At 72.0% G+C, this 56997-nt stretch carries 47 protein-coding genes, 1 tRNA gene and 1 pseudogene; 23 read left to right on the forward strand and 26 right to left on the reverse strand.

Annotated features, from left to right (window positions below):
• Both AB0912_RS13135 and AB0912_RS13140 read right to left on the reverse strand, forming a co-directional pair.
• Nucleotides 1-1407, reverse strand: a pseudogene (locus tag AB0912_RS13135) (hypothetical protein); the annotation flags it as partial.
• A gap of 7 nt (nucleotides 1408-1414) precedes the next feature.
• Nucleotides 1415-2476, reverse strand: coding sequence for an SMI1/KNR4 family protein (locus AB0912_RS13140; RefSeq protein WP_366698841.1), 1062 nt, complete (start codon nucleotides 2474-2476; stop codon nucleotides 1415-1417).
• Nucleotides 2477-2704: 228 nt separating this feature from the next.
• Here AB0912_RS13140 and AB0912_RS13145 point away from each other — a divergent pair, with 228 nt between their 5' ends.
• Both AB0912_RS13145 and AB0912_RS13150 read left to right on the forward strand, forming a co-directional pair.
• The gene (locus AB0912_RS13145) at nucleotides 2705-3208 is read left to right on the forward strand and encodes a YwqJ-related putative deaminase (RefSeq protein ID WP_366698843.1); all 504 of its coding nucleotides are present in this window, start codon (nucleotides 2705-2707) and stop codon (nucleotides 3206-3208) included.
• An 80-nt stretch (nucleotides 3209-3288) separates the two neighbouring features.
• Nucleotides 3289-3822: an SUKH-3 domain-containing protein gene (locus tag AB0912_RS13150; protein ID WP_366698845.1), complete on the forward strand. Its 534-nt coding sequence runs from the start codon at nucleotides 3289-3291 to the stop codon at nucleotides 3820-3822.
• Between the two features lie 199 nt (nucleotides 3823-4021).
• Here AB0912_RS13150 and AB0912_RS13155 read toward each other — a convergent pair whose 3' ends face one another.
• Nucleotides 4022-5332, reverse strand: coding sequence for a histidine kinase (locus AB0912_RS13155; RefSeq protein ID WP_366698847.1), 1311 nt, complete (start codon nucleotides 5330-5332; stop codon nucleotides 4022-4024).
• Between the two features lie 166 nt (nucleotides 5333-5498).
• Here AB0912_RS13155 and AB0912_RS13160 point away from each other — a divergent pair, with 166 nt between their 5' ends.
• The 7 genes from AB0912_RS13160 (at nucleotide 5499) to AB0912_RS13190 (ending at nucleotide 11394) form a co-directional block, all read left to right on the forward strand.
• Nucleotides 5499-6374, forward strand: a complete 876-nt coding sequence (locus AB0912_RS13160) for a hypothetical protein (RefSeq protein WP_366698849.1) — start codon at nucleotides 5499-5501, stop codon at nucleotides 6372-6374.
• 11 nt (nucleotides 6375-6385) lie between these two features.
• Nucleotides 6386-6456: transfer RNA gene (locus AB0912_RS13165), tRNA-Gln, on the forward strand.
• Between the two features lie 116 nt (nucleotides 6457-6572).
• Complete coding sequence (glmU, locus tag AB0912_RS13170; protein WP_366698851.1) at nucleotides 6573-8021, forward strand: bifunctional UDP-N-acetylglucosamine diphosphorylase/glucosamine-1-phosphate N-acetyltransferase GlmU; 1449 nt, start codon at nucleotides 6573-6575, stop codon at nucleotides 8019-8021.
• A 124-nt stretch (nucleotides 8022-8145) separates the two neighbouring features.
• The gene (locus tag AB0912_RS13175) at nucleotides 8146-9120 is read left to right on the forward strand and encodes a ribose-phosphate diphosphokinase (protein ID WP_366698856.1); all 975 of its coding nucleotides are present in this window, start codon (nucleotides 8146-8148) and stop codon (nucleotides 9118-9120) included.
• Between the two features lie 246 nt (nucleotides 9121-9366).
• Nucleotides 9367-9966, forward strand: a complete 600-nt coding sequence (locus AB0912_RS13180) for a 50S ribosomal protein L25/general stress protein Ctc (RefSeq protein WP_366698858.1) — start codon at nucleotides 9367-9369, stop codon at nucleotides 9964-9966.
• 122 nt (nucleotides 9967-10088) lie between these two features.
• Nucleotides 10089-10685, forward strand: a complete 597-nt coding sequence (pth, locus tag AB0912_RS13185; protein ID WP_366698861.1) for an aminoacyl-tRNA hydrolase — start codon at nucleotides 10089-10091, stop codon at nucleotides 10683-10685.
• A gap of 223 nt (nucleotides 10686-10908) precedes the next feature.
• Nucleotides 10909-11394, forward strand: coding sequence for a hypothetical protein (locus AB0912_RS13190; protein WP_366698863.1), 486 nt, complete (start codon nucleotides 10909-10911; stop codon nucleotides 11392-11394).
• Nucleotides 11395-11565: 171 nt separating this feature from the next.
• Here AB0912_RS13190 and ppc read toward each other — a convergent pair whose 3' ends face one another.
• Entirely contained in the window at nucleotides 11566-14298 is a 2733-nt protein-coding gene (gene ppc, locus AB0912_RS13195) for a phosphoenolpyruvate carboxylase (RefSeq protein ID WP_366698865.1), read from the reverse strand.
• 350 nt (nucleotides 14299-14648) lie between these two features.
• On the opposite strand from ppc, the gene AB0912_RS13200 reads away from it, so the two are divergent.
• Both AB0912_RS13200 and AB0912_RS13205 read left to right on the forward strand, forming a co-directional pair.
• Complete coding sequence (locus AB0912_RS13200; RefSeq protein ID WP_366698867.1) at nucleotides 14649-15662, forward strand: fatty acid desaturase; 1014 nt, start codon at nucleotides 14649-14651, stop codon at nucleotides 15660-15662.
• Complete coding sequence (locus AB0912_RS13205) at nucleotides 15659-16339, forward strand: TetR/AcrR family transcriptional regulator (RefSeq protein ID WP_366698869.1); 681 nt, start codon at nucleotides 15659-15661, stop codon at nucleotides 16337-16339. Before AB0912_RS13200 ends, AB0912_RS13205 begins: the two co-directional genes overlap by 4 nt.
• Here AB0912_RS13205 and AB0912_RS13210 read toward each other — a convergent pair.
• Nucleotides 16336-16722 (reverse strand): VOC family protein, encoded by a 387-nt coding sequence (locus tag AB0912_RS13210; protein ID WP_366698871.1) that lies wholly within the window; start codon nucleotides 16720-16722, stop codon nucleotides 16336-16338. The genes AB0912_RS13205 and AB0912_RS13210 overlap by 4 nt on opposite strands.
• The gene (locus AB0912_RS13215) at nucleotides 16722-17534 is read right to left on the reverse strand and encodes a trans-aconitate 2-methyltransferase (RefSeq protein WP_366698873.1); all 813 of its coding nucleotides are present in this window, start codon (nucleotides 17532-17534) and stop codon (nucleotides 16722-16724) included. The genes AB0912_RS13210 and AB0912_RS13215 overlap by 1 nt, the downstream gene beginning before the upstream one ends.
• A gap of 278 nt (nucleotides 17535-17812) precedes the next feature.
• Here AB0912_RS13215 and AB0912_RS13220 point away from each other — a divergent pair, with 278 nt between their 5' ends.
• Complete coding sequence (locus AB0912_RS13220; protein ID WP_081217735.1) at nucleotides 17813-18310, forward strand: MarR family transcriptional regulator; 498 nt, start codon at nucleotides 17813-17815, stop codon at nucleotides 18308-18310.
• On the opposite strand, the gene AB0912_RS13225 is transcribed toward AB0912_RS13220, so the two are convergent.
• A complete protein-coding gene (locus tag AB0912_RS13225) occupies nucleotides 18269-19036 on the reverse strand; it encodes a response regulator transcription factor (protein WP_366698875.1) in 768 nt (255 codons plus the stop codon). The two genes, AB0912_RS13220 and AB0912_RS13225, sit on opposite strands and share 42 nt — an antisense overlap.
• A 255-nt stretch (nucleotides 19037-19291) precedes the next feature.
• On the opposite strand from AB0912_RS13225, the gene AB0912_RS13230 reads away from it, so the two are divergent.
• On the forward strand, nucleotides 19292-19741 hold the full coding sequence (locus tag AB0912_RS13230) for a GNAT family N-acetyltransferase (protein WP_366699080.1): 450 nt from the start codon (nucleotides 19292-19294) through the stop codon (nucleotides 19739-19741).
• A gap of 149 nt (nucleotides 19742-19890) precedes the next feature.
• On the opposite strand, the gene galK is transcribed toward AB0912_RS13230, so the two are convergent.
• From galK to galT, 3 genes are read right to left on the reverse strand one after another with little or no spacing between them, the layout of a single operon-like run.
• Nucleotides 19891-21033 (reverse strand): galactokinase, encoded by a 1143-nt coding sequence (galK, locus tag AB0912_RS13235; RefSeq protein WP_366699083.1) that lies wholly within the window; start codon nucleotides 21031-21033, stop codon nucleotides 19891-19893.
• Nucleotides 21034-21045: 12 nt separating this feature from the next.
• Nucleotides 21046-22026, reverse strand: coding sequence for a UDP-glucose 4-epimerase GalE (gene galE / locus AB0912_RS13240; protein ID WP_366698877.1), 981 nt, complete (start codon nucleotides 22024-22026; stop codon nucleotides 21046-21048).
• The gene (gene galT / locus AB0912_RS13245) at nucleotides 22023-23111 is read right to left on the reverse strand and encodes a galactose-1-phosphate uridylyltransferase (protein ID WP_366698879.1); all 1089 of its coding nucleotides are present in this window, start codon (nucleotides 23109-23111) and stop codon (nucleotides 22023-22025) included. The genes galE and galT overlap by 4 nt, the downstream gene beginning before the upstream one ends.
• A 179-nt stretch (nucleotides 23112-23290) precedes the next feature.
• On the opposite strand from galT, the gene AB0912_RS13250 reads away from it, so the two are divergent.
• The 4 genes from AB0912_RS13250 to AB0912_RS13265 all read left to right on the forward strand — a co-directional run bounded on the left by AB0912_RS13250 (nucleotide 23291) and on the right by AB0912_RS13265 (nucleotide 27818).
• Nucleotides 23291-24991, forward strand: coding sequence for a sodium:solute symporter family protein (locus tag AB0912_RS13250; protein ID WP_366698881.1), 1701 nt, complete (start codon nucleotides 23291-23293; stop codon nucleotides 24989-24991).
• 40 nt (nucleotides 24992-25031) lie between these two features.
• The gene (locus tag AB0912_RS13255; protein WP_366698883.1) at nucleotides 25032-25352 is read left to right on the forward strand and encodes a hypothetical protein; all 321 of its coding nucleotides are present in this window, start codon (nucleotides 25032-25034) and stop codon (nucleotides 25350-25352) included.
• A gap of 189 nt (nucleotides 25353-25541) precedes the next feature.
• Entirely contained in the window at nucleotides 25542-26816 is a 1275-nt protein-coding gene (locus AB0912_RS13260; RefSeq protein ID WP_366698885.1) for a M48 family metalloprotease, read from the forward strand.
• A 99-nt stretch (nucleotides 26817-26915) separates the two neighbouring features.
• Complete coding sequence (locus AB0912_RS13265) at nucleotides 26916-27818, forward strand: NAD(P)-dependent oxidoreductase (protein ID WP_366698887.1); 903 nt, start codon at nucleotides 26916-26918, stop codon at nucleotides 27816-27818.
• Between the two features lie 51 nt (nucleotides 27819-27869).
• Here AB0912_RS13265 and AB0912_RS13270 read toward each other — a convergent pair whose 3' ends face one another.
• The 10 genes from AB0912_RS13270 to rsmI all read right to left on the reverse strand — a co-directional run bounded on the left by AB0912_RS13270 (nucleotide 27870) and on the right by rsmI (nucleotide 42067).
• Complete coding sequence (locus AB0912_RS13270; RefSeq protein WP_366698889.1) at nucleotides 27870-28580, reverse strand: response regulator transcription factor; 711 nt, start codon at nucleotides 28578-28580, stop codon at nucleotides 27870-27872.
• A 268-nt stretch (nucleotides 28581-28848) separates the two neighbouring features.
• Nucleotides 28849-31092 carry a PQQ-binding-like beta-propeller repeat protein gene (locus AB0912_RS13275; protein ID WP_366698891.1) on the reverse strand — a complete coding sequence of 748 codons (2244 nt, stop codon included), beginning with the start codon at nucleotides 31090-31092 and terminating at the stop codon, nucleotides 28849-28851.
• Between the two features lie 79 nt (nucleotides 31093-31171).
• Nucleotides 31172-33067, reverse strand: a complete 1896-nt coding sequence (locus AB0912_RS13280; protein ID WP_366698893.1) for a PQQ-binding-like beta-propeller repeat protein — start codon at nucleotides 33065-33067, stop codon at nucleotides 31172-31174.
• A 429-nt stretch (nucleotides 33068-33496) separates the two neighbouring features.
• On the reverse strand, nucleotides 33497-35302 hold the full coding sequence (locus tag AB0912_RS13285) for an ABC-F family ATP-binding cassette domain-containing protein (protein WP_366698895.1): 1806 nt from the start codon (nucleotides 35300-35302) through the stop codon (nucleotides 33497-33499).
• Between the two features lie 159 nt (nucleotides 35303-35461).
• Entirely contained in the window at nucleotides 35462-36364 is a 903-nt protein-coding gene (locus AB0912_RS13290) for a 4-(cytidine 5'-diphospho)-2-C-methyl-D-erythritol kinase (RefSeq protein ID WP_366698897.1), read from the reverse strand.
• A complete protein-coding gene (rsmA, locus tag AB0912_RS13295; protein ID WP_366698899.1) occupies nucleotides 36361-37353 on the reverse strand; it encodes a 16S rRNA (adenine(1518)-N(6)/adenine(1519)-N(6))-dimethyltransferase RsmA in 993 nt (330 codons plus the stop codon). The genes AB0912_RS13290 and rsmA overlap by 4 nt, the downstream gene beginning before the upstream one ends.
• Before the next feature lie 155 nt (nucleotides 37354-37508).
• Entirely contained in the window at nucleotides 37509-38798 is a 1290-nt protein-coding gene (locus tag AB0912_RS13300) for a ubiquitin-like domain-containing protein (RefSeq protein ID WP_366699085.1), read from the reverse strand.
• Nucleotides 38799-39454: 656 nt separating this feature from the next.
• Nucleotides 39455-40354: a TatD family hydrolase gene (locus tag AB0912_RS13305; protein ID WP_366698901.1), complete on the reverse strand. Its 900-nt coding sequence runs from the start codon at nucleotides 40352-40354 to the stop codon at nucleotides 39455-39457.
• A 52-nt stretch (nucleotides 40355-40406) separates the two neighbouring features.
• The gene (locus tag AB0912_RS13310; protein ID WP_366698903.1) at nucleotides 40407-40910 is read right to left on the reverse strand and encodes a hypothetical protein; all 504 of its coding nucleotides are present in this window, start codon (nucleotides 40908-40910) and stop codon (nucleotides 40407-40409) included.
• A gap of 299 nt (nucleotides 40911-41209) precedes the next feature.
• Nucleotides 41210-42067 (reverse strand): 16S rRNA (cytidine(1402)-2'-O)-methyltransferase, encoded by an 858-nt coding sequence (gene rsmI, locus AB0912_RS13315; protein ID WP_366698906.1) that lies wholly within the window; start codon nucleotides 42065-42067, stop codon nucleotides 41210-41212.
• Between the two features lie 95 nt (nucleotides 42068-42162).
• On the opposite strand from rsmI, the gene AB0912_RS13320 reads away from it, so the two are divergent.
• The 5 genes from AB0912_RS13320 to AB0912_RS13340 all read left to right on the forward strand — a co-directional run bounded on the left by AB0912_RS13320 (nucleotide 42163) and on the right by AB0912_RS13340 (nucleotide 49135).
• Nucleotides 42163-43902, forward strand: coding sequence for a phospholipid carrier-dependent glycosyltransferase (locus AB0912_RS13320; RefSeq protein WP_366698908.1), 1740 nt, complete (start codon nucleotides 42163-42165; stop codon nucleotides 43900-43902).
• A gap of 226 nt (nucleotides 43903-44128) precedes the next feature.
• Nucleotides 44129-45751: a penicillin-binding transpeptidase domain-containing protein gene (locus AB0912_RS13325; RefSeq protein ID WP_366698910.1), complete on the forward strand. Its 1623-nt coding sequence runs from the start codon at nucleotides 44129-44131 to the stop codon at nucleotides 45749-45751.
• Nucleotides 45752-45855: 104 nt separating this feature from the next.
• On the forward strand, nucleotides 45856-47526 hold the full coding sequence (locus AB0912_RS13330) for a penicillin-binding transpeptidase domain-containing protein (protein WP_366698912.1): 1671 nt from the start codon (nucleotides 45856-45858) through the stop codon (nucleotides 47524-47526).
• Between the two features lie 236 nt (nucleotides 47527-47762).
• Entirely contained in the window at nucleotides 47763-48293 is a 531-nt protein-coding gene (locus tag AB0912_RS13335) for a YbaK/EbsC family protein (protein ID WP_366698914.1), read from the forward strand.
• Nucleotides 48290-49135, forward strand: a complete 846-nt coding sequence (locus AB0912_RS13340; protein WP_366698916.1) for a DMT family transporter — start codon at nucleotides 48290-48292, stop codon at nucleotides 49133-49135. Before AB0912_RS13335 ends, AB0912_RS13340 begins: the two co-directional genes overlap by 4 nt.
• A 154-nt stretch (nucleotides 49136-49289) precedes the next feature.
• Here AB0912_RS13340 and AB0912_RS13345 read toward each other — a convergent pair whose 3' ends face one another.
• Genes AB0912_RS13345 through AB0912_RS13360 form a run of 4 tightly spaced genes read right to left on the reverse strand, consistent with a single transcriptional unit; the run spans nucleotide 49290 to nucleotide 53122 of the window.
• Nucleotides 49290-50492 (reverse strand): serine hydrolase domain-containing protein, encoded by a 1203-nt coding sequence (locus AB0912_RS13345; protein ID WP_366698918.1) that lies wholly within the window; start codon nucleotides 50490-50492, stop codon nucleotides 49290-49292.
• A complete protein-coding gene (locus AB0912_RS13350; protein WP_366698921.1) occupies nucleotides 50489-51280 on the reverse strand; it encodes an ABC transporter ATP-binding protein in 792 nt (263 codons plus the stop codon). Before AB0912_RS13350 ends, AB0912_RS13345 begins: the two co-directional genes overlap by 4 nt.
• Nucleotides 51280-52041: a cobalt ECF transporter T component CbiQ gene (gene cbiQ / locus AB0912_RS13355; protein WP_366698923.1), complete on the reverse strand. Its 762-nt coding sequence runs from the start codon at nucleotides 52039-52041 to the stop codon at nucleotides 51280-51282. The genes AB0912_RS13350 and cbiQ overlap by 1 nt, the downstream gene beginning before the upstream one ends.
• Nucleotide 52042: 1 nt before the next feature.
• Nucleotides 52043-53122 (reverse strand): energy-coupling factor ABC transporter permease, encoded by a 1080-nt coding sequence (locus AB0912_RS13360; protein ID WP_366698925.1) that lies wholly within the window; start codon nucleotides 53120-53122, stop codon nucleotides 52043-52045.
• A gap of 289 nt (nucleotides 53123-53411) precedes the next feature.
• Between AB0912_RS13360 and AB0912_RS13365 the strand changes: the two genes are divergently transcribed.
• Nucleotides 53412-53768 carry an SsgA family sporulation/cell division regulator gene (locus AB0912_RS13365; protein WP_366698927.1) on the forward strand — a complete coding sequence of 119 codons (357 nt, stop codon included), beginning with the start codon at nucleotides 53412-53414 and terminating at the stop codon, nucleotides 53766-53768.
• 134 nt (nucleotides 53769-53902) lie between these two features.
• Here AB0912_RS13365 and AB0912_RS13370 read toward each other — a convergent pair whose 3' ends face one another.
• Both AB0912_RS13370 and AB0912_RS13375 read right to left on the reverse strand, forming a co-directional pair.
• Nucleotides 53903-56119 carry an MMPL family transporter gene (locus tag AB0912_RS13370; protein ID WP_366698929.1) on the reverse strand — a complete coding sequence of 739 codons (2217 nt, stop codon included), beginning with the start codon at nucleotides 56117-56119 and terminating at the stop codon, nucleotides 53903-53905.
• Nucleotides 56120-56289: 170 nt separating this feature from the next.
• Entirely contained in the window at nucleotides 56290-56880 is a 591-nt protein-coding gene (locus AB0912_RS13375) for a TetR/AcrR family transcriptional regulator (protein WP_366698931.1), read from the reverse strand.
• Between the last annotated feature and the right edge of the window lie 117 nt (nucleotides 56881-56997).

Raw genomic sequence — 56997 nt, forward strand, 5'->3', positions numbered from 1 at the left:
GGCCTGATCCCGCACACCGGGCGGCCCTGACAGACCGCCCGGACACAGCAGGGGCCGGCCCGGAGACGCGCTCTCCGAACCGGGGCCCTGCGGGAACCCGTACGCCGGCCGCTGCGGGTCTCCGGGACCGGCCGCGCCGGGCGGCGGGGTGGCCGCACCGGCGCCCGGACCCTGCGGATAGCCGTACGAGGGCCCGGCGGGCGGCGGACCGGCGGGCCCCGTCTGCTGCCGCGAGGGCGCGGACGGCGCACCGGCGCCGGGCTCCTCGACCTTCGGGGACATGGCGGTGCGCGGAAGCTGACTGCCACCGGACATCAGGGCGGTCTTGGCCTCCGGCGAGGCGGCGGGCGGCGGGGTGCCGGCGTCGTCGGAGCCGGACAGCGGCGGCGCGAACACGGTCGCCGGAAGTGGCACCGAACGGTCGTCCCCGGCATCGGCGTTGGTGTCGGTCCCGGCCCACGGCGTCGCGTCGACCGGCACCCCCGGCGTCGTGTCCTGAAGGCCGGGGCCTTCGTCGTCCCCGGTCGCGGCGGCCGGCCAGGGCGTGGCACTCCCCGGAGCGGACGGACCACCAGGAGCGGACGGACCACCCGGCGCCGGAGCCCCCGCCCCAGAAGAAGCGGGAGAGGCGGGAGAGGCGGGAGAAGTGGGAAAGGCGGAAGGAACCGAAGAGGACGTGGAGGTCGGTGCCGGGACCGGCGTCGAAGGCGAGGCGACATCGTGCGCCCCCGGCGCGGAAGGAACCCCGCGCGCCCCCGACTGCCCCGACGCATCCGACTGCCCTGATACGCCCGACTGTCCCGATACGCCCGACCGGCCCGGCGCACCCGGATGTCCCGGCGCACCCGGCAGCGAACTCCCGTCCTCCGCCGCGCCGTTCACCGACCCGTCCCCCGAGGGGACGGCACCGGCGGCGGAGCCCGCACCGGCACCGGCGGAAGCGGCGGCCGGACGCGACCCCGCCCCCTCAGACGCCGACCCGTCCGACGCCGGCCCGTCCGCCGGCGAACCCGCCCCCTGACGCCGGTCCGGAATACCCATCCGGTCCGCCGCCTCCTGCAACCACTCCGGCGGACTCAACAGGAACGACGTCTGATTCAGATCCACCCGCGCCGGAGGCTCCGGCACCGGCTCCGGGGCACCGTCCGGCCCCCCGTACTCCTCCTCGTACCGGCGGATGACCTCACCCACCGGCAGCGCGGGCCACAGCGTGGCCTCCCCGCTGTCCCGCGCGATCACCAGACGCTGCCCGCCCCCGTCGGAACGCGGACCCTCCGCCCGGTCCTCCGCCCACACCACGAAACCGAGTTCGAACTCCCGCACCCGCACCTCACGATGCTGGTAACCGGGCACGTCCCCGTTGATCCACTCCTCGGCGCGCTCCTGCGCCTGCGCGAACGTCACCATCGCAAGCTCACTCCCCCACCGAAGACACCGAGGACGCCGAAGAACCGGCGGACTCCCCACCATCGGACGCGACCGGCACCGCGTACGCGAAACCGCCGTCCACCATCAGGTTCGCCACCGTCTCCAGCTCCGGCGGATCACCCGCGAGCCGGGACAGGAACGCGTCGAAGTCGTCACCGCACGGCAGCAGCAACCGCCGCACCCGCTCCTCCGGCGGCCACCCGTCCTGGTCCCGCGCGTCGTCGAAGGCACAGAACCAGACCGAACCGACCCGGTCCCCCTTCACCTTCACCGCCAGCAGACCGCCCTGCACGAACCCGACCCCCAGATAGTCCTTGGTCAGATGGTCGCGCAGACACTTGTTGACATACACCAGATCGTTCACCGCGGCCTCGTCCCGCACCGTGAAGAACGGCTGGTCCACCAGCAGCCCCAGCTCGGCGTCCAGCGCCGCGCCCACCGGCGCGCACCCGCCCGCCGCCTTCAGGAACGACCGGTAAGCACCCGGCAGCCGGTATCCGAGATCCTCCTCGACCCCCTGCACCTGCTGCTCCGTCACCGCCACCGACGACCTCGGCAGCCCGAAGTGCGCGGGCCGCGTCTCCTGCAACGGCCGCGTCCCCCGCTTCTCCTGGTCCACCGCCGCCGTCGCCACACCACCGTGATGCCGCAGCAACGCCTTGACCTCGACCGGGATCAGCTCCAGCCGCCGCGTCCCCGCCACGTGATGCCACGTCCACCCGTGCGGCGTCGCCACCGACGGAACCGTGTCCCACAACTCGTGCCCCGCCGCCGCCAGAGCCGCGTTCGCCGACACGTAGTCCGTCAGCCGCAACTCGTCCACACCGAACCCCTCGGGAGGCTCGGCGATCTCCGCCGCGGCACGCGCGTAGAGCGAGAAATCCGGATAGCCCCGCTCGTCGACCCGCACACCCCGAGGATGACGGGCCGCCCGGACCGGATCCGGAAAACGCACGACTTGCCCGGCATAGGCCGCGTTCGGCGGGGCGGCGTGGCCCCCGGCCTGGCGGCTGGGAGGTGCCCCCAGCCCGAGCCGACCTGTCGTCATGGCGGTTGCCCCCTGCGGCATTCTCAGTAGCTGGATGGAGCCCGGATGTCGACAGCCTATGCGGTCGTACGACACCGGTCACCGGGCCTCCGCTTCCGTGACCAGCCGTCACCCCGCCGTGACCCACCGCCGAAGCCCGGGCGTGTCGCGGCGCCCCAGCTTCCGCACCCGCCACGCCATTTGGCAGTCTGTCTCCGCACCGGGGGATGCACGGGAGGGAAAACGACCATGAGCGCGACACATACGGGCACGTCCGGGGACCCCCGGATCCACTGGAGCGGCACCGACACACCCCCCGCCCCCGTCCTCCTCCACCGACGCGACGGCATACTCCCCACCGTCGCCGCCGCCCTCTCCGTCCGCGGCGCCACCCTCACCGGCACCGCCGCCCGCGGCGACCAGCCACCCGCCCTTCACCCGCTGGTCCAGGACTTCCTCGACACCCTCACCGGCGCCCAGCGCGACCGCTTCACCGGCCGCTGCGCCGAAGCCATCCTCATCTCCCGGCACATCGCCGCCGCCGACGCCGACCGCAGCAAGCGCGCCGCCCGCAAGCCGATGACCAACGGCGAAGCCCGCAAAGCCCTCAAGCAGGCCAAACTCACCGCCCGCCGCATCCGCGAGGACGGCGACCCCCTGCACGGCAGCTTCGCCGCCCCCTGCCGCTCCTGCACCGCCCTGAGCGACCACTTCGGCGTCCGCATCGTCGACCCCTCCGCCCAGGACGCCTGAACACCCCCCACCCCCGCACACGTATCCCCCCACGGCGCCGGCGACGCCGCATGTCCCATCCCCCGACGAACGAACGGCAGATGCAAGCAGAACGCTCCTCCTCCAACCTCACCGCACCCCCCACACCCGGGGGACCCGCGCCGACCCGCTTCCCCGAACCCGTGGACACCGCGCTGCGCTCCGCCGGCTGGCAGCCCGGACGCTGGGACATAAAGCAGGCCGAATACTGGGCCGATGCCCTGCGCGGGCACACCTCGCCGGCCGGGCACCGGCACGCCGTGTTCCCGGCGGCGGTCGAGGCGTGGGCCGAGTTCGGAGGGCTGCGCGTCACCGCCGCGGGGCCCGGACGCCAGGTCGCGCCCGCCACGCTCGACCTCGACCCGCTGCACGGGCTGCACCTCGCCCGTACCCTCGGCGACCTCGGTCGGGCCCTCGACACCGAGGTGTGCCCCCTCGGGGAGGAGGCCGACTCGCGCGCCCTCCTCGCCATCGACGCCGAGGGACGCGTCTACGTCCTCGACCACACCGGTGACTGGTACCTCGGCCCGCACATCGACGCGGCCCTCACCACCCTCCTCACCGGCACACCCCCCACCCGCCTGACGACGCCGTAGCCCCCAGCCACCCGGCTGACGACGCCGTAGCCCCCAGCCACCCGGCTGACGACGCCGTAGCCCCCAGCGTCTCTCGCCCCCTCCGCCCCTACCCGTCCCACCCCCGGGGCCCCGCCCCCGGACCCCCGCTCCTCGAACACCGGGGGGCCGGACTTTTCCCGCCCCCACCCGCAACCCACACCGAGGACTACGCCGAGGACTACGCCGGGATGACCGCCGACACCCGGAATCCCCCCGCGTCCGTCGGCCCCGACACGAAGACACCCCCCAGCGCCGCCACCCGCTCCTTCATCCCCAGCAACCCGTTCCCCCCACTGGGCAGCCCCACGGACGACCCCGCACCCGCCTCCGGCGGACACTCGTTCTCCACCTGCATCGCGATCTCCGCCACCCGATGCGCGAGCCGCACATACGTCTTCGCCCCCGCCGCGTGCTTGTGGACGTTCGTCAACGCCTCCTGCACCACCCGATAGGCCGTCTGCTCGACCTCACGCCCGTACTCCCGCACATCCCCCTCGACCGACAGCGCCACCACCATCCCCGCCGCCGCCGACTGCCCGATCAACTCGTCCAGCTCCGCCAGCGACGGCCCCTCCCCCGAATCGTCCACCGCCCGCGAAGCGGCCACCGCCGCCGCGGCCCCCACCGCCGCCAACGGCACCGACTCCGCCGCCCCCCGCGCCCCCGGCCCGTCCCCCGACCGCAGAACCCCCAGCATCTCCCGCAACTCCGTCAGCGCCTGCCGCCCCATGTCCCCCACCAGCGCCGCGTTCCGCACCGCCTTCTCGGGATCCTTCCGCGCCACCGCCTGCAACGCCGCCGCGTGCACCACCATCAACGACACCCGGTGCGCGACCACGTCATGCATCTCCCGCGCGATCCGCGTCCGCTCCTCGTTACGGGCCCACTCCGCCCGCTCCTCCGCCCGCTCCGCGAGCAACTGCAACTCCCGCTCCAGCGAATCCGCCCGCTCCCGCAGACTCTCCATCAGCCGGCGCCGCGCCCTGATGTAGAGGCCCAGCAGCACCGGCGGCGCGGTCATGCCGATCGCCGTCGTGATGGACGCGAACGGGACGAACCAGTTCCCCATCGTCACGTCACCGCGCATCACCCCCTGATGCGTCCGCACGAACGTCACGATCAGCATCCCGGCGAAGGACATCGCCGCCAGCGCCGCCGTGATCCGCCGCGGCAGCTCGGACGCGGCCAGCGTGTACAGCCCGACGAGGCCCATCAGGAACCCCATCTGCGCCGGCGTGATCGCGATGGACACCAGCACCACCGCGATCGGCCACTTCCGCCGCACCAGCAGCACCGACCCGGCGATCACCCCGAAGACGACACCCACCGGAACCGGCAGTCCCGCGTCGTGCGCGAACCTGAACCCCTCGGCGCCGCACTCGGCCGCGGACGCCAGCGCGAGCCCCACGTCCAGCACGGCACCGCGCCACCTGACCCACCACCACGGGCCGGTCCCGGCCGCGGTGTGCTCTTCCCCCGTCGTGGTCATGACTCCAGCCTACGGGCGGCCCCCGCCCCTTTTCCGGTGAGTTTCACCTCCTGGCCTACACCACCCACCCCCTCGAACAGAAGCGAATTCAGCACGTTTCCCTCGAACTGTTGACTGACTCCCCCTTCACCCCCGGAACCCCCGATTCCGCCCGGACGATATGCCTATGGCACATTCACAAGGCAAGTACGCCGATTTCGAGGCACTCCGGGAACAGGCGGTCGCCCTACGGCGGGCAGGACTCAGCCGACGCCAGATCCGCGACCGCATCCAGGTCCACAACAACGACGTCCTCAACCGCCTCCTCGAAGGCGAACCGCCTCCCGACTGGACCAAGCGCCCCCGCGCCAAGGACGAACTCCGCGCCCGCGCCCGCGAGCTACGCCTCCAGGGCTGGACCTACGACCGCATCCAACTCGAACTGGGCTGCTCGAAAAGCTCCATCTCCCTCTGGGTCCGCGATCTGCCGGCCCCCGAGCGGAAAAAACGCACCCGCGAGGAAGCCTCGGCCATCGCCAAGCGCGGCTGGGAAGTCACGATGCGGATGCGCGACGAGGAGCGCCGGCGCACCAAGGAGGCAGCCGCGGCCGAGATCGGCGCCCTGACCGACCGCGAGCTGTTCCTGCTCGGCGTCGGCCTCTACTGGGCCGAGGGCTCGAAGGCCAAGCCGCATCTCACCCAGGAGCGGGTCACCTTCATCAACAGCGATCCCCGCATGATCGAGGTCTACCTCGCCTGGCTGCGCCTGCTGGGTGTGACCACCGACCGGCTGCGGCTCCACGTGCACATCCACGAGTCGGGAGACGTCGAGGGCGCCGAACGCTTCTGGGCGGAACTCGTGGGCGTCGACACCACGGCGCTCGGCAAGACCTACCTCAAACGGCACAACCCGAAGACCAACCGGAAGAACCTCGGGCAGGGCTACCGGGGTTGTCTCGCGATCCGGGTCCTGGGGAGCGCCGACCTGTACCGTCGCATCGAAGGCTGGTGGTACGGCATAGTGTTGTCCGCACGCGAAGCCGACTCACTGAATCGGACATAGCGGACGAACCATCCCGGGTCGTCTAATGGTAGGACAAAGAGTTTTGGTCTCTTGAATGAGGGTTCGATTCCTTCCCCGGGAGCTGCAAGGTGCGGGCCCTGACACCACCGTCAGGGCCCGCTCTCGTATCCCTCCTGATACGCCCCGGTATCCTGCGGATGTCCACACCCCAGCCATCCGAAGCCGAAGGGCATACCCGTGAGCGCCAATCGCCCGGCAGCCGTCGTCGTTCTCGCAGCGGGTGAGGGCACCCGTATGAAATCGGCCACACCCAAGGTCCTGCACGACATCTGTGGCCGTTCCCTGGTCGGTCATGTGCTCGCCGCGGCACGCGAGTTGGAGCCCGAGAACCTGGTCGTCGTCGTGGGGCACGCCCGTGAGCAGGTCGTCGCCCACCTCGCCGGGATCGACCCGGCGGTGCGCACCGCGGTGCAGGCCGAGCAGAACGGCACGGGGCACGCCGTGCGGATGGGCCTGGAGGAGCTGGGCGGTGCCGTGGACGGCACGGTCGTCGTGGTCTGTGGCGACACCCCGCTGCTGACCGGGGACACCCTGCGCACGCTGGCGTCGACGCACGCGGCGGACGGCAACGCGGTGACGGTGCTGACCGCCGAGGTGCCCGACGCCACCGGTTACGGCCGGATCGTGCGGGAGAGCGCGAGCGGCGCGGTGACGGCGATCGTGGAGCACAAGGACGCGAGTGACTCGCAGCGGGCGATCCGGGAGATCAACTCGGGGGTGTTCGCGTTCGACGGGCGGCTTCTCGCGGACGCGCTGGGGAAGGTGCGGACGGACAACAGTCAGGGTGAGGAGTACCTGACGGATGTGCTGGGGATTCTGCGGGAGGCCGGGCACCGGGTGGGTGCGGCGGTGGCGGGTGATCACCGGGAGATCGCCGGGATCAACAACCGGGTGCAGCTGGCCGAGGCGCGTCGCATTCTGAACGACCGGTTGCTGACGGCGGCGATGCTGGCCGGGGTGAGTGTGGTGGACCCGGCGTCGACGTGGGTGGATGTGACGGTGACGTTCGAGCAGGACGCGGTCGTGCATCCGGGGACGCAGTTGCAGGGTGCGACGCATGTGGGTGAGGGCGCCGAGGTGGGCCCGAACTGCCGGCTGAGGGACACCCGGGTGGGTGCCGGGGCGCGGGTGGACAACACGGTGGCGGACGGTGCCGAGGTGGGTCCGGAGGCGTCGGTGGGTCCGTTCGCGTATCTGCGGCCGGGGACGCGGCTTGGCCTGAGGGCGAAGGTCGGCACGTATGTGGAGACGAAGAACGCGTCGATCGGTGAGGGGACGAAGGTTCCGCATCTGTCGTATGTGGGGGACGCGACGATCGGCGAGTACTCGAACATCGGTGCGGCGAGTGTGTTCGTGAACTATGACGGTCAGGACAAGCACCACACGACGATCGGGTCGCATTGCCGGACGGGTTCGGACAACATGTTTGTGGCGCCTGTCACGGTCGGGGACGGTGCTTACACGGCGGCGGGTTCGGTGATCACGAAGGATGTGCCGGCCGGTTCGCTGGCCGTGGCCCGTGGCCAGCAAAGGAATATCGAGGGTTGGGTGGCGCGTAAGCGTCCCGGGAGTGCGGCGGCGAAGGCCGCGGAGACGGCCGCCCGGGAGGCCGGGGGCGAAGACTGACCGGAAAGCGGTGCGTCCGGGACGGCGTACCGTGATAGGTGCACACCCTGCGGAGACGGCCTCTCGCAACCCAGTTGAGCCGGCCTCTCGCGCCCGCTGAGTAGACCTCTGAGGAGACAGTGCTGTGACCGGGATCAAGACGACCGGCGAGAAGAAGATGATGTTCTTCTCCGGCCGCGCCCACCCCGAGCTTGCCGAGGAGGTCGCCCACAAGCTGGGTGTCGGGGTTGTCCCGACGAAGGCCTTCGACTTCGCGAACGGCGAGATCTACATCCGTTATCAGGAGTCGGCGCGTGGTGCGGACTGCTTCCTGATGCAGAGCCACACGGCTCCGATCAACAAGTGGATCATGGAGCAGTTGATCATGATCGACGCTCTGAAGCGGGCGTCCGCCCGGAGCATCACGGTGATCGTGCCGTTCTACGGTTACGCGCGGCAGGACAAGAAGCACCGTGGGCGTGAACCGATCTCGGCGCGGCTGATCGCGGACCTGATGAAGACGGCGGGCGCGGACCGGATTCTCACGGTGGATCTGCACACGGACCAGATCCAGGGCTTCTTCGACGGTCCGGTGGATCATCTGTTCGCGCTGCCGATCCTGGCGGACTACGTGGGTGCGAAGGTCGACCGGTCGAAGCTGACGGTGGTCTCGCCGGACGCGGGCCGGGTGCGGGTCGCGGACCGCTGGTGCGACCGGCTGGACGCGCCGCTGGCGATCGTGCACAAGCGCCGTGACAAGGATGTGGCGAACCAGGTCACCGTGCACGAGGTGGTCGGTGATGTGAAGGGCCGGGTGTGTGTCCTGGTCGACGACATGATCGACACGGGTGGCACGATCTGCGCGGCGGCGGACGCGTTGTTCGCGCATGGCGCGGAGGACGTGATCGTGACGGCGACGCACGGTGTGCTGTCGGGTCCGGCGGCGGACCGGCTGAAGAACTCGAAGGTGAGCGAGTTCGTGTTCACGGACACGCTGCCGACGCCGGGTGAGCTGGAGCTGGACAAGATCACGGTGCTGTCGATCGCGCCGACGATCGCGAACGCGGTGCGCGAGGTCTTCGAGGACGGTTCGGTGACGAGCCTGTTCGAGGAGCAGTAGGCCGAGGCTGCCTCTGTGTCCTGCGATCCGGTCCTGATGGGTCCGGTCCTGATGGGTCCGGTCCTGTAGATCGATTTCTTGTACGGCCTCCCCGCCCCGTAAGCTGTCACAGTTGCTCGGCGAGGGAGGCCGTTCCGCTGTTCCAGGCGGGTACGGCGGTCCGTTATCGACGCGCTCTTCGTAGCAGGCCGATGTTTGGCCGGGTGACCTTTTCCGCCAGGTTTCCCAGTTCTACGAGGAGTGATCATGTCTGACGTCAAGCTCGCCGCCGAGACCCGTGCCGAGTTCGGCAAGGGTGCCGCCCGTCGTATCCGCCGTGCCGGCAAGGTTCCCGCGGTCGTCTACGGTCACGGCACCGAGCCGGTCCACATCACGCTGCCGGGCCACGAGCTGCTGCTCGCCCTGCGTACCCCGAACGTCCTGCTGACGCTGGACATCGAGGGCAAGACCGAGCTGGCGATCCCGAAGGCCGTCCAGCGTGACGCCATCAAGGGCTTCCTCGAGCACGTCGACCTGCTGCTCGTGAAGCGCGGCGAGAAGGTCACCGTCGAGGTGTTCGTGCAGACCGAGGGTGAGCTGGCCCCGGGCAGCTTCCTGCTGGAGCACGTCCTGAACACGCTGACCGTCGAGGCCGAGGCCACGCACATCCCGGAGTCGGTCACGGTCTCCATCGAGGGCCTGGAGGCCGGTGCCTCCATCCACGCCAAGGACATCACGCTCCCCAAGGGCACCACGCTGGCCATCGACGAGGACGCGGTCGTCCTCCAGGTGCTCGCCGCGCAGGCCGAGGAGCCGGCGTCCGAGGACGAGGCCGCCGCCGCGGAGGACGCCTCCGCCGAGGCCTGATCCTCGCCGGTATCTTCGGCAGTGCCAGCCGCCGCTCCTGTCCGGGGCGGCGGCTGTCGCGTATCAAGGGACGCACGCGTGGCGAGGACGCACGCGTATCGAGGACACAGGGAGTATCGGACGTGACGACCGACGCCAGCGCGCCCTGGCTGATCGTGGGGCTGGGTAATCCGGGCCCGGAGTACGCCATGAACCGGCACAACGTGGGGTTCATGGTGGCCGATCTGCTGGCGGGGCGGATCGGGGGGAAGTTCAAGCGGGCCGGCAAGGCGCAGGCGCAGGTGATCGAGGGGCGGATCGGGCCGCCGGGTCCGGCGAACCGCCGGGTGATCCTGGCCAAGCCGATGTCGTACATGAATCTGTCGGGTGGTCCGGTGACGGCGTTGCGGGACTTCTACAAGGTGCCGACGGGGAACATCGTGGCGGTCCATGACGAGCTGGACATCGACTACGGGGTGCTGCGGCTGAAGCTGGGCGGGGGCGACAACGGGCACAACGGTCTGAAGTCGATGACGAAGGCGATGGGTCCGGACTATCACCGGGTGCGGTTCGGGATCGGGCGTCCGCCGGGCCGGATGCAGGTGGCGGATTTCGTGCTGAAGGACTTCGGGTCGGCGGAGCGCAAGGAGCTGGACTATTTCGTGGACCGTGCGGCGGACGCGGTGGAGGCTCTGGTGATCGAGGGTCTGGAGCGGGCGCAGAGCACGTACAACTCCTGAGGCGTGTGCGGGCTCCTGAGGCGTGTGCGACTTCTCCGGCGCGTGCGGCTTCTCCGGCGCCTGTCGCTCCTCCGGCGTGTGCGGCTCCTGCGGCGGGCGGTCCCCTTCCGGCGGGCGGTCTCCTTCCGGCGGCGGGGTTGGGGCGGTCGACGTACGGGTACAACTGCCGACTTGTCCCCGCCGGAGTTGACCGAGCGCTCAGCCATGGCCAATGATCCCGGCCATGCCTGCTGTCACCTCCCGTCAGAGTGCGTACGCGGCGCTGCGGTTCGGGCGGCTCGCGGCGATGGGCGCGGTCGTGCTGCTCATCCTGGTCGCGGGCGTCTGGGCCTCCTGGGGCACGGCGCAGCACGTGATGCTGGGCAAGGGCCGGGAGCGGGGGACGCTGCTGGTGACGGGGTGTTCGGAGGGGGCGTGCTGGGGGCCGTTCACGCCGACGTCGCCGGGTTACCGGGCGCGGGAGCGGGTGCGGATCGGCCAGGAGCCGGCGGTGCGCAGGGGCGGTACGTACACGGTGACGGTGAAGCCGCACAGCGACGAGGTGGTCCGCAGTGGTCCGGCCGGGCTGCTGTACGCGTGGTCGCCGCTGGCGGGTGCGTTGTTGCTGGCGTCGGTGGTGGTGGCGGGCGGGCTGCGGCTGACGCGGCCGGCGTGGGTGCTGGCGGGTGCGGGGCTGGCCTTGCTGACGGCCACGTTCCTGGCGCTGTAGCCGCCCGGCGCGTTTGCCTGGTCTCACACGTCGGTTCACCTGCTTCCCTGGCTCATGCTTCCCTGGCTCGCACGAAGGCGCCCTCCCCGTCCGGCGGTACGGATGGGGAGGGCGCCTTGGTGTCGCGCCGGGCCGCGCGGCCCGGCGCAAGGGCCGGACGGACCGGACGGCTCAGCCGGTGTTGCGCAGGCCGGCCGCGACGCCGTTGACGGTCAGCAGGAGGGCCCGGGAGAGCAGCGGGTCGGGTTCCTGGCCGGCGGCGGCCTCTTCGCGCTGGCGCTTGAGGAGGGCGACCTGGAGGTAGGAGATCGGGTCCAGGTAGGCGTCGCGGATGGCGAAGGTCTGCTGGAGAACGGGGTGGGTGTCGAGCAGCTTCTCCCCGCCGGTGATGCGCAGCACCTCGCGGACGGTGAGTTCGTGTTCGGCGCGGATGGTGTCGAAGATGTGCTTCAGCTCGTCGGGGACGAGGGTGTCGACGTAGTGGCCGGCGATCCGCAGGTCGGTCTTGGCGAGGGTCATCTCGACGTTGGACAGGAAGTTGCGGAAGAAGTGCCACTGCTCGTGCATCTCGTCGAGCACGGTGTCGAGGCCGGCTTCGCGCAGGGCCTTGAGGCCGGAGCCGACGCCGAACCAGCCGGGGACGATCTGCCGGGACTGGGTCCAGCCGAAGACCCAGGGGATGGCGCGCAGTCCGTCGAGGGAGACGCCGGAGCCGGGGCGGCGGGAGGGCCGTGAGCCCAGGTGCAGGTCGGCGAGCTGGTCGACGGGGGTGGAGGCGAGGAAGTAGGTGGGCAGGTCGGGGTCCTCGACCAGGCGCCGGTAGGCGGAGTGGGCGGCGTCGGAGACGACGTCCATGGCGGCGTCCCAGCGGGCGAGGGCCTCGTCGGACTGGCGGGGCGCGGTGTGCAGGGCGGAGGCCTGCAGGGTGGCGGCGACGGTCAGTTCGAGGTTCTCGCGGGCGAGGGAGGGGACGAGGTACTTGTCGGAGATGACCTCGCCCTGTTCGGTGACCTTGATCTCACCTTCGAGGGTGCCCCAGGGCTGGGCGAGGATCGCGTCGTGGGAGGGGCCGCCGCCGCGGCCGACGGTGCCGCCGCGGCCGTGGAAGAGGCGCAGGCGTACGCCGTAGCGGTGGGCGACGTCGCGCAGCCGGCGCTGGGCGCGGTGGATCTCCCACTGGGAGGTGGTGATGCCGCCGAACTTGGAGGAGTCGGAGTAGCCGAGCATGACTTCCTGGACGTCTCCGCGCAGCGCGACGAGGCGGCGGTAGGAGGGGTCGGAGAGCATGTCCTCCAGGATGGTGTCGGCGGCCTTGAGTTCGTCGGTGGTCTCCAGGAGGGGGACGATGCCGATCTTGGCCCAGCCGGCGTGCAGGTCGAGGAGTCCGGCCTCGCGGGCGAGGACGGCGGCGGCGAAGACGTCGTCGGCGCCCTGGCACATGGAGATGATGTAGGACTCGATGACCTCGGGCCCGAAGATGGTGAGGGCCTTCTTGACGGTCTCGAAGACGCCGAGGGTCTTGTGTCCGGCGGCGTCGAGGGGGGCCGGGGTGGGGGCGAGGGGGCGCCGGGAGCGGAGTTCCTTGGCGAGGAGCTTGGCGCGGTAGTCGCGGGGCATGTCGGCGTAGCGCCAGGATTCCTCGCCGAGCCGGTCGAAGAGCTGGCCGAGGGCGTGGTGGTGGGCGTCGGCGTGTTCGCGGACGTCCATGGTGGCGAGCTGGAGGCCGAAGGCGGCGAGGGTGCGGATGGTGCGGTTCATCCGGCCGTCGGCGAAGAGGGCGCCGCGGTGTTCGCGCAGGGAGGTCTGGATGAGGGTGAGGTCGCGGAGGAGTTCGGCGGTGCCGAGGTAGTCGCGGCCGTCCTCGTGGGGGGTGCCCTTGGCGAGGCGGAGCTTGGTGTTCTCCAGCTTCTGGCGGATGCAGGTGGCCTTGAGCCGGTAGGGCTCTTCGGCGTTGAGGCGCTTGTAGCGGGGGCTGATCTCGGGGAGGCGCTCCAGGTCGGTCTGGAGGGATTCGAGGAGGTCCTCGGTGGCGCCGGTGTAGCGGATGGAGTTGGAGAGGAAGCCGCGGAGTTCGTCGATGAGTTCGAGGGCGTCGTTGATGCCGTGTTCGTGCTGGAGGATCAGGACGTCCCAGGTGACCTCGGGGGTGACGTTGGGGTTGCCGTCGCGGTCGCCGCCGATCCAGGTGCCGAAGGTGAGGGGGCGGGTGTCGTCGGGGAGGGTGACGCCGACGCGGGCGAGTTCGGCGGTGAGGTCCTCCAGGACGTCGCCGACGGCGCCGGCGTGGAGTTCGTCGAGGTAGTAGATGGCGTTGCGGGCCTCGTCGGCGGGTTCGGGGCGCACGACGCGGAGTTCGTCGGTCTGCCAGACGAGGTCGATGTTCTCGGCGAGGCGGGTGTCGTAGCGGCGGCGGTCGGCCTCGATGACCGGGGTCTCCAGGAGGGTCGCGATACGGCGGAGCTTGTTGAGGACGGAGCGGCGGGCGGCTTCGGTGGGGTGTGCGGTGAAGACGGGGCGGACGTTGAGGTTCTTGACCGTCTGGCGCAGGTGTTCGGGGTCGGCGTCCTTGAGGCGGTCCGCGGTGCGGGCGAGGAGGCTGCCGTCGGCGGCGCGCCGGGCGCGCAGTTCGCGGCCTCGGTGGACCTGTTCGGTGACGTTGGCGAGGTGGAAGTAGGTCGAGAACGCGCGGACCAGCTTGGCGGCGGTCTCCAGTTCGGTTCCGCGCAGCAGCTCGGCGGCGGCTTCGCCGTCCTCGCGGGTCAGGCGGCGGACCTTCTCGACCAGTTCCAGCAGCTCGGGGCCCTCCTGCCGTACGAGGGTCTCACCGAGCAGGTCGCCCAGGCGGCGGATGTCGGCGCGCAGCTCGCTGCTGGTCGTCGTGGTCTGGTCGTCGGCACTGCTCACAGGTGCGGCTCCTTGCAGTGTTGAAGCTCGTCTGAAGAGTGGGGAATCTCGTCTGAAGCTCGGCTGGGAGGGAACCCGGGTGTTCGACCGCGCGGCGGGTGCCGCTCAGGGTGGAGGCATCCGGGGTGGAATCAGAACGGACCGCGCTGTCCGACCGACTCCAAGGATAGGTGTCCTCGCGGACGCGCAGGCTGTCGGGCTCTTGCCGCCGGGCTGCTCGCTGACATACTTACGACGCCGTAGGTTACGGAGCCGTAGGGTCTCCCGTCGTGCGACGGGTGGACCTTGGGGACCGTACGCGGACACTCTTCCCCGACCTTCCTCACCTTCGAACCCCACAGGGGACGCCCATGACCACGAGTTCCGATGTGATCGACGACGCTCCGCAGGCGGGCGACGACGGCGCTCTTCTTCCCGCCGCCACGCTGGGCGGTGAGAAGAAGGGGTCGCTCGAACAGACCACGCTTCTCCTCTTCATCGCCGTTCCGTTCCTGGCGCTGCTGGCGGCGGTGCCGCTGGCGTGGGGATGGGGGGTGAGCTGGCTGGATCTCGGCCTGCTGGTCTTCTTCTACTACCTGGGATGCCACGGCGTCACGATCGGCTATCACCGCTATTTCACGCATGGCTCCTTCAAGGCGAAGCGGCCGTTGCGGATCGCGATCGCGGTCGCGGGGTCGATGGCGGTCGAGGGGCCGCTGGTGCGCTGGGTGGCCGACCACCGCAAGCACCACAAGTTCTCCGACGCGGAGGGTGACCCGCATTCGCCGTGGAAGTACGGCGAGACGGTGCCGGCGCTGCTGAAGGGCCTGTGGTGGGCGCATATCGGCTGGATGTTCGACGAGGAGCGGACGCCGCAGGAGAAGTACGCGCCGGATCTGGTGAAGGACCCGGTGATCCGGGCGATCTCGCGTCAGTTCATCTTGTGGACGCTGCTGTCGCTGGGGCTGCCGGCGCTGATCGGCGGTCTGGTGACGATGTCCTGGTGGGGCGCGTTCACCGGGTTCTTCTGGGGGTCGCTGGTGCGGGTGGCGCTGCTGCACCATGTGACGTGGTCGATCAACTCGATCTGTCACGCGGTGGGCAAGCGGCCGTTCAAGTCGCGGGACCGTTCGGGCAACGTGTGGTGGCTGGCGGTGCTGTCGTGCGGCGAGTCGTGGCACAACCTGCATCACGCGGACCCGACGTCGGCGCGGCACGGGGTGGACCGGGGTCAGATCGACTCGTCGGCGCGGATCATCCGCTGGTGTGAGCAGCTGGGCTGGGCGTATGACGTGCGGTGGCCGTCACGCTCGCGTATCGATTCGCGCCGGAACCCCGACGGGAGCGGCTCCCGGCGCGAGACGGAATCCGCCGAAGCGGCATGATTGACGGCGTGGCGACCGACTCCAGCAGCACCTCAGGCAGCAGTGAGAAGCCGCGGCGCGCGCGCCGCACCCGCATGACCGGCGCGGAGCGTCGTCAGCAGTTGCTGGAGATCGGCCGCACCCTGTTCGCGGCGAAGGGGTTCGAGGGCACGTCGGTGGAGGAGATCGCGGCGAAGGCCGGGGTGTCCAAGCCGGTGGTGTACGAGCACTTCGGCGGCAAGGAGGGGCTGTACGCGGTGGTGGTGGACCGGGAGATGCGCCGGCTGCTGGACATGGTGACGGGTTCGCTGACGGCGGGGCATCCGCGGGAGCTGTGCGAGCAGGCGGCTTTCGCTCTGCTGGACTACATCGAGGAGTACACGGACGGTTTCCGCATCCTGGTGCGTGATTCGCCGATCCCGCAGTCGACGGGTTCGTTCGCGTCGCTGATCTCGGACATCGCCACCCAGGTGGAGGACATCCTGGGCCGTGAGTTCAAGAGCCGCGGTTTCGACTCGAAGCTGGCTCCGCTGTACGCGCAGGCGCTGGTGGGGATGGTCGCGCTGACCGGCCAGTGGTGGCTGGACGTGCGCAAGCCCCGTAAGGCGGAGGTGGCGGCGCATCTGGTGAACCTGGCCTGGCACGGTCTGGACGGGCTGGAGCCGAAGCCGCGGCTGATCGGGCACCGGAAGTCCTAGGTGCCGATGCCTGTGGCGGCTTCGGGGTGGGGTTCGAGGAATTCGAGGCGGTTGCCGACGGGGTCCGCGGAGTAGAAGCGCCGGTGGCCGGGCAGGGCGTCGTCCCAGGTGACGGGGGCGCCGGTGGCGGCGATCCGGGCGGCGTAGGCGTCGATGCCGGTGACCCGCAGCCCGGGGTGGGCCTTGCGGGCGGGCCGGAATCCGGGCTCGACGCCCAGGTGGAGCCGGACGCTCCCGGCCCGGAACCAGCAGCCGCCGCGCCCGGCGAGGGCGGCGGGCTTCGGTGTCTCGGTCATGCCGAGGGCGTGGACGTAGTAGGCGCGCAGCAGGTCCTCGGAGCCGGGCGGGGCGGCGAGCTGGACGTGGTCGAGGGCGGTGAGCATCAGCCCTCCTTGCGGGCGACGACGAAGAGCCGGCGGAACGGCAGGACGGTGCCGTAGGGCTGCTCGGGGTAGGCGTCGCGGAGCAGGTCGCGGTAGGCGGTGAGGAAGCCGTCGCGGGCCTCGGGGTCGTCGGCGAGGGCGGTGAGCACGGGCCGCAGTCCGGTGCCCTTGGCCCAGTCGAGGACGGCGTCGGGTCCGGTGAGCAGTTGCAGGTAGGTGGTCTGCCAGACGTCGGTGGCGCAGCCGAGGGCGGCGAGGCGGTCGAGGTAGACGAGCGGGTCGTGGACGGAGTCGGTGGCGCGCAGCGCGCCGTCCAGGCGGGTTTTCCAGGCCGCGGAGCCGGCGAGGTCGCGCATGAGGGCGTGCAGGGGCGCGTCGGTGTTGTCGGGCATCTGGACGGCGAGGGTGCCGCCGGGTGTGAGGGCGTCGAGCCAGCCGGGGAGTGCCTCCAGGTGTCCGGGCACCCACTGGAGGGCGGCGTTGGAGGCGATGAGGTCGTAGGTCTCGGTGGGGGCCCAGTCGGTGAGGTCGGCGTGGGCGAAGTCGAGGCGTCCGCCGCCGGGGGTGGCGCCGGCGTACTCGCCGGTCTTGGCGAGCATCGCGGCGGAGTTGTCGTAGCCGGTGATGTGGGCGGTGGGCCAGCGGTCGGCGAGCTGGACGGTGACGTTGCCGGGGCCGCAGCCGAGGTCGGCGATGCGGGCGGGTTCCGTGGGGAGGGCGGGGACGCGGGCGAGCAGGTCGGCGAAGGGGCGGGCCCGGTGTCCGGCGTGACGCAGGTACTGGTCGGGGTCCCAGGTGGGGGCGGCTGCCATGGCGGTTCTCCTCGCGAGGTCGGGGTCGGGGTCGGGCGGCGGTCGGGGTCGAGGGCGGGCGCGGGACGGGCGCGGAGGTCGTGGGACGGCCGCAGTGGTCGCGCTACGGCCGCAGTTGGTCGTGGGGTCGTGGGACGGGCGCAGTGGGCGCGGCCCGCCGAGCGGAGCGTTCTCGCTCTCCACCCTCACCCACGATCTCTCTCGACGTCAAGAGACTTGATATCAAGAAGCTGCACATCAAGAGACTTCATGTCGACACAACCACTACACTGATCGTCATGGAGGACGAGGTCGATCGGCTGGTCGCTGCGTGGCGCCGGGAGCGCCCGGACCTCGACGTGGAACCGCTGGAGGTACTGAGCCGGGTGAGCAGGCTCGCCCGGCATCTGGACCGCGCGCGCCGGCTGGCGTTCTCCGAGCACAGCCTGGAGCCCTGGGAGTTCGACGTCCTGACGGCGCTGCGGCGCGCGGGCTCCCCGTATCAGCTCTCTCCGGGGCAGTTGCTCACCCAGACGCTCGTCACCTCGGGCACGATGACCAACCGCATCGACCGGCTGACGAAGAAGGGTCTGGTGGAGCGGCTGCCCGACCCGAGCGACCGCAGGGGTGTGCTCGTCCGGCTCACCGAGGAGGGCCGTGACCGCGCCGACCAGGCGCTGGCGGGTCTGCTCGAACAGGAGCGGGCGATCCTCGCGGAGCTGAGCCGGGGCCAGCGCGGTGAGCTGGCCGGGCTGCTACGCCAGTTGACCGCCCCGTTCGACAACATCCCCGGTTAGGTCGACGGGTCCGACCCCGGCGCGCCGGGCGAGGGCCACGGCGGCGAGGGTGGAGTGCACGCCGAGCTTGCCGAGCACGTTCTGCATGTGGGTGCGGACGGTGTGCGGGGAGAGGAACAGCCGTTCGGCCACGGCCTTGCGGCCGAGTCCGGCGACCATGCAGCGCAGCACCTCGCGCTCCCGGGGCGTCAGCGACTCGACCAGCCGCTCGCTCTCGGTGCGGTGCTTGCGGGCGGCGGTCAGCTCGCGCAGCACCCCGGTGAGCAGGGCGGGCGGCAGATGCGTCTCGTCGCGCAGGACACCTCGTATGACGGTGAGCAGCCGGGAGAGCGAACAGTCCTTGGCGACCCAGCCGGAGGCGCCGGCCTGGAGGGCGAGCGCGGCCCGGCGCGGGTCGTCCTTCTCCGCCAGTACGACGGTCCGTACGCCGGGCTGGCCCGAACGCACCCCGGCGACCAGCGAGATGCCGTCGACCAGGCCGTCCTCGTTGCTCTCCTGGACGGGGACCGCCGGGCGGGTGCCGGGCACGTTCCCGCCGAGGTCGGCGTCGACGAGCAGCACGTCGAAGCGGCGGCCTTCCGCCGCCGCGCGTTCCAGACAGCGCAGTGCGGCGGGTCCGCTGCCCGCCGCGGACACGTCGACATCGGGCTCGGCCGCCAGAGCCGCGGCGAGCGACTCGGCGAAGATGCGGTGGTCGTCGACGACCAGTACTCGGATGCGAACCACTGAAACCCCCACTGTCGGGGGACGGTCGGTACGGGTACGGCGCCCGAAGTGATCCCGAGCCAGTTTGCGACCCGGAAGCGGGGTGCCGCGGCCGCACGGCCGCCGCCGTGCTGGAAGTGCTACCCCCACTTCGGGCGTCGTACCCGACTGTCTCGCCCCCTGATCAGCACCGGCCCCCACCGGCACTGCTCATCAGAGTACGGGCGGGGGCGGGCGGCGGAAGGCGATTCGCAGAACTGGTTGGCCAGCGCGTTTATGGTGAGCCGTATGTTTCGTATCGAGACAGGAGACGACAGAGACCGCCGGGATCTGCTCCGTCGGCGACTGCTGGAGACGAACACGGCCGCCTCCCCGGTGCTGCGCGCCCTGCGCGGAACACCGGGTGAGCGCGAACGTCCGCTCCAGCTCTGGGCCCTGGACGAGGCGGGGGCTCTGGCCGGGGGGCTGGTGGGGCACACCTGGACGACCTGGCTGCACGTCACCTACCTGTGGGTGGACGGCCGGCACCGCGGCGCGGGTCTCGGCAGCCGTCTCCTCGCCGAGGCCGAACACGCGGCCACCGCCCGCGGCTGCGCCGCGGCCCGCCTGGAGACCTGGGACTTCCAGGCCCCCGGCTTCTACCGCAGACACGGCTACGAGGTGGTGGCCACGATCCCCGACTACCCCCCGGGCATCACGGAGTACACGTTGACGAAGCACTGGTGAACCGCCGGGGGCCACTTTCAGCCCCTCCGGGGGCACTTTCAGCCCCTCCGGCGTTTGAGGAGCGGGGGGGGTCGGGGGGGCGAAGCCCCCCCCTGAGCACGGGACGGGACGGGACGGGCCGGGGCGGAGGGGGCGAAAACCCCCGGGGTTCAGCCGACCCGCCGGGCCCCGGCGGAGGGAACGGCGGGGAAAATCCGCGGACTGGTGAAGCCGGCGGCCAGAAACGCCTCGGCGACAGCCTTGCTGACGGAGTCCACGTCAGCGGACTCCAGCAGCACGATCGCGGACCCCCCGAACCCGCCACCCGTCATCCGCGCCCCCAACGCCCCCGCGGAATCGGCCGCGGAAACGGCGAGATCCAGCTCGGGACAGGAAATCCGCAGATCGTCCCGCAGCGAGGCGTGACCGTCCGTCAGGACGGGCCCGATCCCCCGCACGTCCCCGGCGTCGAGCAGCGTGATGACCCGCTCCACCCGGTGGTCGTCGGACACCACGTGCCGGACATAGCGCCGCACCCGCTCGTCGGACAGCCGCGCCAGCGCCGCGTCCAGCCCCTCGTAGGGGATGTCCCGCAGGTGGGAGACGCCCAGTTGACGCGCTCCCTCCTCGCAGCCGGCCCGCCGCTCGGCGTACGCCCCGTCCCCCAGCGCATGCTTGACGCGGGTGTCCACGACGAGGAGTTCGAGGCCCTGGGAGGCGAGGTCGAAGGGGACCTGGCGGATCGACAGGTCCCGGCAGTCGAGGTGCAGGGCGTGGCCCTCGGTGCAGCAGGCGGACGCGGTCTGGTCCATGACGCCGCACGGCACGCCGACGAAGTCGTTCTCGGCGCGCTGGGCGATCCGGGCCAGTGCGGGGCGGCCGAGGCCGAGGCCGTACAGCTCGTCGAGGGCGACGGCGGTGACGACTTCGAGGGCGGCGGAGGAGGACAGGCCGGCGCCGGTGGGGACGGTGGAGGCGAGGTGGATGTCCGCGCCGCCGACAGGGTGGCCGGCCTCGCGCAGCGCCCAGACGACGCCGGCCGGGTAGGCGGCCCAGCCGGTGTCGGAGCGCGGCACGAGTTCGTCCACGCGCAGTTCGACGACGGGTCCGTCGATGTCCGCCGAGTTGAGCCGCAACACCCCGTCGGAGCGGCGGGAGACCGCGGCGACCGCGGTGTGCGGCAGCGCGAGCGGCATCACGAACCCCTCGTTGAAGTCCGTGTACTCGCCGATCAGGTTGACCCGGCCCGGTGCCGCCCAGACGCCGTCGGGCGCGGCACCGTACAGCTCCTCGAAGCCCTCACGTACCCCCACCTGCTCCACCTGCTATCCCTGGCCCTTCGCTGCGTTCTGTGCGAACGCCCACGCGTCCGCGACGATGCCCGCGAGGTCCGCGCGGGACGGGTTCCAGCCGAGCCGCTCCCGGGCGGCGTCGGCCGAGGCGACGAGGACGGCGGGGTCGCCGCCCCGGCGCGGTGCCACGACCTCGGGGATCGGGTGTCCGGTGACCTGGCGCACGGTCTCGATGACCTCGCGCACGGAGAAGCCGTTGCCGTTGCCGAGGTTGCAGATGAGGTGTTCGCCGGGGGTGGCGGCGGCGACCGCGAGGAGGTGGGCCTCGGCGAGGTCGGCGACGTGGATGTAGTCGCGGACGCAGGTGCCGTCCGGGGTCGGGTAGTCGTCGCCGTAGATGGAGATGGCGTCGCGGCGGCCCTGGGCGACCTGGAGGACGAGCGGGATGAGGTGCGACTCGGGGTCGTGCCGCTCGCCGCTGTCGCCGTAGGCGCCGGCCACGTTGAAGTAGCGCAGGGAGACGGCGCCCAGGCCGTGGGCGGCGGCCTCGCCGGTGATCATGTGGTCGACGGCGAGCTTGGAGGCGCCGTACGGGTTGGTGGGGCGGGTCGGCGCGGACTCCACGATGGGGGTGGTCTCCGGTTCGCCGTAGGTGGCGGCGGTGGAGGAGAAGACGAGCCTGCGCACGCCGGCGTCGCGCATCGCGGCGAGCAGGGCCATGGTGCCGCCGACGTTGTTGTCCCAGTACTTCTCGGGCTTCACGACGGACTCGCCGACCTGGGAGAACGCGGCGAAGTGCAGGACGGCGTCGTAGCCGGAGTCCAGCCATTTGGCGGCGTCGCGGATGTCGCCCTCGATGAAGGCGGCGCCGGCGGGGACGCCCTCGCGAAAGCCCGTGGAGAGGTTGTCGAGGACGGTGACCTCGTGGCCCGCCTCGACCAGGTGGCGGGCGACCACGCTGCCCACATAGCCGGCTCCGCCGGTGACCAGGTACTTCCCGCTCTTGCCAGTCATGAACTCGCTACCTCTCGCAGTCGCTGGGCCGCGGTCTCCGGCGGCACGTCGTTGATGAACACACTCATGCCGGACTCGGAACCCGCGAGGAACTTCAGCTTGCCGGAAGTGCGGCGAATGGTGAAAAGCTCGAGGTGGAGCGCGAAGTCGTCCCGGTTGACGCCCTCGAAGCCGTCGAGCGGGCCGAACGGGGCCTGGTGCCAGGCCGCGATGTACGGCGTCGGGGTGCCGCTCGCCCCGTCGTGGGCGCCGTCCGGTCCGTCGAAGATCCGGTCGAAGCGCCTCAAGAGTTCCAGATAGACCTGGGGGAACTCTGTGCGTGCTTCCTCGTCCAGTCCGAGCAGGTCGGGGACGCGGCGGCGGGGGTAGAGGTGGACCTCGTAGGGCCAGTGCGCGGCGTACGGCACGAAGGCGGCCCAGTGATCACTCGTCAGGACGACACGTGAGCCGTCCGCCAGTTCGTCCGCGACCACCTTGTCGAACAGGTTCTCGCCGCCGGTGGCCTTCTTGTGGGACGCGAGGGACCGCAGCATCAGGGCGGTACGGGGGGTGGTGAAGGGGTAGCCGTAGATCTGCCCGTGGGGGTGACCGAGGGTCACGCCGATCTCGGCCCCGCGGTTCTCGAAGCAGAAGACCTGTTCCACGGAGGGCAGATGCGACAGTTCGGCCGTGCGGTCGGTCCAGGCCTCCAGCACGAGCGCCGCCTGCCGCTCCGTCAGGTCGGCGAAGGACGCGTCGTGGTCGGAGGTGAAGCAGACGACCTCGCAGCGGCCGGCGTCTCCGGCCAGCGAGGGGAAACGGTTCTCGAAGACCACGACGTCGTACGAGGAGTCGGGGATCTCGCTGAGGCGGTCGCCGGCGGAGGGGCACAGCGGGCACTCGTCGGCCGGCGGGTGGTAGGTGCGGCCCTGGCGGTGCGAGGCGATGGCGACCGCGTCGCCGAGAAGCGGGTCGCGGCGCACCTCGGAGGTGGTGACGGTCGGGTCGAGCGGGCGCCGGTCAACCGCGTCGCGGACCTGGTCGTCGCGGGCGTCGTAGTAGATGAGTTCACGACCGTCGGCGAGCCGGGTCGAGGTCTTCTTCACTGTCGGACTCCCCATCCACACCCGATCAAACCTTCAAACATAACCGAACATAACAAACCACAAGGCACCAGCGCCGTCAACATCACAATCAAACAAAGGACACCATCGAAAGTGTTCATTTCCTGGAAGCGGCGGCGTAGGTTCCGGTCCGATACGTTCACGCGACGAAGCGAGTTCTGATGCAGTCCCCCACCTCTCTCCCACCAGCGGGCAGCATGCTCGCCGCCGAGCTGCGACTCCCCACGAACGCACTCGACTACACGATCCTCGGCATCTACTTCGTGGTCGTCCTCGGCATCGGCTTCGCGGCCCGCCGGTCGGTCAAGACGAGCCTCGACTTCTTCCTCTCCGGACGCTCGCTGCCGGCCTGGATCACCGGCCTCGCGTTCATCTCGGCCAACCTCGGCGCCACCGAGATCCTCGGCATGGCCGCCAACAGCGCCCAGTACGGCGTCTACACCGTGCACTGGTACTGGATCGGCGCCATCCCGGCGATGGTCTTCCTGGGCCTGGTGATGATGCCGTTCTACTACGGCTCCAAGGTCCGCTCGGTGCCGGAGTTCCTGTTCCTGCGCTTCGACAAGTACGCGCACCTGCTGAGTTCGATCCTGTTCGCCTTCGCCGCGATCCTGATCGCCGGTGTCAACCTGTACTCGCTCGCGATCGTCGTCGAGGCGCTGCTCGGGTGGCCGCAGTGGGTGGCGATCGTGGTCGCCGGCTTCTTCGTCCTCGCGTACATCACGCTCGGCGGACTGTCCTCGGCGATCTACAACGAGGTCCTGCAGTTCTTCGTGATCCTCGCGGCGCTGATCCCGATCGCCGCGCTCGGCCTGAAGCGGGTCGGCGGCTGGGACGGTCTGACGGATTCGCTCGACAAGTCCCACGGCCACGACTTCACCACCGCCTGGGGCGGCACCGGTATCGGCAGCGTCAACCCGCTCGGCGCCAACTGGCTGACCATCGTGCTCGGTCTGGGCTTCGTGCTGTCCTTCGGCTACTGGACGACGAACTTCGCCGAGGTGCAGCGCGCGCTGTCCGCGAAGAACCTCTCCGCGGCCAAGCGCACCCCGCTCATCGCGGCCTACCCGAAGATCTTCATCGTCTTCCTGGTGATGATCCCGGGCCTGGTCGCGGCGGTCCTCGTCCCGAAGATCGGCACGGGCGGCTCGGACCTCCAGTACAACGACGCGATCCCGTACCTCATGCAGGAACTGCTGCCCAACGGTGTGCTCGGCATCGCGGTGACCGGTCTGCTGGCCGCGTTCATGGCGGGCATGGCGGCCAACGTGTCGTCCTTCAACACCGTGTTCACCACCGACATCTGGGCGCGGTACGTGGTCAAGGACCGCGACGACGCCTACTACGTGCGCTTCGGCCGCGGGATCACGGTGATCGGTGTCCTGGCGTCGATCGGCACGGCCTTCCTGGCCTCGTCGTTCTCGAACATCATGAGCTACCTCCAGACGCTGTTCTCCTTCTTCAACGTGCCGATGTTCGTGGTCTTCATCGTCGGCATGTTCTGGAAGCGGGCGTCGGTGAAGTCCGGCTTCTGGGGTCTGCTGGCCGGTACGACGGCGGCGATGGTGAACTACTTCGTCTTCTACAAGCAGGGCATCATCGGCTTCCCCTCCGACCAGGGCGCCAACTTCGTCTCCGCGATCGCCGGCTTCGTCGCCGGCGCCGTGGTGATGGTCGCGGTGTCGCTGTTCACCGCGCCGAAGCCGGCCGAGGAGCTGGAGGGCCTGGTCTACGGCACCCGCTCCCCCGGCATGGCCGAGCCGCCGGCCGCCGGCGACGACGCCTGGTACCGCAGGCCGGCGCTGCTGGGCTGGGGCGCCGTGATCCTGGCGGCCGCCTGCTACGTCCCGTTCTCGCTCTGACGAGTACCGACGGGTTCTGAAGAGGGAGAATCGAGAAACCATGTCCGACAACTCGGAACGCGACGTCCAGCGGCAGGTCACGGAACTCCAGGAGAAGTCCGCGACCGCCGCCCGGCTGTTCGACATCCGCCGCATCATCGGCGGCCTGTTCGTGCTCTACGGCGTCATCGTCACGATCGCCGGCATCACCGCCTCCGACGCCGACATCGACAAGGCGGCCGGCGTCAACATCAACCTGTGGACCGGCCTCGGCATGCTGATCCTGGGCCTGTTCTTCCTGGCCTGGCTGTGGCTGCGCCCCCTGCCGCCCCCTGCCCCGGACACCCCGTCCGACCCCACCACCACTCCGCCGACGGAGTAACCCCCGCACTCGGGGCCGGAGTTCCCCCGGGAACCCGGCCCCGAGGCATGTACCGGGCCGGGCGGGCCCGGGAGCCCGCGACTCCCCGGAACCGGACGCTTTACGCGACGGCAGCCGTGTGATCAGCTTCGCCATGTCACGTACAGGCGGACTCTGGGTAGAGGCCGTGGGGGCAGGGGAGAGTTCACGATGCACACCACTGCGGGGGAGTCGGTCCAGGCGTGCCCGGACTGCGGGGCCGAGATCCGCGTCCACGGCGACTTCACCGTGTGGTGCGCCGCCTGTGACTGGAACGTCGACCCGGCGCCGCCGGAGGAGAGACCGGGCCGGCTGGCCCGGGCCCAGCGCGCCCAGGCCCGGCGCCACGGCGAGCGGCTGCTCGCCGAACTGACCGCGGGCGGCACCCTGCGGGCCCGGCGCGACACCGCGTCCGTCCTCGCCTACGCGCTCGCCCTCGCCGTCCACGCGCTCACCCTGGCCGTGCTCGGCGCCGGGGTCTGGCTCCTCGTGCGCGGCTGGGGCGGCTTCGGGATGGTGGCGGGCGGGCTGCTTCTCGTTCTCGCCTGGGTGCTCAGGCCGCGGTTGCCGGGCCTGCCCGACGATGTGCCCGTGCTGCACCGCGCCGACGCGCCCGAGCTGTTCGCTCTCGTCGACGAGGTGGGCGCCGCCGTGGGCACCCGCGGGGTCGACGCGATCGCCGTCGACCGCTCGATCAACGCGAGCGTCCTGTCGTACGGGATCGGCGCCCGCCGCCTGCTCACCCTGGGGCTGCCGCTGTGGGAGATCCTCAGCCCGCGGGAGCGGATCGCCCTGCTCGGTCACGAGCTGGGCCACTACAGCAACGGCGACACCCGCCACGGACGGGTCATCGGGACCGCCTACCGCTCGCTGCTCACCTGGGAGTACTTCTTCCACCCCTCCCCGGAGCCCACCCTGCTCGCGCTGGTCATCAACGCGGTCTACGCCGTGCCGCGCTGGATCCTCCTCGGGCTCCTGCTCCTCCTCGACCGGCTGACCCTGCGCGCCGCCCAGCGCAGCGAGTACCTCGCCGACCGGCTGGCCGCCCGCGCCGGATCGACCGAGGCCACGGTGGAACTCCTCGACCGGCTGCTCGTCTCCGAATCGGCGGAGATCACGCTGATGCGCGAGGCCAACGGGTCCGCCCTGCGAGGACCGCGCACCCGGGGCGACGACGACCGGGCCGACGGGCTGTGGGACCGTCTGGCCGCCGACATGAACTCCGTCCCGGAGCACGAACACGAGCGGCAGCGCCGGGCCGGCATCCGGCGGGGACACAGCGTCGACTCCACCCACCCGCCGACGCTCCTGCGCCGGACGGCACTGCTGATCGGACCGCCGCTGCCGCCCGCCATCACCTGCGACACCGGACGCGAGCAGCGCATCGCCGCGGAACTCACCGGCGTACGCCGGACGGTGGCCCGGCGGATCCTGCGGGGTCGCTGAGCCGGCCTCACCGGAAGGCGGGGCGGCGCGCATCCGTCCCGCCCGGCGGGAAGACCGGCCCCGTGGCATGAAACCCGCTCAGCGGGAAGGCTCAACCCCATGAACGAAACACTCACCGTCGGCGTCCTCGGCACCGGGATCATGGGGGCCGCGATGGCCCGGAACCTCGCGCGGGCCGGGCACACCGTCCGGGTCTGGAACCGGACCGCCGCGAAAGCCGAGCCGCTGGCCGCCGAGGGCGCGTATGTCGCCGGCTCCCCCGAGGAGGCCGTGCGGGGCGCCGACGCCGTGCTGACCATGCTGTACGACGGGCCCGCCGTCCTCGACACGATGCGGCGGGCGGCGCCCGGGCTGCGCGAGGGGGTGGTCTGGGCGCAGTCCACGACCGCCGGGACCGAGGCCGTCGCGGACCTCGCCGGTTTCGCCCGTGACCACGGGCTGGTCTTCTTCGACGCGCCCGTGCTCGGGACGCGGGCCCCCGCCGAGGCCGGCGAGCTGACCGTGCTGGCCGCTGGCCCGGTGGCGGCGCGGGACGCCGTGACGCCGGTCTTCGACGCCGTCGGCTCGCGGACCGTGTGGACCGGCGAGGACGGGGCGGCGGGCAGCGCCACCCGGCTCAAGCTCGTCGCCAACAGCTGGGTCCTCGCCGCCACCGCCGCGGCCGGCGAGGCGCTCGCGCTGGCGAAGGGCCTCGGCGTGGACCCGCGGGACTTCCTCTCCCTGATCGCCGGCGGCCCGCTCGACATGGGCTATCTGCACGCCAAGGCCGGCCTCGTCCTGGAGGACCGGCTGACCCCGGCGGCGTTCGCCGTCAGCACCGCCGAGAAGGACGCCCGCCTGATCGTCGCAGCCGGGCAGGAGCACGGGGTCCGGCTCGACGTGGCCGAGGCCGCCGCCGAACGCCTCGCCCGGGCCGCGGCGCAGGGCCACGGCGACGAGGACATGGCCGCCGCGTACTTCGCCAGCTTCGAGGACGGGAAGCACCCGGCCGAATCCGCATAGGGAAGCCGGCCCGGTGGTCCGAGGCGGCCCCGGGTCACCGGGCCGGGGACCTCACGGGGTTTCGTCCACGGGGCCGCGCTGGGCCGGTGGCGCGGGGAGCGGGCCCGCCCGGTCCAGCAGGCCGGTGCGGGCCGCGAGGGCCGCCGCTTCGAGGCGGGAGCCGACGCCCAGTTTCATCAGGACCCGCTGCACATGGGTGCGGGCCGTCGAGGGGGCGATGCCCATGCCGGCCGCGATGAGCCGGGTGTCCTCCCCGTCCGCCACCCGCACCAGCACCTCCACCTCGCGGGGCGTGAGCATCTGGAGCAGCCGCTGGCCCTCGTCGTCGGGCTGGGCGGCGGGGTTGAGCAGTTCGCTGAAGGCGCCCTGGAGGAGCTGCGGCGCGACCGCCGCCTCGCCCGCGCGGGCCTTCATGATGGCCCGCTCGACCCCCTCGATGCGCTCGTCATGGCGTACGTAGCCGGAGGCGCCCGCGGCGAACGCGGCGGCGATCCCGCGCGGGCTGGGCACCGGGCCGAGCACCAGGACCGCCACCTGGGGACGCTCCCGTTTGATCCGCGCCACCGGGTCGAAGATCCCCGGCTCGGCCGGGGTCGCGGTGCCCACCAGGCACACCTCGGGCGCCCGGCTGATCACCAGCTCCGCCGCCCCCGCGGCGGGCGCCGCCGCGGCGAGCACCCGGTGCCCGCGCAGCTTCAGCGCCGAGGCCAGCGCCTCGGCCAGCAGTCGGTGGTCGTCGACCACCATGAGCCGCACTCCCATCAGGCAACCCCCCAGTCCCCCCAAGCATCCCCACTGGTTCCCCGTGGATGAGAAGCCCCCCGGCTCTCCATCCCCCGGAAGCTACACGCTTGTTCGACGTTGCGCTTCCCCTACCGGCGAGAAGTGCCCCGGAATATCGAATTCTCCCCGCGCGGGGATTGCCGCGGAACAACGCGTGCGGTCCCGCCCCTGAGCAGGGACGGGACCGCGGCGTGACATCAACCGAACGGACTCGACGTCAACCGGACGAAAGAGTCCGTTTCGTGGGCTACTTGGCTCCGAAGGCGATCGCCAGATACTCCTTGTCGTCCGTCGTGGACGGCTTGCGCGCGAACACCTGGGACATGTAGAGGTGCCCGTCGTGGTAGAGGATCTCGGCGTAGTCCGGGAGCATGCTGGTCTCCACGTCCCGCACCGCCTGGTCCGACGGATTCTCCAGCAGCGTGGTCGCCTTGAACGAGCTGCCGTCGATCGAGACGACCTGCCCGCCCTTGTCGTACGGCGGACGCTTGTACGCGAGCAGGTTGGTGCCGTCCATGCGCAGCGGGGTGATCGAGTAGCCGTCGCCCGCGTCGGCGCGCTGGCCGGTCTGCTTGCCGGTGCCGAGGTCGAAGGCGACGATCTCGTTGGTCCGGCTGTAGTCGCCGGAGCCGTCGTGCTCCTCCGTCGGGATGTACAGCCTGTCGTTGCCGACGGCGAGCGAGGAGCAGTACTCGATCCGGGTGATGCCGTCGCACTTGGCGGCGTACGTCTTGCCCGGCGCGGAGATCCTGGTGCGCAGCGTGCCGGTCTTGTTGTCGATGGAGAAGAAGTCCGAGATGCCGCTGCCGTCCCCGGCGGAGTCGCCGACGTCGGCGGCCACGACCAGCGGGTCGGTGGAGACGATGCTCGCGTACTCGATGCCGGGCGACATCTTGTACTCGGAGATCACCTTCCCGGTCTTCGGGTCGATGGTCTGGATGTGGAGCTGGCGCGTGCTGCCGTACTCGCCGCACTTGCGGACCGCGACCAGCTTCGGGCCGCCGGCGTAACCGGCGTCGTAGCAGCTGTCGGTGGTCTTCGGGGCCCACAGCGGCTTGGCGGTGGAGATGTCGAAGGCGCCGCCGCCACTGGTGCTGCCGGCCGCGACCGTGTTGCCGCTGACCGTCACGTTGTCGAGGTTGATCGGCCGGTCACCGGACTTGATCGTCCGCGTCCAGAGCTTCTTGCCGGCGTCGAGGTCGATGGCGGCGAGCTGGCTGCAGCCGTGCGAGGGCTGTGCCTTGGTCGGCATCTCGGGCTCGTAGATGATCGCCGTGCGGTCGGACTCGGTGGTGTGCCGGCTGGCCTGGCAGACCGGGCCGGGGAGCTTGATGGTCCAGGTCTTGGCGCCGGAGTCGGGGTCGTAGCCGTTGATCTCGGCGACCCCGCTCTTGGCGTACACCTTGTCGGTGAGCCAGGAGCCGACCGTCGTCACGCTCGAGTCGCTCTTGGGCAGCGCCGGCGCGGGGATCTGGAACAGCGGGTGGGAGCTGGTGCTGGCCGGCGCCTTCTCCTGGCCGCCGGACGAGGTGCCGCCGGTGCCCTTGGCGTCGCCGCCGCCCTTGCCGCCGGTGTCGCCGCCCGAGGCGGCCGAGGTCTTCTTGTCGTCGTCCTTGCCGGAGGAGTTCGCGTACCAGACACCCCCGCCGATGATCAGCGCGAGGGCCACCACGGCCGCCGCGATGATGACCACCATCGCGGTGTTGGACTTCCCTGCGCCCCCGCCCTGGGGAGCGGGCTGCTGCATCGGCACGGTCTGCGGATAGCCGTAGGGGGTGCCGGGCTGGCCGGGGGCGCCGTACGCGGGCTGGCCCGGTGCGCCGTAGGGAGGCTGGCCGGGCGCGCCGTACGGGGCCTGCGGCTGGCCCGGGTAGCCGTAGCCGGGCTGGGCCGGGGGCGGGGTCTGCGGGTAGCCGTAGGGCTGCTGGGGCGGGGCGGCGGGCGGCGCGGTCTGCGGGTAGCCGTAGCCGGGGCCCTGCGCGGGCGGCGGAGGCGGCGTGGGCGCGCCGAAACCACCGGGGGGCGGGTCCTGCGGGGCGCCGAAACCGCCGGCCGGCGGGCTCTGCGGAGCCCCGAAACCGCCGGGTGGCGGGCTCTGCGGGGCGCCGAAGCCGCCGGGCGCCGGGGTCTGCGGAGCCCCGAAACCGCCGGGTGGCGGGCTCTGCGGGGCGCCGAAGCCGCCGGGCGCCGGGGTCTGGGGTGCGGAGGAGCCGCCGGGCGCCGGGGATCCGTCGGAGGCCGGGGCCTGGGGTGCCGAGGAGCCGTCGGAGGCCGGGGCCTGCGGGGTCCCGGAGTCCTCCGCGCGGTCCCGGTCCCCCTCCTTCCGGAGCCCCAGCGGCGCGGGCCGGCCCGGCTGCTCCGGCGCGGACGGGCTCGGCGGAGCCTGGTCGGCCGGGGGCTGGTCGGCCGGGGGCTCGTTCGACGGAGGCTGGTTCGACGGGGGCTGGTTCGACGGGGGCTGGTTCGGGGGTGGCGGGGGCGGCTGGCTCATGGCGTGGGTACCTCGGGGGACGAAGGGGCGGCGGGCCGGCGCGCGCGGGGGGCGCGCGGGAACGGGAGGCGGGCTGCGGTCACTTGCCGAAGGCCAGCATCAGCTTCTCCTTCGCCTCGTCGTTGCCCGTCAGCCGGGTGGTGGAGATGTAGAAGCGCCCGTCCACGTAGTCGACGGCCTTCGAGTAGAAGCCGCTCTCGATCTTCGCCGTGCCCTGCGGGTTCTGGAGCAGCGTGGTCGGCTTGTGGCTGCCGCTCGTCGGCACGGACACCACGCGTCCGCCGCCGTTGTACGACGCCTCGACGTAGGCGATGAGCCTGCCGCCCTCGGTCCGCATCGGCATCATCGTGGCGTCCACCGGGGACTTGACCCGCCACTTCTCCTTGCCGGTCGCGAGGTCGAACGCGACGACCTCGTTGGCGCCGGTCTTCTGGTCGGTGGGGAGGTAGAGCGTGTCGGCGTCGGCGGCGGTGCCGAAGCAGCCGGTCAGATCGCGGCTGAGGATCGCGAAGCCGCACTCGGGCGCGAAGCCGTCGTCGCTCTTGAGCTGCGAGCGCAGGCCGCCGCCCGCCGTCAGCGCCGTGACGTTGACGGTCTTCTTGGCGTCGTTGGTCAGGTAGAGGACGACCGGGTCGACGGAGTAGGCGCGCTGGACCTTCCACCCCTTGGGGATCTTCGTGGTCCACTTCGCATGGCCGGTGGCCGGGTCCAGCTCCTGCACCTCGTCGTGCTCGGTGTCGCTGCCGGCCCCGCAGGAGGCGACGGAGATCAGCTTGGGGCCGCCCGCGAACCCGGAGGGGAAGCAGCTCGGGCCGTACTTCTCCTTGTCCCACAGCTTCTTGCCGCTGGAGACGTCGTATCCGGTGCCGGACATCGAGCGGCCGACGGTCAGGGTGTGGCCGGTGATGGACAGGTCGACGGAGAGCGCGCTGTCGAAGAGACCGCCGTCGGCGACCTTGCCGCTCCAGCCCTTGGCGCCGGTGTCCAGGTCGATCTGCTGGAGCTGGTTGCACTTGGCGCTGCTGCTCGGACCGCTCATGTACGCGATGACGACCTTGTCGTCGGACGTCTTCTGCGGGGTGGCCGCGCAGATCTTCTGCGGGAACGTCAGCGCGTCCCAGGCCGGCTTGCCGTCGCCGGTGTGGTAGGCGAGGACCTGCTTGTAGGCGGCCTTGACCGCGGTCTTGCCGGTGATCCACTGGCCGGGGGCGTCCGCGCCGGAAGCGGGCGCGTCCGGCGCCGACTTGTACCAGAGCACCTTCGACTCGCCGGGCCCGCGCCCGGCGTTCAGGTCCTCGTCGTCCGAGCCTCCGTCGCCGCTGCCGTCGCCGGGGTTGACCGGGTCGTCCGAGGCGGACGCCGTCGGGCTCACGCTCGGGCTCTGCCGCGCGACGGGCTTCTTCTCGTCGTCCCCGCCGCTGTTGACGGCCCACACGGTGCCGCCGACGACGAGCAGCGCGGCCACGGCGGCGGCGATCACGAGCGCGGGCCTGCCCTTGAACGGGTTCTTCGAACCGCCGGGCGGCGGAGTGCCGGGTCCGCCCGGGTAGGTGGGCTGCTGCGGATAGCCGTAGCCGGGCTGCTGCTGCGGATAGCCGTAGGGGCCGGGCTGCTGGTAGGGGCCGGGCTGGCCGTACGGGCCCGGCGGCTGCGGCTGCCCGTACGGGCCCGGCTGCTGCGGCTGCTGCCCGTACGGGCCGGGCTGCGCGTAGGGGCCGGGCTGCTGCGGGTAGCCGTAACCGGGCGCCGGCGGAGGCGGGGTGCCGTGCGGCGGCGGGGGCGTGCCCGGCTGCGGGGGCGCGCTGGGGGGCGTGCCCGGCGGGCCGCTCGGCGGCGGGTTGTGCGGCGGGTTCTGCGGGGCACCGAAACCGCCCTGTGCGCGCGGGTCCTGTGGTGTGCCCGAACCGCCCGTCGGCGGCTGGTCCTGCGGTGCTCCGAACCCGCCCTGCGGCGGCTGACTCGGCGGCTGACTCATCAGCGCTTCCCCCTCTTCACTGATGTGGCGCCCATCGGCGGCGCTGGATTTCCGCCACACCCGGTGGTTCTCAGACTGTTCCCAGACGGCTCTTTCTATCACTGAGGGGGGCGCGGGCAGGGGGCCGGTGCGCGCCCTGTACCCAAGGGAGAACCGGGCTGTGATGTCGCTGTTACGCGTCTTCACGGGGCCTTCACGCCATACGCGCGCGGGGAGTTCACCCTCGGGCGAGGGGCGCACCGCCCGGCCGGGGGCGGGGCGTGTTCCCGGTCACAGGGGCGCCCGCCGGGAGGCGCACGCCCTCTCGACGGGCCGTGCGCGCCCGACGGTCACGCCGGACGGACGCCTCCGTGGCTCACCCGTGACCACGGACGCCTCCGTGCCTCACCCGTGACCCACCAGCGGCTCACCCCCGGGGATCGCCCCGGCTCACGCGTCCTCGGCCAGCTCCAGCCAGCGCATTTCGAGTTCTTCCCGCTCGCCGGCCAACTCGCGCAGCTCGGTGTCGAGTTGGGCGACCTTCCCAAAGTCCGTGGCGTTGTCGGCGATCCGCGCGTGCAGCTTGGTCTCCTTCTCGGAGATCTTGTCGAGCTGCCGCTCGATCTTCTGGAGTTCCTTCTTGGCGGCCCGGGCGTCGGCGGACGAGGCGGACTTCGTGGGGGCGGGGGCGGCGGCGAGGACGGCCGCCGCGGCGGCCTCCTCCATCGTCCGGCGGCGCTCCAGGTACTCGTCGATCCCGCGCGGCAGCATGCGCAGGGTGCCGTCGCCGAGCAGCGCGAACACGTTGTCGGTGGTGCGCTCGATGAAGAAACGGTCGTGGGAGATCACGATCATGGAGCCGGGCCAGCCATCGAGGAGGTCCTCCAGCTGGGTCAGGGTCTCGATGTCGAGGTCGTTCGTGGGCTCGTCGAGGAAGAGGACGTTCGGCTCGTCCATCAGCAGGCGCAGGAGCTGGAGCCGCCGGCGCTCACCGCCGCTGAGGTCGCCGACGGGCGTCCACTGCTTCTCCTTGTTGAAGCCGAACGTCTCGCAGAGCTGGCCGGCGGTCATCTCGCGGCCCTTGCCGAGGTCGACGCGGTCGCGGACCGACTGGACGGCCTGGAGGACCCGCCAGGTGGGGTCGAGTTCGGCGACCTCCTGGGAGAGGTAGGCGAGCTTGACGGTCTTGCCGGTGACGATCCGGCCCGCGGCGGGCTGCTTCTCGCCGTCGCTGCGGGCGGCGTCGGCCAGGGCGCGCAGCAGGGAGGTCTTGCCCGCGCCGTTCACCCCGACCAGGCCGACCCGGTCGCCGGGGCCGAGCTGCCAGGTCAGGTGCTTGAGCAGCACCTTGGGGCCGGCCTGGACGGTGACGTCCTCCAGCTCGAAGACCGTCTTGCCGAGCCGGGTGCCCGCGAAACGCATCAGCTCGCTCTTGTCGCGGGGCGGCGGCACGTCGGCGATCAGCTCGTTGGCGGCCTCGACGCGGAAGCGCGGCTTGGAGGTGCGGGCGGGGGCGCCGCGGCGCAGCCAGGCCAGCTCCTTGCGGACCAGGTTCTGCCGCTTGACCTCCTCGGTCGCGGCGATCCGCTCCCGCTCGGCCCGGGCGAACACGTAGTCCGAGTAGCCGCCCTCGTACTCGTAGACCGCGCCCTTCTGCACGTCCCACATGCGGGTGCAGACCTGGTCGAGGAACCAGCGGTCGTGGGTCACGCAGACGAGCGCGGAGCGGCGCTCGCGCAGGTGCCGGGCGAGCCAGGCGATGCCCTCGACGTCCAGGTGGTTGGTGGGCTCGTCGAGGACGATCAGGTCCTGCTCCTCGATGAGCAGCTTGGCGAGCGCGATCCGGCGCCGCTCGCCGCCGGAGAGCGGCCCGATCACGGTGTCCAGGCCCTGCGGGAAACCGGGCAGGTCGAGACCGCCGAAGAGGCCGGTCAGCACGTCCCTGATCTTGGCGTTTCCGGCCCACTCGTGGTCGGCCATGTCGCGGATGACCTCGTGGCGGACGGTGGCCGTGGGGTCGAGGGAGTCGTGCTGGGTGAGGACGCCGGTGTGCAGGCCGCCGGAGTGCGTGACGCGTCCGCTGTCGGCCTCCTCCAGCTTGGCCAGCAGGCGGATCAGGGTGGTCTTGCCGTCGCCGTTCCGGCCGACCACGCCGATCCGGTCACCCTCGCTGACGCCGAGGGAGACCCCGTCGAGCAGTGCACGGGTGCCGTACACCTTGCTGACGGACTCGACATTGACCAGGTTGACGGCCATTTCTCTCCTGACAAGGGGGACGATCGACCCTCAAGGGTAGTCCGAGCCCGGGCCGCCCCCGGCCGCCCGGGTCGGCGCGGCCACCTGGGCCGCCCAAGGACATCGGCCCGCGGTGACCGGACCCGGTCCTGCCCGTCAGGCCGGGCCCGGTCCTGCCCGTCAGGCCAGGACGGTCGCGCCCGGTGCCGGGGAGCGGGTGACGCGGACCGTGCGGCAGGTGCCGGACGCGCTCAGCGCCTCGGCGACGGTCCGCGCGGCCACCGCGTCCGGGGCGAGGAAGGCCGTGGTCGGGCCCGAGCCGGAGACGAGCGCGGCGAGCGCGCCCGCCGAGCGGCCCGCCACGAGGGTGTCGGCGAGGGCCGGGAAGAGGGAGAGCGCGGCGGGCTGGAGGTCGTTGGAGACGGTACGGGCGAGCGCCCCCGCGTCCCCCTTCGCCAGCGCGTCCAGCAGGTCCTGCGAGGCGACCGGCTCCGGGACGGGGACGCCCTCGTGCAGCCGGTCGAACTCCCGGAACACCGCCGGGGTCGACAGCCCGCGCTCGGCCATCGCGAACACCCAGTGGAAGGTGCCGCCGACCTCCAGGGGGCGCAGGTACTCGCCCCGGCCGGTGCCGAGCGCCGCCCCGCCGACCAGGCTGAACGGCACGTCGCTACCCAACTCGGCGCAGATGTCGAGGAGTTCCTCGCGGGAGGTGTTCGTGCCCCACAGGGTGTCGCAGGCGAGCAGCGCGCCCGCCCCGTCCGCGCTGCCGCCCGCCATGCCGCCGGCGACGGGGATGTCCTTGGCGATGTGCAGGTGCACGGCGGGCTCGACGCCGTGCCGGCGGGCGAGTTCGATGGCGGCGCGGGCCGCGAGGTTCGTACGGTCCAGGGGCACCTGGCCGGCGTCCGGGCCCGCGCAGGTGACGCGCAGCTCGTCGGCCGGGGTGGCGGTGACCTCGTCGTGGAGGCCGACCGCGAGGAACACGTTGGCCAGGTCGTGGAAGCCGTCGGGGCGGGCGGCGCCGACCGCGAGCTGGACGTTGACCTTGGCAGGGACGCGTACGGTCACCGACTCCGTCACGACTGGCTCGACTCCTCGCGCTGGGCGTTCCCGCCGCTCTGACTGTTCTCGCCGTGCTGGGGGCTGTCGCCGTGCCGGCTGTTCTCGTCGCGGTAGCGGCGGGCGCTGGTGCCCTCCCCGGTGCCGGTGGCACCGCGGTGCTCCGCGATCCGGGCGAACTCCTCGACGGTCAGGGACTCCCCGCGGGCCTGCGGGGAGACACCGGCGGCGACGAGCGCGGCCTCGGCTGCGGGGGCGGAGCCGGCCCATCCGGCGAGGGCGGCGCGCAGGGTCTTGCGGCGCTGCGCGAAGGCCGCGTCCACCGCCGCGAACACCTCGCCCTTCGGTGCGGTCGTGGACACCGGCTCGGTACGCCGGGTGAGCGAGACGAGCCCGCTGTCGACGTTGGGGGCGGGCCAGAAGACGTTGCGCCCGATGGACCCGGCGCGCTTGACCTCCGCGTACCAGTTGGCCTTCACCGAGGGCACGCCGTACACCTTCGAGCCGGGCGCGGCGGCGAGCCGGTCGGCGACCTCCGCCTGGACCATCACGAGGGTGCGCTCGATGGTCGGGAAGGTGTCGAGCATGTGCAGCAGGACGGGCACGGCGACGTTGTACGGGAGGTTCGCGACCAGCGCGGTCGGGGGCGGGCCGGGGAGTTCGCGGACCTGCATGGCGTCGGAGTGCACCAGCGTGAACCGGTCGGCCCGCTCCGGCATGCGCGCGGCGACCGTCGCGGGCAGGGCACTCGCGAGGGTGTCGTCGATCTCGACGGCGACGACCCGGTCGGCCGTCTCCAGCAGGCCGAGCGTCAGCGAGCCGAGGCCGGGTCCCACCTCCACGACCACGTCGTCGGGCCGCACCTCGGCGGTCCGCACGATGCGGCGCACCGTGTTCGCGTCGATCACAAAGTTCTGGCCACGCTGCTTGGTGGGCCGCACGCCGAGGGCTGCCGCGAGTTCGCGGACGTCGGCGGGGCCCAGAAGGGCGTCGGGGGTGGGGCTGGTCACGCCCCAAGGGTACGGGTGCGAACGGGCCCGCCCGCCGCACGCCCCTCACCTGCCCCGGGGCGCGTCCACCCCGTCAGGGGTCCGCCCCGGCGCGCCTCTCCCGGCCGGAGCGCCCCCGGGCCGCCCGGAGCCGCCGGGCGGCAGCGCGCCGGGGTTCAGCCCTGGAGGCGGGCGCCGCAGTGGGGCCAGGGGCTCGAACCCCGGCGTACGTACAGCTTCTTGGCGCGCAGGGTCTGTTCCGCGGCCGACGCGTCCTGCGGGCGGCCGGTGCCGCCGAGGGACTGCCAGGTGCGCGTGTCGAACTGGTAGAGGCCCCCGTACGTCCCGGACGGGTCCACCGCGCCGGGCCGGCCGCCGGACTCGCACGCGGCGAGGCCGGACCAGTTCAGGTGGTCGGCGCCGCCGACGGACACCGGGTGCGGCTTCGTACCGACCCTGACCACCTGCGCCCGCGGCTCGCGCACGACCTCGGCGCGGATACGGCGCGGTCTCTCCCGTACGCCGTTGACGGTCCGCAGGGCGTACGTGACGCGCCGCGCCCCGAACCGGCCCGGGCGCTCCACGACCTCGGTGCCCTTGAACAGCGACGCGTCCTCGGTGCGCCGGACCGCGAAGGGGATCGGCTCCTCGCGGACCTCCCGGGTCCCGGTGATCCGCAGGACGGTGACCGTCTGCCCGTCGCGCGGGAAGCTCCCGGCCGGGACCGAGGTGGTGTCCTGGCCGTGCAGGGCGATGCCGGCCGCCTCGACGGCCTCCCCGACGCTCGCCGCGTTCGTCCGGATGGTCCGGGCCCGGCCGTCGGCCAGGACGGTGACGGTCCGCTCGGTCCGCACGTCGAGTTCCAGACCCGCGCGCCCGATCGGCTGGGAGCGCGAGGCCGACAGATACGCGCCCTCGGCACGCACCCCGAGCTGTCTGAGCGCCCCCTCGACGGTGTGCGCGGTCGTCCACACCCGGCGCTGGGTGCCGTCGATGGTCAGGCTCACCGGCCGCCCGTAGTGCACCGCGACCTCGTCACCGCTGGAGAGCGGAGTACCGGGGGCCGGGGCGACCACGTCGTGCGGGCCGACCTTCACGCCCTCGTCGGCGAGCAGCTCCGTCACGTCGTCCGCGAAGGTGTGCAGCGTGCGCGGCCTGCCGTCGACGCTCAGCTCGATCGCCTTGTCGTTGGCGACGAACGCGGTGGTGCCGCCCGCCAGGAAGGCGACGACCAGCGCCTGCGGGAGCAGCCGGCGCAGCGCCTCGGGCCGCTCGGGGACGCGTCTGCGCCGGGCCGCGCGGCGCGCGTCGGCCCGCCCGCCGGCCGGCCGGACCCCGTCACCCGCACCGAGGCGGGCGGCGTCCGGGTCGGGCACGGTGACGACGACGGTGTCCGCACGGGCGATCGCGTCGGCGAGGACGACGGTGTCCGCCTGGGCGAGGCCGAGGTCGCCGTTCCCGAACACGACCGTCTCCGCCTGGGCGGCGGCGGCCGTGTCGCCGTACTGACGCGGAAGGCGCGGCTCGGGGGGAGTGGTGGGGGCGGTGGGCACGGCGGGAGCGGTGGCCGCGTCCGGCAGGGCGTGCCGGGGGGCGCGCCTCTCGTACGCGGGGCGCCCCTCGTACGCCGGACGGTAGGTGTCGGCGTACCCGTGCCCGTACTCGGACCCGTACTCGCTCCCAGGCCCTGCTCCGGGTCCGGGTGCGGATGCGGATGCGTACTGGTGCCCGTACGGCTCCCAGCGCGCGTACTCCACCGCGCCGGCCTCCGCACCGGCGGACACACCACCGGGGACGGCGGCGGGGCCGGGGGCGACGACGACCGTGGTGGCGTCGGCGCCACCGGCGGGTCCGTACGTCGGTCCGTACGTCTCGGTCGGTCCGTACGTCTCCGTCGGTCCGTACGTCTCGGTCGGTCCGTACGTCTCCGTCGGTCCGTACGTCTCGTACTGCTCGTACCGCGAGCTGCTCACGACGACACGCTCCAGGGGGTCCGGATCGGGCGACCAGAACCTAGCGGAGCGGCCGTCACTCTCCCAAGCAACGTGACTACGCTGTGTCGCGACACTCCCCCGTCCGGGACACGCCCCTGACCAGGGAGAACCCCCGGGACCGTTATCGCTCAGTAATCGAATGCGCGCGCGGTGTTGGCGGAGAGCGAGGTCGCGAGGGTGTCCTCGTCGATGCCCCGCACCGCGGCCATGGCCCGCACCGTGACCGGAACGAGATACGGCGCGTTGGGCCGTCCGCGGTACGGCGCGGGCGTCAGGAAGGGCGCGTCCGTCTCGACCAGGACGAGGTCGAGCGGGGCCACCGCGAGCGCGTCGCGCAGCGGCTGGGCGTTCTTGAAGGTCATGTTGCCGGCGAAGGACATGAAGTAGCCGGCGCGGGCGCAGACCTCGGCCATGGCGGCGTCGCCGGAGTAGCAGTGGAAGACGGTCCGTTCGGGGGCGCCCTCCTCCTTGAGGACGCGCAGCACGTCGGCGTGGGCGTCCCGGTCGTGGATGACCAGGGTCTTGCCGTGCCGCTTGGCGATCTCGATGTGGGCGCGGAAGGAGCGCTCCTGGGCCGCCTTGCCCTCGGGGCCGGTGCGGAAGTAGTCGAGTCCGGTCTCGCCGACGCCCTTGACCTGCGGAAGCGCGGCCAGGCGGTCGATCTCCGCGAGCGCCTCGTCCAGCGCGGCCTCCCCGCCGGGCTGCCGGTCGCCCCGCCGTGACCAGTTGTCCGGGTCGCCGTGCACGATGCGGGGCGCCTCGTTGGGGTGCAGGGCGACGGTGGCGTGGACGGCGTCGTACGCGGCGGCGGTCTCGGCGGCCCAGCGGGAGCCGTTCAGGTCGCAGCCGACCTGGACGACGGTCGTGACGCCCACCGACGCGGCCTTGGCGAGGCCCTCCTCGACCGTGCCGGACTGCATGTCGAGATGGGTGTGCGAGTCGGCGACGGGGACACGCAGGGGCTCGGGGAGCGGGGGCGCGGCGTTCTTGTCGGTGGCGCCGGGGGTGCCGGAGGCGGAGGAAGGCATGCCCCGATCCTACGAAGGGGCATGCCGTCACTCACGCGGGTGAGGCCCGCTCTCAGCTCGCCTTGCGGTGCTGGAACGGGTGCAGGAGGTCCGACAGCTGCCAGTGGTGGGGTTCCTTGGGCGTCGCCTCGGAGGAGCCGCCCGGGGCCGGGACCGCCCCCTCGGCCTCGTCGGCACCGGCCTTGGACCCCTCGGCGCCCTCCCCGGACCGCCGCGTCACCGGCCGGGGCTTGCTCACGGAGTGCAGGGAGTCGAGGACGGAGGACACCTGGCCGGCGCGCATGATGCGCACCACGTGGCTGTCGCAGTACAGGCAGGAAGGACGGCTGAGCGGCGACGGCACGACCTGGCCGTCCGCCACGTAGGTCACGAACTCGGCGCCCTCCGCGTCGCGGTGGTGTTCGATCGCGTAGGACTGCTCCCAGCCGTGCCCGCAGCGCATGCAGGCGAAGGAATACGATTCGTGGGCGACGGCCGCCGCGGTGTCGCGCCGACCGGTCCGTTCGGTGACCTGACCTGCGGCGATACCGCCGGCCTGTCCTGTGGTCTCACTCATTTCCGACTGCTCCTCTTGTCCGCTGGACAAGCACCTCCGGCATCACCATCGGCGGGTTCCCCGTGGATTCCGCCGGGACGGGTTCCACCGGGACGGGTTCCACCCGGGCGGATTCCACCGAGGCGAACCGCGCCGATGCTCCGGAGGCGAGGGACGGGTGCGTCCCTTCATCCAGTGGACGCTTCCGCCGCCGCGAACGCATCCGTCCTGTCGAGTGTTGGAGCCGTCTTGGCCGTTCCTTGTCGCGGCGGCCCGCCGGGCGGCCTGGGCTTTGCCTTCGGCGGTGGTCCTTTGCCCTTCTATGGGGCGGTTCGGGCGGCGTTCTTTGCCGCGACGACGGCATCAAAGACGTCGCGTTTGGGAATTCGGGCCTCGGCGGCGACCGCGGCGATGGCCTCCTTGCGCCGCTCCCCCGCCTCCTCGCGCACCCGCACCCTGCGCACCAGCTCGGCCGCGTCCAGTTCCCCGGCGCCCTTGTCGGGGGCTCCCTCGACGACCACGGTGATCTCGCCGCGCACCCCCTCGGCCGCCCAGGCGGCCAGCTCGCCGAGCGGGCCGCGCTTGACCTCCTCGTACGTCTTGGTCAGCTCGCGGCAGACGGCGGCGCGGCGTCCGCTGCCGAGGACCTCGGCCATCGCGGCGAGGGTGTCGTCCAGGCGGTGCGGGGCCTCGAAGTAGACGAGCGTGCGGCGCTCCTCGGCGACCTCCCGGAGCCGGGAGAGGCGTTCGCCGGACTTGCGGGGCAGGAAGCCCTCGAAGCAGAACCGGTCGACGGGCAGCCCGGACAGGGCGAGCGCGGTGAGCACCGCGGAGGGGCCCGGTACGGCGGTGACCTTGATGTCCTTCTCGACGGCGGCGGCGACCAGCCGGTAGCCGGGGTCCGACACGGAGGGCATCCCGGCGTCGGTCACCAGCAGCACCCGGGCCCCGCCGGCCAGCGCCTCGACCAGCTCCGGGGTGCGGGCGGCCTCGTTGCCCTCGAAGTAGGAGACGACGCGGCCGGACGTCTGGACGCCGAGGGCCTGGGTGAGCCGGCGCAGCCTGCGGGTGTCCTCGGCGGCGACGACATCGGCCCCGGCCAGTTCCGCGGCGAGCCGTGGCGGCGCGTCCGAGATGTCGCCGATGGGGGTGCCTGCCAACACAAGGATTCCTGTCACGGTCCCATCCTCGCAGGGGTACCGTCCGACAAGCTCATCCGACCGGAAGGGCCCGGGCACGGGACTCCCACAGACGGGTTCCCTACGATGGCGCGGTGACCAGTACCGCGTCCTCCACGGACACCCGGCAGGGCCAGGCCGCCGACGATCAGCGGCCGTCGTGGCAGCGGCGGCTGCGCCGATTCGGCTACACGGCGCCGCCCCGAAGCGATGTGCGCGACCGGCTCGTACCGCCGTACCCGGAGCCAGGGTCGCGGATCTGGGCGTCCCTCGGCCTGCGTCAGGAGGTCGCCGACCGCTTCCACCGCTGGTCGGGGTGGGGCGGCCCGCTCCTGGTGACCCTGTTCGCCGGGCTGCTGCGGTTCTGGAACCTGGGCAGCCCGAAGGCGGTGATATTCGACGAGACGTACTACGCGAAGGACGCCTGGGCGCTCATCCACCGCGGCTACGAGGTCAACTGGGCCAAGGACGCCAACGACCTGGTCCTCCAGGGCAACGGCAACGTGCGCGTCCCCACCGACGCCGCCTATGTGGTGCACCCGCCGGTCGGCAAGTACGTCATCGGGCTCGGCGAGTGGATGTTCGGGTTCAACCCCTTCGGCTGGCGGTTCATGACGGCGGTGCTCGGCACGCTGTCGGTGCTGCTGCTGTGCCGGATCGGGCGGCGGCTGTTCCGGTCGACGTTCCTCGGCTGCCTGGCGGGCGCGCTGATGGCGGTGGACGGCCTGCACTTCGTGATGAGCCGCACCTCGCTGCTCGACGGGGTGCTGATGTTCTTCGTGCTGGCGGCGTTCGGCTGCCTGGTCATCGACCGGGACAAGGCGCGGGCCCGGCTGGCCGCGGCGCTGCCCGTCGACGAGGACGGCACGGCCCGCCCCGACGCGGCGACCGCCGAGACCACCCGCCTCGGCTGGCGCCCCTGGCGCTGGACGGCCGGCCTGATGCTGGGCCTGGCCATCGGCACGAAGTGGAACGGCCTGTACGTGCTGGCCGCGTTCTGTGTGATGGCGGTGCTGTGGGACGCGGCCTCGCGCCGGGTCGCCGGTGCCCGTCACCCGTACACGGCGGCCCTCAAGCACGACACCGGCATCACGTTCCTGGCGACGGTGCCGGTCGCGCTGGCGGTGTACCTGATCTCCTGGACCGGCTGGATCCTGTCGCCGGCCGACGGCAGCGGCGGCTACTTCCGGAACTGGGCGGCGACCGACGGCCGGGGCGGAACCTGGACGTTCCTCCCCGACTGGGTGCGCAGCCTGTGGCACTACGAGCACGAGGTCTACAAGTTCCACGTCGGCCTCTCCTCGCCGCACACCTACCAGTCCAACCCGTGGAGCTGGCTCGTCCTCGGCCGCCCGGTCTCCTACTTCTACGAGTCCCCGCTGCCCGGCAAGGACGGCTGCCCCTCCGACGCGGGCGACAAGTGCGCCCGCGAAGTCCTGGCCCTCGGCACCCCGCTGCTGTGGTGGGCGGCCTGCTTCGCGATCCTGTACGTGCTGTGGCGCTGGGCGTTCCGCCGCGACTGGCGGGCGGGCGCGATCGCCTGCGGCGTGGCGGCCGGCTACCTCCCCTGGTTCCTGTACCAGGAGCGCACGATCTTCTTCTTCTACGCGATCGTCTTCGTGCCGTTCCTGTGCCTGGCGGTCACGATGATGATCGGCGCGATCCTCGGCCCCCCGGGCGCGACAGAACGCCGCCGAGTCGCCGGCGCCGCAGCGGCAGGCGTCCTGGTCCTCCTGATCACCTGGAACTTCATCTACTTCTGGCCCCTGTACACGGGCACGGCGATCCCGATCGACCAGTGGCGGTCGCGGATGTGGCTGGATACGTGGGTATAGCCGCACGCACGTGATGAAGGGGCCCGGCGCCGCGCCGGGCCCCTTCGCGCGTCGCATCCGTCCCCGGCGATAGATGGCGTTCGCACCTATAACGGCCCGCCCCGGGCTAACGATTCGGAGAAACCGCTGTCACAAGGGCCCCACCCGCCCTTAGGGTTCGAGGAGAGCGGCTTTTCTGAACGCGTTCAGAAGTTCGGGGAAGGGTTCACGGGGAGGGAATCGCGCGATGCGCAAGGGGGCCAAGGCTGCCGTCGTCGGCAGTGTGTTCGCCGTCCTGCTGGGGGGCGCCGGATACGGGGCGTACAACTTCGTCACCGCGGTCAGCGGGGACACCGGGACCGCCGGGCCGGCGCCGGTGAAGACCGGGCCGCCGAGCGGCGCCGAGATCAAGGAGACCAGCCGCGCCTTCTTCGCGGCCTGGGAGAAGGGCGACGCGGCGGAGGCGGCGGCGCTCACGAACTACCAGGCCGGCGCCGAGAGCCTGCTCGCCGGATACCGGGACACCGCGCACCTGACCCACGTGCGGATCACCCCGGGCGCGGCGAAGGGGGCGACGGTGCCGTTCTCCGTACGGGCGACGGTGTCGTACGAGGGGAAGAGCAAGCCCCTCGCGTACGGCTCCCGGCTGACCGTGGTGCGCGGGGAGACCACCGGCAAGGCGCTGGTGGACTGGAAGCCGTCCGTCGTGCACCCGCGGCTCAAGGACGGGGACACGCTGGTCACGGGCGAGTCGCAGAGTCCGGCGATCGAGGCCGTGGACCGGAACAACGTTGTCCTGACGAAGGACGACTACCCCTCGCTCGGGCCGATCCTGGACGCGCTGCGCGGCAAGTACGGCGACAAGGCGGGCGGCACGCCGGGTATCGAGCTGGCCATCCACCACGGCACCACCGAGAACCCCGACACCACGCTGGCCACCCTCGCCGAGGGGCGCCCCGGCAAGGTCCGTACGACGCTCAGCGCGAGCGCGCAGGCCGCCGCCGAGAAGGCGGTCCAGCGGTACGCGGAGTCCTCGGTCGTGGCGGTCAAGCCCAGCACCGGCGAGGTGCTGGCCGTCGCCAACCACCGCCAGGACGGTTTCAACGCGGCCTTCCTCGGCAAGCTCGCCCCCGGCTCCACCATGAAGATCATCAGCGCGGCGGCCCTCATCGACAACGGCATCACCACGTCGACCGGACCCGCGCCCTGCCCGGCCGCGGCGGTCTGGCAGAGCCAGACCTTCCACAATCTCACGGGCATGCAGCCGCAGGAGAACGCCACCCTCTCCGACAGCTTCGCCCGCTCCTGCAACACCGCGTTCGTGAAGTACGCCGACGACATGAAGGTCGACACGCTGACCAACGAGGCCGAGCGGCGCTTCGGGCTCGGCCGGAACGACTGGAAGACCGGAATCGAGTCCTTCGACGGCTCGGTGCCCGCCTCCGGCGGCCCGGACACGGCGGCCAACATGATCGGCCAGGGCCAGGTCCAGATGAGCCCGCTCAACATGGCGTCGGTGACGGCCACCGCGATGACGGGCGTCTTCCGGCAGCCGGTCATCGTGGCGCCCTCCCTCGACGGCCGGCAACTGGCCACCGCGCAGGGCCTGTCCGCCGGTACGGTCGCCCAGCTCCGGGCGATGATGAACCGCACGGCGGTCAGCGGCACCGCGGCCCAGGTGATGGCCGGGCTCGGCGGCAGCATCGGCGCCAAGACCGGCTCCGCCGAGGTCGACGGACAGGCCGTGTCGAACAGCTGGTTCACCGGCTACCGCAACGACATCGCCGCAGCCGCCATGACCCAGCAGGGCGGCCACGGCGGCGACGCGGCCGGCCCGATCGTCGCAGCAGTGCTACGAACGGGTGGCTGAGGTCACGGGAGGCGGGGCGGGACCCTAGGGTGGGGCATCTCGTTGAGGAGCGAGAGGCGCGGGGGCGCCGCAGGGTATCCGGGGACAGCGGAGGACGATCAGCCGTGGGCAAGAGAAGACGTGTCGCCGAGCGGCCGAGGACCAGACGGCCCGCCGTACTCGGCGGAGTGATCGCGGTGGTCGTCGCCGGCGGCGCGTTCGGGGCGTACAGCCTCTACGGGGGGACGGCGGCCGGGGACGAGAGGTCCACCGGCGCCGCGCACAAGGCCGTCAGGACGGGCCCGCTCACGGCGACCGAGATCCGCACCGCCTCCACCGCCTTCCTGACCGCCTGGCAGAGCGGCGACCTGGCCAGGGCCGCCGCCGCGACCGACGACCCGGCCGCCGCCACCGCCGCACTGACCGGCTACGGCAAGGACGCCCACATCAGCGGCGTCACCCTCACCGGCGGCAAGGCGGCCGGACCCGACGTCCCGTTCACCGTCAAGGCCACCGTCGGCTATCAGGGCACGTCCAAGCCGTTGACGTACGCCTCCAAGCTGACCGTCGTCCGGCGGGCCAAGGACGGGGCGGCCCTGGTCGGCTGGAAGCCGTCCGTGCTCCACCCGGATCTCCAGGACGGCGACCGGCTCGTCACCGGCGCCTCCGGGACCCCGCCCATCACCGCCCTCGACCGGGACGGCGGGGAACTGACCACCGCCAAGTACCCGTCGCTGGGCACCGTCCTGGACGGGCTGCGCGAGAAGTTCGGCAAGACGGCCGGCGGCAAGGCCGGCGTCGAACTGCGCGTGGTCCGCAAGGCCGCGAAGAAGGGCGGCCAGAAGACGCCCGACAAGACGCTCCTGACGCTCGGCGAGGGCACCCCGGGCAAGGTGAGGACCACGCTCAGCCCGGCCCTCCAGGCGGAGGCCGAACGCCAGGTCGCCGCCAAGGAGCGGGCGTCGGTGGTGGTGCTGCGCCCCTCGACCGGGGAGATCCTCGCCGTGGCGAACACCTCGCACGGCTTCAACACCGCCTTCCAGGGCTCCCTCGCCCCGGGCTCCACCATGAAGGTCATCACCGCCTCGCTGCTCTTCGACAAGGGCCTGGCCTCCGCCGACAAGCCGCACCCCTGCCCCAAGACGGCGACGTACGGCGGCTGGAAGTTCCACAACGACGACGACTTCGAGATCAAGGACGGCACGTTCAAGGCGAGCTTCGCCCGGTCCTGCAACACCGCCTTCATCACCCAGGCGAAGAAGCTGAAGAACGACGACCTGACCAAGCAGGCCCAGCAGGTCTTCGGGCTGAGCCGGAACAACTGGTCCGTCGGGGTGCCGTCGTTCGACGGGTCGGTGCCGGTGCAGAGCGCGGCGCAGATGGCCGCCTCCCTGATGGGCCAGGGCGGGGTCCGGATGAACCCGCTGAACATGGCCTCCGTCGCCGCCACGGTCAAGTCGGGCACCTTCCACCAGCCCTACCTGGTCTCCCCCGACGTCGACCACCGCACCCTGGCCAAGGCCTCCCGCACCCTGTCCGCGTCCACGCTCTCCCAGCTCCGCGAGGTCATGCGGTACACGGCCGCCGCGGGCACCGCCGCCGAGGCCATGTCCGGCCTCGGCCCCGACTACGGCGCCAAGACCGGCTCCGCCGAGGTCGACAACCAGAAGCAGCCCAACGGCTGGTTCACCGCCTGGAAGGGCGACCTGGCCGCCGCGGGCGTCGTCCAGCAGGGCGGCCACGGCGGCGACACGGCGGGCCCGATCGTGGCGGCACTGCTGAAGGCGGGCGGCTAACCGTGCCCTCCCCGGGACCGGGAGCAGGCCGCCCGTAGCGCGCTGGAACACCTGCTGACCACGGCGGACAACATCGTGGACGACCCCCCGACTCCGTCCCCCGTGTACGCGGCCTCCCTCGTGTACGCGGCCTCCCTCGTGGGCGCGGCCTCCCTCGTGGGCGCCCCGTTGTGGTGTTTCCGGTGGGACTGGAACCCGGTCGCGTGGCGCGTACACCGGCCGCTAGCGTGCTGGGCATGACCGCCACCGATGAGAACGCCACGGGAGCCGCGTCCCCGGGCGAGGACACCGTTCACCCCCGGTTCGCCGCAGCCCTGCGGGAGCTGGGGCTAGACGAGCTGACCGGGCGGGTCCGGCGCTTCCCCGACGCGACCCGCACCGCGGCCGAGGCCGCCGCCGCGATCGGCTGCGAGCTGAGCCAGATCTGCAAGTCCCTGATCTTCGCGGCGGACGGCGTCCCCGTGCTCGTCCTCATGGACGGCGCCTCCCGCGTCGACATGGAACGCGTCCGGCTGGAGCTGGGCGCCCAGAAGGTGACACGGGCCCGCGCCGACCTCGTACGGGAGACCACCGGATACGCGATCGGCGGGGTGCCGCCCTTCGGGCACCGGACCAAGACCCGTGTCCTGGCCGACCGTTCGCTCCTCGGCCACACCACCGTGTGGGCCGCGGCCGGGACCCCGCACACCGTGTTCCCGATGGACCCCGAGAGCCTGGTCGCCCACGCGGGCGGCACGCTGGTGGACGTGCGCGAGCGCACCGTATGACACCGCTCGTCACCTCGGCGGTGCTGCTCGCCGCCGTCACGCACGCCTGCTGGAACGCGATCGCGCACCGCATCACCGACAAGCTCGTCGGCTTCACGCTGATCGCCGGCGGCGGCATGCTGATCGGCCTGGCCATGGTCCCGTTCGTGGCGTTCCCGGCGTCCGGGGCGTGGCCGTACCTGGCCGCCTCCGCGCTCATCCACATCGCGTACTACGTCCTGCTGATGCGCTCCTTCCGGCTCGGCGACTTCGGGCAGGCCTACCCCATCGCGCGCGGCACCGCTCCGCTGATCGTCACGGTCCTCGCGGCGGTCTTCGCGCACGAGGTGCCCGACGGGTGGGCCGCCGCCGGGGTCGCCCTGTCCTGCGCGGGGCTGACCGGGGTCGCGCTGTGGGGCCTGCGCGGGCGGCGCCCCAACTGGGCCGCGATCGGCGCGGCCCTCGCGACGGGCGCCTCGATCGCCGCGTACACCGTCGTGGACGGCCTGGGCGTACGCGCCTCGGGCAGCTCCCTCGGCTACATCGCCTGGCTGATGGCGGCCGAGGGCATCGTGATCCCGGCGTACGCGATCCACCGGTGGCGGGGCGAGACGGTGAGGGTGCTGAGGCCGGTCGCGGCGGTCGGCTTCCTCGGCGCGGCGCTGTCGGTCGCGGCGTACGGACTGGTCCTGTGGGCCCAGACCCGCGCCGAACTCGCCCCGATCGCGGCCTTGCGCGAGTCCTCGATCATCGTGGGCGCGGCCATCGGCGCGGTCTTCTTCAAGGAACGCTTCGGAGCACCCCGCATCGCCGCGGCGGGCCTGCTGGTGGTGGGCATCGGGCTGATGCTGCACACGGGATAGCGGACAGGAGCCGCGAGTCACTCCGGCGGCCCCGGCGGCCCGCACTCCAGCGGCCCCGGTGGGCCGGCGATCCAACGGCCCTGGCGGCCCGGCACCCCAACCGCCCACGCGGCCCGGCACCCCACGGCCCCGGCGGGCCGGCCGTCCCTGCGAACTACCCCGCCACCGCCGTCCGCACCGCCCGTACCAGGGCCTGGGCCCGGGCGTCCGCCGTCACGCTCGTGCGGAAGCCGTTGGTGACGTAGCCGAAGGCGATGCCCGAGTCGGGGTCGGCGAAGCCGAGGGGGCCGCCTCGGCCGGGGTGGCCGAAGGAGGCCGGGGAGAGCAGCGGCGAGGCCGGGCCGTGGAGCATGTAGCCGAGGCCGAAGCGGGTGCTGACCACCAGGACCTTGTCGGGCCCGGCGGAGTGTTCGGTCCGCGCGAGCGCCGCCGTCTCCGGCGTGAACAGGCGGACGCCGTCCACCTCCCCGATGAGCGCGGCGTAGAAGCGGGCGAGGCCGTCGGCGGTGGCGATGCCGTTCGATGCGGGCAGGACGGCGGCCCGGTAGGCGGGGTCGTTCTCGTCGGGCATCGGGGTGATCGCGGCGAAGGCCCTGCGGGTGAGGCTGTCCGGGTCGGCGTACGCCTCCACGACCGCGCGCTTGGGGCGGGTCCGCAGGCCGCCGGGCGCGGGCGGCGCCTCGACCTGCGCGACCCGGCCCACCCGGCCGGCCTGCTCGGGCGGCAGCCCGACCCACAGGTCCAGGCCCAGCGGCCCGGCGATCTCCTCGGCGATCCACGCGCCGATCGACCGCCCGGTGACCCGCCGGACCAGTTCGCCGGTCAGCCAGCTGTACGTCTGCGCGTGGTAGCCGTGGCCGTCCCCCGGGCGCCAGGCCGGTGTCTGCGCGGCCACGGCCGCCGCCGCGACGTCGGGGTCGGCGGCCTCGGCGGGGGTGAGCGGGCGGTCGAGGACCGGGACGCCCGCCCGGTGGGTGAGCAGGTCACGGACCCGGGTGTGTTCCTTGCCGCGCGCCTTGTACGCGGGCCAGTGCGCGGCGACCGGCGCGTCGAGGTCGAGCAGCCCGCGCTGGGCGAGCAGCAGGATCGCGGCGGCGGCGACGCCCTTGGTCGCGGAGCGCACGATCTGCGCGGTGCCGGGGTGCCAGGGCTCGGTGCCGTCGACGTCCCGGCCGCCGCCCCACAGGTCGACGACCTTGTGCCCGTCGCGGTACACGGTGACGGCGGCGCCCCGCTCCCCGAGGGCCGCGAAGTTACGGGCGAACGCCTCCCGGACCGGTTCGAACCCCTCGGCGACGGTGCCGTGCACGACGTCCTCTCGTACGGCCCCGGGCACGGTGTCCTCTTGTCTCGTCACGCTCCCATTGTCACGGACCGCGGATCGAAGCCGAAGGGCAGCTCCAGGCGGTGGGTGCGCATCAGCTCGTCGTCGGAGAGCAGGTCGCCGGTCCGCCCGTCGGCCACGATCACCCCGTCGCTGAGGACGAGGGCGCGCGGGCACAGTTCGAGGGCGTACGGCAGGTCGTGGGTGACCATGAGGACGGTGACGTCCAACGAGCGCAGGATGTCGGCGAGTTCGCGCCGGGAGGCGGGGTCGAGATTGGAGGAGGGCTCGTCGAGGACGAGGATCTCCGGTTCCATCGCCAGCACCGTCGCGACGGCGACCCGGCGCCGCTGTCCGAAGGACAGATGGTGCGGGGGGCGGTCCGCGAACTCCGCCATGCCGACCCGCTCCAGCGCGGTACGGACGCGGTCCTCCAGCTCGGCGCCCTTGACCCCGGCGGCGGCCGGCCCGAAGGCGACGTCCTCCCGCACGGTCGGCATGAAGAGCTGGTCGTCCGGGTCCTGGAAGACGATGCCGACCCGGCGCCGGATCTCCGCCATGTGCCGCTTGCCGACCGGCAGTCCGGCCACGCTCACCGTGCCGGTGCCGCCGGTCAGGATGCCGTTGAGGTGCAGCACGAGGGTGGTCTTGCCGGCGCCGTTCGGACCGAGCAGCGCGACCCGCTCGCCGCGCCCGATGGTGAAGTCGACGCCGAAGAGGGCCTGATGGCCGTCGGGGTAGGCGAAGGCGAGGCCGGCGACCTCCAGGGAGGCGGGCAGGTCGTCGGCGCCGGCGGACGGCGCGGGGGGTTCGGCAGACATCACAGCGTCCATCCCAGCACACACACGACGAGGGCGGCGAACGGGAGGGCGAGGGCGTACGACCACTGCGCCCGGGACGCGGTCACCTCGTCGATGACCGGCATGGAACCGGTGTAGCCCCGGCTCACCATGGCGAGGTGGACGCGCTCGCCGCGTTCGTAGGAGCGGATGAACAGGGCGCCCGCCGACTTCGCGAGCACCCCCCAGTGCCGCACCCCGCTCGCCTCGAAGCCCCGGGACTCGCGGGCGATGCGCATGCGCCGCATCTCGTCGGTGATGACGTCGCCGTAGCGGATCATGAAGGAGGCGATCTGCACGAGGAGCGGCGGGAGCCTGAGCCGCTGGAGGCCGAGGAGCAGTTCGCGCAGTTCGGTGGTGGAGGCGAGGAGTACGGAGGCGGCGACGCCGAGGGTGCCCTTGGCGAGCACGTTCCAGGCGCCCCACAGCCCGTTGACGCTCAGCGAGAGGCCGAGGACGTCGACCCGCTCGCCCTCGGCGACGAACGGCATGAGCACCGCGAAGGCGACGAACGGGATCTCGATGAGCAGCCGCTTCAGCAGCACCCCGGCCGGTACCCGGGCCCGCTGGGCGACCGCCGCGAGCAGCACGGCGTACAGCGCGAACGCCCACATCGCCTCGCGGGGCGTGGAGACGACCACGATCACGAAGGCGAGGGTCGCGGCGAGTTTGGTGTGCGGCGGCAGTCCGTGCACCGGCGAATGCCCGTGCCGGTAGAGCTTGTGCGCGTGGCCCGCCCCCATGTCAGACGCCTTCGGGCAGCGAGGTGGGCGAGGCGTCGGACGTACGGCGCCTGCGCAGCGCCCAGAAGACGCCGGTGCCCGCGACGACGGTGACGCCGACCCCGATCACCCCGGCGAGTCCGCCGGAGACTCGGGCGTCGGAGATGTCCTTGACGCCGTATCCGGCGAGCGGCGAGGAGTCCTCGGTGGCGTGCTTCTCGGTCTTCGCGTCGATGCCCTTGTCCTTGGCGACCTTCTCCAGGCCGTCGGGGCTGGCGGACGCGTAGAAGCTGACGAACCCGGCCAGGACGAGGGAGGTGACCAGGCCGGTGATCCACACCTTGCGGTGCGAGGAACGGGCGGCGACGGGGAACGCCCCGGGAGCGGCGGCGGGCGCGGCGGAGGGGTCGGGGGTGTCGACGAGTTCGCCGTTGACCCGCAGCTTGAGCCGCTGCCGGAGGCCGCGGGCCCCGTAGACGAGGTCGGGGCGGACGGCGATGACGGCGCCCACGGTGAGCGCGGTGATGACGGCCTCGCCGATGCCGATGAGGACGTGGACGCCGATCATCGCGGTGGCGACCTTGGAGATCGCGACGTCGGTGGTGCCGCCGACCGCGTAGATGAGGGTGAAGGCGACGGCGGCGGCCGGCACGGACAGCAGGGCGGCGACGAAGGACGCGACGGTGACGGAGCGGCGCTTGCGGGGCAGCACCTTCACCAGGCCGCGGAAGATCACGTAGGAGACGACCGTGGTGACGATGGCCATGTCGGTGATGTTCACGCCGAGCGCGGTGAGGCCGCCGTCGGCGAAGAGGATGCCCTGCATGAGCAGCACGACGGAGACGCAGAGCACCCCTGTATAGGGGCCGACGAGGATCGCGGCGAGCGCGCCGCCGAGCAGATGGCCGCTGGTCCCGGCGGCGACCGGGAAGTTCAGCATCTGCACGGCGAAGATGAAAGCGGCGACCAGGCCGGCCAGCGGCGCGGTCCGCTCGTCCAGTTCGCGGCGGGCTCCGCGCAGGCTCACGGCGACGGCGCCGGCGGCGACCACGCCCGCGGCGGCGGAGACGGGGGCATCTATGAATCCATCAGGCACATGCACTGTCCGATCATAGAGCCCACTTGCGAATGGGTTGCAAGAGCGAGGGACCCTCCAATAGTTGGCGGGGCCCCGTAGTACTTGCCGAAGGTGCCCGCGCCGACCGTGACCGGTACCTCACCGCGTCTCGTACATGCGCGCGCCGCGACCGGGAAGACGGTCAGGAAGGACAGGGCGCGCATGGAGGGGTGGTCGCGGGCGGCCGGAGAGCGGTTTCCGTGAGATGTGCGACATTGGAATGGTGACGGATTCACACATTCCGCACAGGTTACGCAGCGTGAGGAGTCGGTTCATGTACGCCGTCGAACAGTACGCACGCGCTCACATCGTCACCGACACGGCCGACTCCGCCGAGGACGAACACCGGGCGGTCCCGGTGGCCCTCCGCTACGACCCGCAGAGCGACCCGCCGCAGGTGCACATCACCCTGCCGGGCCCCAAGGAGTGGGTGTTCTCCCGCGAACTCCTGGAGAAGGGGCTGCGCGTCCCGGCCAGCAGCGGCGACGTGCGGGTGTGGCCGTGCGGACGGGTGCAGGCCGTCCTGGAATTCCATTCACCGAAAGGGGTGGCGGTCGTGCAGTTCGACGCGAAGGCGCTGATCCGCTTCCTCCGCCGTACGTACACGGCCGCCGCACCGGTGGCCCGCTGAGCCCACGGGACCTACCGGGCCGCCGCGCCGGTGGCCCGCTGAGCCCACGGGCCGGCGAGAGGGTGGGCCGGCGAGAGGGTGGGCCGGTGAGGCATCCTCACCGGCCCACCCTCTCCGACTACGGGTTCCGACGGTCAGACCCCCACCAGTTCCCGGTCCTCGTCGTCGTCCCGCCGCTTCTCGTCCAGCGCGCGCAGCCCCTCGCCCTCGACGTCCACGTTCGGCAGGGCGCGGTCCAGCCACCTCGGCAGCCACCAGGCCCGCCTGCCGAGCAGCGCGAGCACGGCCGGCACGATCGCCATGCGGACGACGAACGCGTCGAAGAAGACGGCGATGGCGAGACCGAAGCCGATCATCTTGATCATCGACTCGCTGGAGCCTATGAACCCGGAGAACACGGCGATCATGATGACCGCGGCGGCCGTGACGACCCGTGCGCCGTGCTTGAACCCGGTCACGATCGCCTGGCTCGGCTTCTCCCCGTGGACGTACGCCTCGCGCATCCGGGTCACGAGGAACACCTCGTAGTCCATGGCCAGGCCGAAGACGACACCCACCATGAAGATCGGCATCATCGACATGATCGGCCCGGTCTCCTCGACGCCCATCAGGCCGGACAGCCAGCCCCACTGGAAGACCGCGACGACCGCGCCGAGGGCCGCCATCACGCTGAGCAGGAAGCCGAGGGCCGCCTTCAGCGGGACGAGGACCGAGCGGAACACCACGATCAGCAGCAGGAACGCGAGTCCGACCACGAGCGCGAGATACGGGATCAGCGCGTCGTTGAGCTTCTGCGAGAAGTCGATGTTCATGGCCGTCGAGCCGGTGACGAGCACCGTGGCGTCCGTGTCGGCCTTGATCTCGCCGCCGGCGCCGCGGATGGCGTGCACCAGGTCCTCGGTCTTGACGGAGGACGGCTTCGAGTCGGGGATCACCGTGATCATCGCGGTGTCGCCGGACTTGTTGGGCACCGCCGGGGACACGCTGACGACGCCCTTGAGGTCCTTGATCTCGTCGGTGATCCGGGTGAACGCGGCCTTGGGGGCGTCGCTGGCCTTGGCGTCGGCCACGACCATCAGCGGGCCGTTGAAGCCGGGGCCGAAGCCCTCGGACAGCAGGTCGTAGGCGCGGCGCTGGGTGGTGGACGTCGGCTGCGAACCGTCGTCGGGCAGGCCCAGTTCGAGTGAGGTGGCCGGGAGGGCCGCGGCGCCGAGGCCGATCACACCGAGCAGCAGCACGGCGAGCGGCCGGCGGACGACGAAGCTCGCCCAGCGGGTGCCCATGTTGGGCTTGCCCTCCTTCTTGGCGGCGCGCCCGCCGCCGAGGAGCCTGCTCTTCTTGCCGGCCGGCTGGACCTTGCGGCCCGCGTAGCCGAGCAGCGCGGGGATCATGGTCAGCGCGATGAGGACGGCGATGGCGACGGTGCCTGCGGCGGCGACGCCCATCTTCGTGAGCATCGGGATGTTGACGACCGACAGGCCCACCAGGGCGATGACGACGGTCAGGCCCGCGAAGACCACGGCGGACCCGGCGGTGCCGACGGCCCGTCCGGCCGCCTCCTCGCGTTCCCGGCCCTCGGCCAGTTCGGCCCGGTAGCGGGAGACGATGAACAGGGCGTAGTCGATGCCGACCGCGAGGCCGATCATCATCGCGAGGGTGGAGGTGGTGGAGCCGAGGTCGAGGGCGCTGGCGAGCGCGGTGATCGTGGAGACGCCGATGCCGACGCCGATCAGCGCGGTGAGCAGCGGCAGTCCGGCCGCGATCAGCGAGCCGAAGGTGATGACGAGGACGACCGCGGCGATGGCGATGCCGATGACCTCGGTGGACCCGGTCTCGGGGGTGGCCTGGAGGGCGTCACCGCCGACCTCGACGGTCAGCCCGGCGTCCCGCGCGTCCTGCGCGGCCGACTCCAGGGCGTCCTTCGAGGAGTCCTTCAGCTCCATGCCGGAGACGTTGTACTTGACCGAGGCGTAGGCGACCGACCCGTCCTTGCTGACGGTGTGCGCCTTGTAGGGGTCGTCGACGGAGCTGACCTCGGAGCCGGTGCCGAGCACCTTGACGGTCTTCTCGACGGTGGCCTTGTTGTCCTTGTCCGCCATCTTCTCGCCCTCGGGGGCCTTGAAGACGACGCGGGCGGTCGCTCCGTCGGCGCTCATCCCGGGGAAGCGGCTCTCCAGCAGGTCGAAGGCCTTCTGCGCCTCGGTGCCGGGGATGGAGAAGGAGGACGCCCCGGCGACGGGCGCGGAGGCGGCGCCGACACCGGCGAGGGTCAGCAGCGCCACCCACAGCAGGGCGACGAAGTGCCGTCGCCGGAAGGCGAATCGGCCGAGTTTGTAGAGGAACGTGGCCACGAGGGCGTACTCCCGGTCAGGTCGTTGGATGGCAGGGGCTGGTGTGACCACCCGGCTGGGGACAGGGGTGATCAGCCCGACGACGTGAGCGGCGCGTCAGGTGCAACTGCGGGGATATGCGGGGTGGGGCAGGTGAAAGGGGCGAAGGGGTGGGGTGCGGGGCCGGGGTGTCAGGCGCCGAGAGCGGGGAGGACCACGGCGTCGATGTACGAATGCAGGAAGGCCTGGGTCGGCGGAAGTTCGTCGATCATGGTGCGGGCCGCGAAGCCGCCGATCAGCATGTGCATCACGAACTGCATCGCGGGGTTGTCCGCACGGATCTCGCCCCGGTCGACACCGCGCTGGAGCACCCGGCGCAGCTCTTCCATCTCCGGCTCGACCAGCCATTCCCGGAACGCCTTCAGCAGCTCCGGGTTCCCGTGCGCCGCCATGGCCAGGCCCCGCATCAGCGCGGAGTCCTGCTCCATCTGGCAGTCGTCCTGCCGGGCGGCGAGTGCCAGGAAGTCGCCCCGCAGGCTTCCCGTGTCCATGTCGGAGAACTTCAGCGGCTTGTGGTGCCGCAGCGCTCTCACGACCAGCTCGGCCTTGCCGCCCCACTGGCGGTAGAGGGTGGCCTTGCTGGCTCGGGTACGGGTGGCGACGGCGTCCATCGTGAGGGCGTCGTAGCCGACTTCCCTAAGCAGGTCGAGCACGGCCGTGTACAGCTCGGCCTCACGCTCGGGCGTGATCCGGCTGCGACGCACCGTTGCGGCCTCAGTCATCCCGGTCACCTCTGCTTCCTACGACACGGATTCGTATGTCTCAGAAGATACCCCCGCCGTCAACGAAACGAAACCGTTTCGTACGTGGGGTGGGTCACGCCGGTGACGGGAACTGTG

This window comes from Streptomyces sp. NPDC007084, assembly GCF_040703595.1.
GTDB lineage: Bacteria > Actinomycetota > Actinomycetes > Streptomycetales > Streptomycetaceae > Streptomyces.

Excerpts from the sequence above, each read along its gene's own strand:
- AB0912_RS13140 (WP_366698841.1), bottom strand. The coding sequence starts at position 2,476 with ATGACGACAGGTCGGCTCGGGCTGGGGGCACCTCCCAGCCGCCAGGCC.
- AB0912_RS13145 (WP_366698843.1), top strand. The coding sequence starts at position 2,705 with ATGAGCGCGACACATACGGGCACGTCCGGGGACCCCCGGATCCACTGG.
- AB0912_RS13150 (WP_366698845.1), top strand. The coding sequence starts at position 3,289 with ATGCAAGCAGAACGCTCCTCCTCCAACCTCACCGCACCCCCCACACCC.
- AB0912_RS13155 (WP_366698847.1), bottom strand. The coding sequence starts at position 5,332 with ATGACCACGACGGGGGAAGAGCACACCGCGGCCGGGACCGGCCCGTGG.
- AB0912_RS13160 (WP_366698849.1), top strand. The coding sequence starts at position 5,499 with ATGGCACATTCACAAGGCAAGTACGCCGATTTCGAGGCACTCCGGGAA.
- AB0912_RS13180 (WP_366698858.1), top strand. The coding sequence starts at position 9,367 with ATGTCTGACGTCAAGCTCGCCGCCGAGACCCGTGCCGAGTTCGGCAAG.
- AB0912_RS13190 (WP_366698863.1), top strand. The coding sequence starts at position 10,909 with ATGCCTGCTGTCACCTCCCGTCAGAGTGCGTACGCGGCGCTGCGGTTC.
- AB0912_RS13200 (WP_366698867.1), top strand. The coding sequence starts at position 14,649 with ATGACCACGAGTTCCGATGTGATCGACGACGCTCCGCAGGCGGGCGAC.
- AB0912_RS13205 (WP_366698869.1), top strand. The coding sequence starts at position 15,659 with ATGATTGACGGCGTGGCGACCGACTCCAGCAGCACCTCAGGCAGCAGT.
- AB0912_RS13210 (WP_366698871.1), bottom strand. The coding sequence starts at position 16,722 with ATGCTCACCGCCCTCGACCACGTCCAGCTCGCCGCCCCGCCCGGCTCC.
- AB0912_RS13215 (WP_366698873.1), bottom strand. The coding sequence starts at position 17,534 with ATGGCAGCCGCCCCCACCTGGGACCCCGACCAGTACCTGCGTCACGCC.
- AB0912_RS13220 (WP_081217735.1), top strand. The coding sequence starts at position 17,813 with ATGGAGGACGAGGTCGATCGGCTGGTCGCTGCGTGGCGCCGGGAGCGC.
- AB0912_RS13230 (WP_366699080.1), top strand. The coding sequence starts at position 19,292 with ATGGTGAGCCGTATGTTTCGTATCGAGACAGGAGACGACAGAGACCGC.
- galE (WP_366698877.1), bottom strand. The coding sequence starts at position 22,026 with ATGACTGGCAAGAGCGGGAAGTACCTGGTCACCGGCGGAGCCGGCTAT.
- AB0912_RS13250 (WP_366698881.1), top strand. The coding sequence starts at position 23,291 with ATGCAGTCCCCCACCTCTCTCCCACCAGCGGGCAGCATGCTCGCCGCC.
- AB0912_RS13255 (WP_366698883.1), top strand. The coding sequence starts at position 25,032 with ATGTCCGACAACTCGGAACGCGACGTCCAGCGGCAGGTCACGGAACTC.
- AB0912_RS13260 (WP_366698885.1), top strand. The coding sequence starts at position 25,542 with ATGCACACCACTGCGGGGGAGTCGGTCCAGGCGTGCCCGGACTGCGGG.
- AB0912_RS13265 (WP_366698887.1), top strand. The coding sequence starts at position 26,916 with ATGAACGAAACACTCACCGTCGGCGTCCTCGGCACCGGGATCATGGGG.
- AB0912_RS13270 (WP_366698889.1), bottom strand. The coding sequence starts at position 28,580 with ATGGGAGTGCGGCTCATGGTGGTCGACGACCACCGACTGCTGGCCGAG.
- AB0912_RS13275 (WP_366698891.1), bottom strand. The coding sequence starts at position 31,092 with ATGAGCCAGCCGCCCCCGCCACCCCCGAACCAGCCCCCGTCGAACCAG.
- AB0912_RS13280 (WP_366698893.1), bottom strand. The coding sequence starts at position 33,067 with ATGAGTCAGCCGCCGAGTCAGCCGCCGCAGGGCGGGTTCGGAGCACCG.
- AB0912_RS13285 (WP_366698895.1), bottom strand. The coding sequence starts at position 35,302 with ATGGCCGTCAACCTGGTCAATGTCGAGTCCGTCAGCAAGGTGTACGGC.
- AB0912_RS13305 (WP_366698901.1), bottom strand. The coding sequence starts at position 40,354 with ATGCCTTCCTCCGCCTCCGGCACCCCCGGCGCCACCGACAAGAACGCC.
- AB0912_RS13310 (WP_366698903.1), bottom strand. The coding sequence starts at position 40,910 with ATGAGTGAGACCACAGGACAGGCCGGCGGTATCGCCGCAGGTCAGGTC.
- AB0912_RS13325 (WP_366698910.1), top strand. The coding sequence starts at position 44,129 with ATGCGCAAGGGGGCCAAGGCTGCCGTCGTCGGCAGTGTGTTCGCCGTC.
- AB0912_RS13335 (WP_366698914.1), top strand. The coding sequence starts at position 47,763 with ATGACCGCCACCGATGAGAACGCCACGGGAGCCGCGTCCCCGGGCGAG.
- AB0912_RS13340 (WP_366698916.1), top strand. The coding sequence starts at position 48,290 with ATGACACCGCTCGTCACCTCGGCGGTGCTGCTCGCCGCCGTCACGCAC.
- AB0912_RS13350 (WP_366698921.1), bottom strand. The coding sequence starts at position 51,280 with ATGTCTGCCGAACCCCCCGCGCCGTCCGCCGGCGCCGACGACCTGCCC.
- cbiQ (WP_366698923.1), bottom strand. The coding sequence starts at position 52,041 with ATGGGGGCGGGCCACGCGCACAAGCTCTACCGGCACGGGCATTCGCCG.
- AB0912_RS13365 (WP_366698927.1), top strand. The coding sequence starts at position 53,412 with ATGTACGCCGTCGAACAGTACGCACGCGCTCACATCGTCACCGACACG.
- AB0912_RS13375 (WP_366698931.1), bottom strand. The coding sequence starts at position 56,880 with ATGACTGAGGCCGCAACGGTGCGTCGCAGCCGGATCACGCCCGAGCGT.